Genomic DNA, 57,671 nt, shown 5'->3' with positions numbered 1-57,671 from the left:
CCCCGTCAAGCAGGCGGTAAATAAACGCAGCGGCCTGGTCACGGCGTGCGTTATCTTCCGGGCCAAAGCGGCCGTCTCCATAACCGGAAATAATGCCAAGGTTGACGCTTTTACCGATTGCAATCCGGTGTGCGGAGCTTAAGTTATCGATGTCGGTAAAATTAGGCTGCACATATACCGCTTCTTTTTTCAAATAATCGAGGGCATTGCTGATCATCAGCGCCATGTCTTTACGGGTAATCGTCATCTTCGGAGAGAAGTTGCCGTTCGACCCTCCATTGACAACGCCAGCCGCTGCTGCAGCATAAATGTAAGGAGCCAGCTTTGCAGATGGCGAAACGTCATTAAAAGTAGCTGGTCCAGCCGGCAATTCGAGGGCACGGGCTAAAAATGTGGCAAACTCTTCACGTGTTACGCTGTTTGCAGGCTTGTATGTACCATCTTCATATCCGCTCATCACGCCAGCGGCAATGACCGCGCGGATTTCTTTTTCAAGGGTAATGCCGGTTACATCATCTGCAGCCTGCACTTTACTGTTTAGGAATGGCAGAAGTGGGAATAGTAATACAAGTGCCATCACAATTGAAACTGCTTTTTTCATCCTAGATTGAAACTCCCTTCAATAGTTGGTGGCCTTTTATTGCCTATCTTTCTATATATATAGAAAACAGCCCCGGCGTAAGGGTCCGGGGCTGTTGATTTGCTTTCTTATTGAGCGTTTGTTGCATTATAGATTGCAACCGTAAACGCTTCGCGTGTTGCAAGATGTGTTCCGTAGAACTTATCGCCTTCGAAAAGGCCCGTTTTATCGATTGAAGCCATTGTTACAATGCCTTCGTACGCCCAGTGATCTGCACGAATATCCGAATATCTAACACTTGCAGCTGCCGTTTGTGACATTTGCAAGTCGAATGCGCGCTGGATAATAGCGGCCATTTCGTTTCTTGTCATCTCCGCTTCTGGACGGAACGTTTTATCGTCGAATCCAGTGATAATGCCTGCTTCACGAATCGCGGCAATATCATAAGCGAAACGATATGTTTTCGGTACATCTGTAAAGTGGCTCATGACCTCTGGCTTCAAGCCAAGTACGCGGTTCATAATCGCCGCTGCCTGTCCGCGTGTTACTTTTGCGTCCGGGCGGAATGTGTAATCTTCAAAGCCGTTGATGACTTCTTTATCTGTCAGCGTTTTGATCGCTGTGTATGTTGTATCTGTTGTTGGTACATCTGTAAACCAAGATGGAACAACTGGTTCTTTTACGACGCGTTTCGCGCCGGCATATCTTGGTCCCCAATATGTGTTGCTAAGAGAAACAAGCGCAATTCCTTGACTTGATGTTGCATTCAATACCATATTGCCGCCGGCATACACACCTACGTGTGAAATCCCTGCTTTATAAGTATTTTTGAAGAATACAAGATCGCCTACCTGCAAATCGCTTTTTGAAACTGCTGTGCCAACGTTGTATTGCTGTTCTGCCGTTCTTGGCAGTGAAATATTTGCTGCATTTCGATAAATATATTGAGTAAAGCCGGAACAATCAAATCCACTTGGTGTTGTTCCACCAAAGACGTAAGGGACACCCATAAACTTTTTACCATAAGCCACGATCGATTCTCCAACAGACGCCGCTTCCGTTTTAAACGATGTCAGCGGTGAAAGAGTCAAAAGCATGACCGCGGCAAGTAAAGCCGTTATTGCTTTTTTACACCTGTTCACTTCAAACCTCCAGTTTTTCTCTTTCTATCATTTCTCTCTCGTGTTTTTTCTCACTGAAGCTATTGTAGCAAATTTAAACCCAAAAATAGGTTACGTTTCTATTACATTCAAATATCATTTCATGACATTGCTAGTACGGGGTTTTTGTTGCTTTTTGACCATAAAATAGGAGAATGGACGTTATTTATCCTGTATTTATTTTGTTCTTTTTATGATCGTGTAACATTGACATGTTTATGAAATAAAACTGAAAATTCAGCAAAATAAAAAAACAGCATCCGTCATTAAATGACAGATGCTGTTTCGCTTATCGTAATTCGCTGTTGATTGCACGTGCTAAAAATGTCGCAAACTGCGCACGGTTCATATGGGTATGCGGACGGAATGTACCGTCTTCATAACCGCCGGCAATGCCTGCTGCCGCTACCCCGTTAATATATTGATAGCCGGTAATGCTTGCCGTAATATCTTTTAACGTACTCGTTGAAGCCGGGTTGATCTGATAGGCTTTTGAAATGAAGATGGCCATTTCAGCCCGCGTAACCAGCTGGCCTGGACGGAAAGATCCATCTCCAAAGCCCGTTGTAACACCCGCGTCTGCTAAGCTTTGAATGTAGCCGGATGAGCTGACATTTGCCGTTACATCTTTAAACGATGTCGCACGCTGGGTGCCGTTTAAACCGAGTGATTTCCCGATTAAAATCGCTGCTTCCCCGCGTGTAATATTGGATTCCGGCTTAATAGTGCCGTCCGTAAAGCCTGTCATAATGCCCTCGTGGTTCAAGTATGTTACGTAACGGTCATACCATTTAGAAGAAAGCAAATCTTTAATTTGTGGAGACGCAATCGTTGCTTTTAATGTTGTAAACGATGTTTCATCTTCCACTCCGTTTACAACCGGATGGAAATAGTAGCTGACTGTGCCTGCTGAAGCGTAGTCTGTCCACTCTGCTGCCGTTTTGTTTTTGCCGACTAGCTGATCACCGCGGTATACGTTATACGTACCGAAACGGGCAGCAAGGTCACTCGTATCAACAGTCAGCTTCCCTTTACTGTCTGTTGTGTAAGGAAGTTCAATACCGTGATTGATTGGATTTTTATCCGCCTGTACAAGACCGAAGCCGAAATAACGGTCACGGCCGGCTGCTCCTAAATCCCTCGCGTTTTTCTGCAGCAGGGCGCGAAGCTGTTTGTTTGTCATTTCAGGATACTTTTCTTTGTAAAGAGCAGCCATGCCGGATACGTACGGAGCTGCCATAGAGGTACCGCTTGATGTGGTGTAGTCTGAATCCGGATACGTGCTGTAAATCTTTACGCCTGGTGCAGTTAGTTCAATTTCTTTACCAAGTGAAGACTGGCTGTCTATTTTGTCATACTCATCAATCGATGATACCGCAATGACACTGTCAAACTTCGCTGGATATTCTACCGATGAATCATTTCCTGAAACAGGCGGCCCGGTATTTCCGGCTGCCCCTACAACTAAAATGCCGGCATCATATGCTTTTTGCATCACTTCTTCCATCGCCGGTTCATAAATAGGCGAGGTAATACTGATATTTAAAATATTCAGCTTCTGCTTAATCGCCCATTCTACTCCGGCGATCAATGTGCTGGTTGATCCTTCGCCGTATTCATCGAGCACCTTAATGGCATACAAGCTCGCCGCCGGGGCCACCCCGAGTGTGCCGAATGTGTTGTTATTAGCTGCAATGATACCCGCTACATGTGTGCCGTGCCCGGCATTGTCATTGTAAGAATCCGGACATCCGGCGGGATCAACGATCGTCATCGTACATGTACCGCCGACCACTCTTTTCTGCAAATCCGGATGCCGTGTATCAATACCTGAATCCAGTACGCCAATTTTTACACCGGCTCCTTTCAGTGTAGAAGGCACCAGATTTTTCATCCCCACTTTTTCGTAACCGTACGAAATCGTTTGTGCAGACGACTGAACCGGCATATCATAAGAAACCGATTCAACCTCCGGTGACATTTGGAGTGCTTTTCTTTGCGCCTCGCTTATCGTAATCGATGCGGCCGGGATTTCTTGAAATATGTAGTCAACCGATTCGGAGAATTGTTCCAAAAGCTCTTTGTCTACCTGGCTTTTAAACATGATAACGGCCTGCCTGCCGTCCTGGACCGCCGCTTTAGGCGAGGATGGTGTGTGAAAAAATAAAAATAAAGCTGCAAAAACCAGAGCAGGTATTTTTATAGCCTTCATGCTGGTCACCTCTTTCTTCAAAACTAAAATAAAAAGAGAGGCCCTGTTTGGGATCCCCTCTTTATTGTACACGGCGTGTATCGAATATTCTATTTATATATTGGCCTATTTTATTACTTATAAAGCGACGTTACATTGTAACCTTTTGCTTTGTAATAGTCCAAAATACCGTTATAGATTGCTTTAGACATCACATTCAGCCAGTAATCTGACTTCAGTTTGTCGTTGTCGGTTTTGTTTGTAATAAAACCAAGCTCAAGCAACGCAGCTGGCACTGTGTTATTTTTCAACACATAATAGCTCGCTGTTTTCACGCCGCGGTTGTTTAAATTCCACGCAGCGATCATACGGCTTTGGATTTTTGTCGCAAGCAGCTTGCTGTCTGCTGCGTTCTCGCTGTTTGATGCAGCCGAGTAAAAGGTTTCTGTACCAGATGCGCTTGCAGAAGCGGCATTGGCATGAATGCTGACGAAAATGTCGCCATTATTTTTGCTTGCAAATGCGGCACGGTTCGCCAGTGTAATAAATGTATCTGTCGAACGCGTCATTTTCACATTAAATGGTGTGTCTTTAAGCAGGTTGTTTACTTTCAAGCCTGTTGTAAGCACTACGTCTGCTTCATGCAGGCCAAATCCAATTGCACCAGGATCACTGCCGCCATGGCCCGGATCTAAAATAATGGTTTGTTCAGCCAGACGCGGGTCGGCTGTCGTAGCACTTGTTGTTTCTGTGCTGCGCAAGTAATAAGAGTTTACAAAACCCACAATGGTGCCGGAGCGGACGTACGTCCAGTTTCCGACTGAATGAGCTGCTGATACACGTGCATCTTTCGCCAGTTTTCCGACTGATGCGTATGCTGTTGATGGGCCTGAACGAACATTAAGATCGCCCGTGTTTGTCCACATCGTTGTTTTAAATTCGTCTGTTTGAACAGTACGGAAAGTTGGGGCAATGGCCCGTGCAAGAAATACTGCAAAGTCCACCCGTTTAATTTCATAAGATGCACCAAACGAACCGTCTGCCATTCCATTTGCAATACCACGGGACATCAAGGCTTTTGCCGCACCGGATAAAGTACCGCCGAATGAATAACCGAATGCTTTCGAAAGCATAACCGCCATTTCACCGCGTGTTACTTGTTTATATGGTAAAAACCGTCCCCCGTCATAACCTGACAGAATGCCTTTTTCTACAGCTGACTGAATGTAACCTGACGCGAAATTGCCTGAACCGACATCAACAAATTTTGTTTCACGTTTTGTGCCATTAAGCTGAAGTGCCCGCCCGATAAAAGCAGCTGCTTCGGCTCGTGTGACCGTTTTTTCTGAATCAAAAGTTGTTGCAGACGACCCGTTGGCAATTCCCCCTTCCGCCAGATAATTGACTTCTTTTGACGCCCGGTATGGAACATCAACGAAGCCTGCTGCGCTGGCATTCTGTCCAAAATTAAACAAAGGAACCGTCAAAATAAACGCTAATACGACAAAGAAAAACCGTTTCTTCACCTTTTTGCCTCCTTTCTTAAAATTTACCACCTAAGTCTAGCACAGAAAATATAATCTAAAAACATCTCTTTTTTAATATTTCGTGACGAATCGCTATTTTATTAGTTTCACCCTAAAAATGTATTTTTTTTGTAATAGTTGTTACATTGAAGAAACAATAGAACTTATGTTCCTTATCCTTGCCTAACCAGGACGGTTTCGTGCTATAATGAAGGAATCTTACAGAATCGAAAGGGTGCCATCTATTTTGACGAAGGCGAAATCGCTGTTTACTGATTCATCTTCTCCAAAGCGGGCAGACTTGCTTTCCATTCCGGGTGTGATGCGGGCTTCCGATTTAAAGCCGGCTCCTTCAAGCGGAACCTCTGCCGGCGAATGGAAGGAATTTGTGCTGTCTGCTTTTCGGACCCGTCTTTCAGCCCAAACAATAAAGGCCGAGCCGTACCAGACAGAGTATGCGGCAAAGGAGCTTTACCAGGCGCTTCTCAAAAAAACACCCTCAGATCGAGAATGGGCTGTTCTTTTTCGTTTGTTTGCGGCGTTTTATTCCTTCTCGGCGCTGGCGGACCAGCTGGACGAAGCGTCCCTCGCACCGGAAGTGGCAGAACGGGCTGCTTATGATGTGCTGTTTTATTTTGTTGATGAAGCCTATGACGCTGCAAAAATGACCGGCAGTGCCCTGCCGTTTGCTTTTGAATCTTATATTGAACAGCTGCGCCAGGATGCAGGGCGCCTGCTCGGTTTTCCTTTTGAGCAGTTTCCGGCGGCACGGCTTGATATTTACCGTTTACTGTGGGAATCCCTTTTTACCAGAACCGAATGGCGGACAACAGAGCTTGAGCGAATTGCCCCGGCATCCGGCAGCAGTACTGTACAGCATGCCGCTTATTTGCATCAGCTGTATCTGCTTGGTGACATGGAGCAGTTTATCGCCCAATCGGCTTCTGCCCCGGCGGATATTTTCCCATATTTTCTCCACTGGCTGCAGGCGTCAAAAAGATCCAGCCGCTTTATAGCTGTTCTTCGCGGTGCCGCTTCCCTTGCGCGGGACGGCCTGCTTACGATTGAAAATGAATACAGCCGGCGCTTGTTTGTCCGGCAGCTGATCCGCCTTGTCGAGGAGGATGAAGCGTCTGAGCTTGCCCCTCTTTTAGTCAAGGAGCTGTACACCTCTCTGCTGCCGTTTAGCTATGTGTCGCTCAGCTACTTTTTGATTGGCCGCGGCGACTATGCCGAATGGGTGGACTTACAGCTGCTCATTGATGCCGATATTACAGATCTTGACCGGGCCGGCTTAAAAAGTGTCGTAAAAGAAGCTCCCGAGCTGGCACTTCCTCTTCTTCATCATGGAATTAGAGGTTTTATTGCTGAAAAAAACCGGTCTTCTTATAAAAAAGCCGTCCGGTTTATGAAACGGATGCGCACAATTTATAAAAAACTAAAACAAACGGACGAATTTGACCGCTGGCTGGAATGGATCCTTGGTGAAACAAAACGGCTGCGGGCGTTTCAGGAAGAATGCAGAAAAGGCGGGCTGTTGGATGATTAATCTTAAAACGGTTCATCTTGTTACACAATTTGAACAAGGCTTTTTTTATTTGCGGGCAATGGATGCGAACGGTGCGCCATTGCCTTTTGATTCTTGGACGCGCCTCCTGTTCGGCGGACACGCGGAAAGCTTTTACGGAACAAAACTGACCATCGCTAAACAAGACGGAGAGCCGGCTGTCCGGCTGACGCCGTTTGAATGGGCGTCTCTTTTTAAAGCGGAGCATTTCAACCGGTTTGCCCGCTTTGAGTGGGATGAAGCAGGCCATTTCAGCCTCGCATGTGCCCCCATTCTTTATGAAGCCGTTTTTGACGTGATGCCTTCTTTTCAGGAGGATGGCGTGCAATGGACTGTGCCGGAAGAGGTATACGATGAATTTGCCGAATCGTTTTGGCGGGAACCTATTTATGGTGAAAGCCGCCAGTCGTTTGTAGAGCGGATTTTCCCCGCTCTTGCAACAGAGGCACATCCTAATATCACAGCGGTAACCGATGCGGTCGGCACCCGGCTGACGATGGATGAACTGAACCGTTATTTTGACGCGGAACGGCTTAAGGAGTACCTGGCCGACGGAGAGCCGGCTGCCTTCGAACCGGGACTGCGATTATCCGAGCCGCAATCCGATGACGGAAGCTGGACGCTTGAGGCGATCTTACTGCGCAGGAAGCCATCTGAAAAAGTGTATAAGCTGGATAAAAAATTGCCGAAATCAGCAGAACCGTTTTTGGAAGCGGCGCAGGAAGAGCTTGGACGCTGGCTTCGTCTGTTTCCGGAGCTTGATGATGAGGGCGAATTAAAACGTTTCTTATCCGAGGAAGAAGCGATCACCTTTTTAACTGACCGTGGTGAAAAACTCACCGCCCTCGGTATACCGGTGCTGCTGCCTCCCTGGTGGGAATCTGTGCGCTCGGCGGCTGTTTCCGTTGCCGCAGACGTGCGTGATAGCAATAAGCAGTCCTTTGTCGGCATGAACGCTATTTTGGATTTTGATTTTAAAGTGGCGCTTGGCGGCGCAGAAATGACAGAAGAAGAATTTTTAGCGCTCGCTGAAGCCGGCTCGCGCCTTGTGAAAGCGAACGGCCGCTGGGTTCATCTGGACCCGGATGTGATCCGAAAAATTAAAACACTGATGGAGCGCGCCAAACAGGAAGGCTTAACTGTGGTGGATGTACTGAATCAGGAATTTGCGGACCCGGATGATGCAGCGCGTGTGCACATTCGCCTTAACCGCTCGCTTCAAGCGATGGTAGACCGGCTTAAAAGTGGTGCGGATATCCCTCTCCTTTCGCCGCCGAAGAAGCTGCACGGAGAACTACGCCCGTATCAGCTGGCTGGTATGAGCTGGCTGCTTTTCCTGAGGGAATGCGGTTTTGGCGCCTGCCTTGCAGATGATATGGGACTTGGGAAAACTGTTCAGCTTATTTCCTATTTGCTGCATGTGGAAAAAAGAGAGCGCCCGGAAACACCTGCCCTGATTATTTGCCCGACATCTGTTCTTGGCAACTGGCAGCGTGAGCTTGCCGCCTTCTCACCCGATTTATCGGTGATGCTTTACTATGGAAAAGACCGGCCGCGCGGTGAAGCATTTTTAGAAAGCATCGCAAACGCGGACGTTGTCCTGACCACGTATGGACTTGTTCACTCTGATTTTGACACGCTCGAAAAAATAGAATGGAATACAGTGGCACTGGATGAAGCGCAAAACATTAAAAATGCCGGCACAAAACAGTCACGTGCTGTTCGGAAGCTGAAAAGCCGCCATGCCATTGCCCTGACCGGCACACCGATGGAAAACCGCTTATCTGAGCTATGGACGATTTTTGACTTTACAAACCGGGGCTGGCTCGGCACTCTGGCACAGTTTCAAAAAACATACATGGCACCGATCGAAAAAGAACATGATGCCGGGCGAGTGGCTGCTTTACAAGCAAAAATCCGGCCGTTTCTGCTGCGGCGGACGAAAACAGATCCGGAAGCGGCACTGGGTCTGCCGGACAAAGTCGAGCAAAAAGAATACTGCCCTCTTTCAAAAGAGCAGGCTGTTTTATATGAGCAGGCTGTTCGTGAAACGATGGATCAAATTGGCCAGCTGACCGCTTTTGAACGCCGGGGCCTGATTCTCCGTCTGCTTAATCAATTAAAACAGCTGTGCAGCCATCCGGCTCTTTATTTAAAAGAAGACGACCCGGAAGATGTGCAGGAACGCGCTTCGAAAATGGAGAAGCTGATGGAGCTTGCCGGTAATATTTATGAACAAGGAGAAGCCTGCTTGATTTTCACGCAGTATATCGGAATGGGGGAAATGATTCAGCGGGAGCTGTCCGGGGCATTTGGCATTGAGGTTCCATTCTTAAACGGAGCTACGCCAAAGCAGGAGCGGGATAAGCTTGTGATGCAGTTTCAAAACGGAGAATTTCCTTTCTTCCTTCTTTCTTTAAAAGCTGGAGGCACAGGATTGAATTTAACAGCGGCCAATCATGTGATTCATTACGACCGCTGGTGGAATCCGGCCGTTGAAAACCAGGCAACCGACCGGGCTTACCGAATTGGGCAAAGCCGGTTTGTCCACGTTCATAAATTTATCACGACCGGCACCATTGAAGAAAAAATTGACGCCATGATTGAATCAAAGCAGGCGGCAAGCAGCGAAATTATTCAAAGCGGTGCTTTTATCGCCAGCATGACCGATCGGGAGCTTGCGGAATTGTTTACTTTAGATAAAAACCCCGCCCTGCGCTAGAGGAATGGCAGGCGGGGTACGCGGCGGGCGCCGTTATGGGGATATGAGGGGACTGGGGCAGCCAAGACGGGCTGCCCTTTACTTTTTCTCCTGCTGTTCTAATCTTTGAATTCGTTCTTCAAGCTGATAAATAATGGCTTTTGCTTTGCCCAGCTGAAAAATCACATCTTCGATCACACGTTCAACTCGCTCTGTCATGGTTCACCTCTAAATTAACGGTACAGTTTGAATGACGCCGGGCAATTCGCCCGTCTGCGTGTCAGCCTGCTTTTTACTGAGAAAACGAATCGTCTGGACAAGCACTTCCGTGACATAAATGGTTTTACCGCTTGAGTCTTTATAGCTGCGCGTTTGAATCGAACCGAGTACAGCAACCAAAGAACCTTTTTCACTGTACTTGGCTGCCGTTTCAGCCAGGCGTCCCCAGACTGTGCAGTAAATAAAATCAGTGTCTGTTTCGCCTTTTGCATTTCGATACGGCCGGTTGACCGCAATCGTTGTCTGTAAAAGCGGTGTTCCGTCTGTTGTATGTTTCACCTCTGGATGCTTTGTCAGTCTGCCGACAAGCGTCACTTGATTTATCAGCTCGCTCCCCTCCTTCCGTTGGGCTGGCTTTAGCATAAAGGAAAAACATGGGTTTTCACAAAGGTCATTTCCTTTATGTTCTTCCCATTTTCAAGTTAATTATGGGGAATATTTTTCTTTCCTGTTTGATGGAAGGCGATCCATTTTGGTCAAAAAATGATTTTTCGTTTAATTCTTGTTATACTTTCTTTAATAAATCGCTTTCTTGAGAGGAGCGTGAACGACTTGAAAACCTTTAAAGTAGCAGCCTTTTTTTTCGAAAAAATGGGAGAGATGATTCCAGTCCCGCTTCAGGACGGCCTCATTATTAACCGTGAAGATGAACAGCGCTCATGGCTGATCGAGCTGTTTTTACAAGAAGAAGATGTACAGCTGGTCCGTACTTTCGAACAGGATGAGCAGCTGACAGCACGTGTCGCTATTTCACATCGGGGCAATGACCCGGCGATGTTTACCGTATCGATCCGTTCCTTCGAGCTTTTGGAGAATGGTACAAGTATTTTATTTGATGCACAGCTGCGTCAGATGCGAAACGAATATGCCAAGCAGGTTCTTCATTCGCTTGTAGAAGAAGGCCTTTCTGGTGACGAGCTGCTTAAGGCGTTTACAGAAGCTCTCCACAGCCGCCCCAAAGTAGAGCAATAAAAAAACGCCTCCCTTTCAGGGGAAGCGTTCAATCAATGAATAATATCCGACCGGAGTCCGTCCTGGCCAGTTTGAAGCGTCTGCTGAAGCAGCTGGATAATATAAGAGATATCCTGTTTTGTGTATGACTGCATCGGCAGATTTTCATCATACACCTCGGCATACAGCAGCGAAGCCAGTGCTAAGTCCTGTTCATCGGCCGGACTTAGCCCTTCGGCTTTTTTTTTTCGTATTCATTTAAAAAATCAATATAAAAACGGGCTTCCGCTTTACATGAGAAATCGTAATCGGTTCCAAGCTTTTCCTGCTGTGCATTCAATGTCTCAATTTGCTCGGCTGTTGGTTCTTCCGAGAAAATTTTTACGACGACTTGATTGATTTTACCAGCCAGCTCTTCATGAAACCGCGGATCGTTTTTCACATCGTCCGGCACATCATGATACCAGGAAGCATGCTTATGAATATAGCTCTGCCATTCCTTCATGAAATCAGCGGGGCTATAGGCTTCTTCCTCCCACATGATATTGGCCATATATTGTTCAAACGCCGTTGTAATGGAACGGGTAATGCTAATTTTAATACCGTGTGATAAACCACTTAAGATGGACATTGCCAATAGGTACCTCCTAGAAATAGCCTCATTGACTTCTTTAGAATAATAACTCTTATACTCTATCATACTTTTGAACCGGTGACAAAATTTTTTGTTAATAAAAGAAGCACCGGAGACGCTGGCGCCCGATGCTTTCTTTTGATTATTGGTTGTTGTTATTGTTGTTATTGTTGTTGTTTCCGTTATCTTCCAGATCATTCTGACCTTCATCAATGTTCTCTTGCAGATCCTGCTCGCCTTGATCCACACCTTCTTCTACATCCTGCTCGCCTTCATTCACATCTTCCTCTATATCCTGTTCGCCATCCATCACGTCATTTTGCGTATCGGTGCCATTATCCTGCTGTTCCTGCTGATCCTCCTGCTGCTCTTCCTCATCCTGGCCGCCGCCGCACCCAGCTAAAATCATCGTCGCAAGCAAAGAACCGCCCACTAATTTAAATAACTTTGCATTCATCTAAAAAAGCCCCTTTCATTTCTGTAGAATTGATCCTCTTACGTGATGTATTGTTTCCCGCAATTGGTCAAAATATCCGTTTTTTTATAAAAGAGGCACAAGTATAAAATAAAAAGCGGTGCTGCCATATATAAAATGGCAGCACCGCTTTCCTCTATTCCAAAGCAAACATTAAGTCTGCTTCACAAACAAGCTCTCCGTCTACTGTCGCTGTCGCTTTTGCTTTTCCAATCGAGCCGCGCAGGCGTGTCATCTCCACCTCAAGGCGAAGCTGATCGCCCGGGACAACCTGCCGTTTAAACCGGCAGTTATCGATGCCGGCGAAAAAAGCAAGACGGCCTTTGTTTTCTTCTTTTTTCAACATCGCGACTGCACCTACCTGCGCCAGTGCTTCCACGATTAATACGCCCGGCATAACCGGATAGTCCGGAAAATGACCATTAAAAAATTCTTCATTGGCGGTCACGTTTTTAATGCCGACCGCACGCTTTCCTTCCTCGACCTCAAGAATCCGGTCTACAAGCAGAAACGGATAGCGATGCGGAATTGTTTCTTTAATTTCACGAATATCCATACTAGCACCCACCTTAAAAAAGACTGTTTACGACTACGTCATATAAATTCATCCACGTGTCCCATTTAAATACGTCGATCGGGTTTCCATTCCCGATAATACTGTATCCAATCAGCGCACCGATAATGGCGGTCAGGACAATGAAAAACAATGACAAAACAAATCTGCCAAGGGGGGTGAGGCGGGTTTGTTTCGTCCGCTTCAATCCATTTGTCACAATTAATCCTTCCCCTTTATCTGACCCCGTTAATTAAGCCAAGCATTTGATCAGCGATTGAAATCGCCTTTGATTGGAATTGATAAGAGCGCTGGGTAACCATCAGGTCGCTCATTTCCTTTGAAAAGTCAACATTGGACATTTCAAGGGCCCCTGTTTGAATACCCGCCTGCTGGCGCTCAGCCGCATTCAAATTACGCAGAATTTGATTTTCGGCTGTAGCCGGGTTCTCCGGCAGCACAAGCAAATTTTGGGACGCCCGCTCTAAAAATTGCGGCTTGTCTACTTGAACGAGCCCAACCAGGACCCCTGCCTGGTTTTCCATTTCATTCTCAGGCAGCACAATCGGGTTATCCCGTTCATCAAGAACGGGGTATCCTTCCGATGTGACGAGCATCACATTGCCTCCGCCAGCCGGTGTCACAGAAAGCGAGCCGTCTCGTGTGTAATGTACGCGGTTGTTGCCCTGCTCATCCTCTACCAGCACTTTAAAAAACTGATTCGGCTTGGATAGGGCAATATCCAATGTGCGTCCTGTCTGCTGCAGCGTGCCCTGCGTTCCAACCATTTGCGCCTGCGCCATCTGGGCACCGACCCCAAGACGGAGGCCATATGGCGTCAGTCTTCCTACGTCTTCGCTTTGCGGTTCCATATTATTGGCCTGCTGATGAATCAAATCGGCAAACGTGGCTTCGCTTCGTTTGTATCCTGCTGTATTGATGTTCGCGATGTTATTGCTCGTTACGTCCATCTTTTTTTGAAGCTGTGACATCGTATTGACCGCATTGATCATAGTTCTGTTCATTCTGCGTTCTCCTTTACGTTACGCGCCCGATTTCGTTCGCCGCTTTTTCCATGCTGCGGTCGTAAGCAGTCAGCACCTTCTGGTTTGCTTCAAATGAACGGTAAGCTGTCATCATATCGGTCATCGTTCGAGCTGTATCCGTATTGGATCCTTCTAGGGCCGCCTGCTGAATAGAAAACACGGCGTCCTCGCTCTCGAACGCATTTGGAAGAGCTGCTCCATCAATCCGGTACAGGCCGTCTCCCTCTTTCATTAAATCATTTGGGTTTTCGGCATAGGCAACACCGATTTGTGCCACCTGCTGTCCATTTTCCGTGATTCGGCCTGAGCTGTCTACTTCAAATTGATCAGAAGACAGCTGAATCCGGCGTCCTTCTGTATCTTGTACGTAGAAGCCAGAGGCTGTTGTTAAGTATCCTTCCAAATCCAGTGTAAAGTTTCCATTTCTTGTATAACGCGGTTCACCGGCTCCGTTTTGAACGGCAAAGAAAACAGACTCTCCCTGCAAAGCAAGATCTGTTTTCAGCCCTGTTTCCCGAACATCACCCTGACGGAAATTAGGCATTGTTTCTTGTAAGTAGACGCCAGTATTGAGCGCGCCGATTTGCGGCTCAAGCGGCACATTTAATTTATTTTCGACCGGTATAGATGTTTTATCCATCCGCTTTAAAAGCATTTCCGGAAAAGCTCTTACACTCGTCTGGTCTGCTTTGTAGCCCGGTGTATTCGCATTTGACATGTTGTTCGTTAAAATTTCAGTGCGCCGCTGCTGGGCAATCATGCCTGAGGCAGCAGTGTAAAACCCTTTAAACAACTTTTTCACCTCAATTTTTTTAGCAATAGATGCCGTCTTCATTATACAATGGCACCCACTGCATTAACAGAAAATAATAAGAAAAATAGACAGTTTGAGGGAAAATAAATAAAGCTGCTTATAAAAAGCAGCTTTATTTGTTCATATTTTTCTTTTTTTGGAAGAAATCCGATCCATGCTCTCAAGCATAACACCTGTGCCGATGGCTACACAGTCCATTGGGTTCTCAGCCACAAATACTGGTACCTTTAATTCGTCCGCCATTAATTGGTCGATGCCGTGCAAAAGAGCTCCGCCGCCTGTCAGCATCACACCGCGGTCGATAATATCAGCAGACAATTCAGGAGGGGTCTGCTCAAGTACATTTTTAGAGGCCTGGACAATTTGCGCAACAGATTCACGCAATGCCCCTTCAATTTCTACAGAAGTAATTGTTAAAATTTTTGGCAGTCCTGTCATAATGTCACGCCCGCGAATTTCCATTTCTTCATTACGCGAACCTGGATATACCGTTCCGACGTTGATTTTAATCGCTTCTGCTGTCCGCTCACCAATCAAGAGCTTGTACTGCTTTTTCACATAGTTCATAATGTCAGCGTCGAATGTGTTGCCGGCCACTTTAATCGACTCAGCTGTAACAATCGCACCCAGCGACAAAACCGCTACGTCCGTCGTACCGCCGCCGATGTCAATTACCATGTTTCCGCTCGGCTCAAAAATATCCATGCCAGCGCCAACAGCCGCCACCTTCGGCTCTTCTTCCAGATAAACGGTTTTTCCTCCGCTTTTTTCCGCTGCTTCACGAATGGCTTTTTGCTCTACTGCCGTAATTTGTGTCGGGCAGCAAATTAAAATACGCGGCTTTGATAGAAAGCCTTTTACATTTAGTTTATTAATAAAGTGCCTCAGCATCGATTCGGTTACATCAAAATCGGCAATGACTCCATCGCGAAGCGGACGAATGGCTACGATATTGCCCGGTGTCCGGCCGACCATTTGATAAGCTTCTTCTCCTACTGCAAGCACTTTATTTGTGCTTCGGTCCAGTGCGACAACAGATGGTTCGTTTAGGACAATTCCTTGTCCTTTTACGTGAATCAAAACGTTAGCTGTGCCAAGATCAATTCCAATATCCCTTGATAACATGCTTTATTCCCCCTGAATATGCTTTATCTATGCTTATATGAAAGTAGCTTTTTTGCTCCAAATATCTATTTTACCATATATTTAGGAAAGTATGGACAATGAATATCCGTTTTTGCCCATGAAAAAAGGACGCTCTTTTAAAATAGAGACGTCCTTTTTTAGTAGTAGGTTTCAACAATCAGAACATTTGAATGTCAGTTCCCAATTTGTGCTGCGTGAGCCCAGACAGGCCAGTTCCACTTTTGCTTCATCTTGACTCCAGCAGCCAGTCTCGAAGTCATAAGTATCATCAGCTGTGCGTCCAAGAATACCGCTGCTGATGCTGCTGATGCCAGTCGAGCTTACATGGACTGCTTTCGCTTTTGCTTCATCTTAGCTTCAGCAGCCAGCGCCCAAAGTCATATTGACATTGAGTGTTAAACAGACCGCTTCCACTTTTGCTTAGTCGCTTCTCCTCCCCGCAGGTGCCGGACAGATTTATGATAGTGCAAAATATGCTCGACACGAGCGGACAGCTCCGGGTTTACATTCGGCAGCCGTTCCGTTAGATCTTTATGGACGGTGCTTTTTGAAATGCCGAATTCCTTTGCAATGTCCCGGACCGTTTTGTTTGTTTCCACGATATATTTCCCGGCCTTCAGCGCTCTTTCTTTGATGTATTCGCGCACGCACACGCCTCCTTCAGCGGAAACGGGATGAGTGGTGTCGAATGGTTCGGCCATAGGTTTCATCGAATGAAAGTAGACCCATTTCTTTTTACTAACAGTATGCGCATTCCCTGGGAAATATTCATTTCCATTCACTGACGGCCTTTCCATAGAGCGCGGATGGATTTATCAGGTCGCCATCTTTGGTCATTTCAAAGTGAACGTGAATACCCGCTGATTCGTTGAGAATGCTGCGTCCGGCCTCGCCAATTTTTTGTCCCTGGCTGACCTTGTCATCTTTTTTCACTTGAATATCCTTGATCGATTGGAATGTGCTGACTGCCCCATTGCCATGGTCAATTTCAATGTAATTCCCAATGAATGCATCTTCCCGTATATCCGTAACCGTTCCGGAAAGCGGTGCGGATACGGCAAAAGTTTTTCCATTTTCAAGCGCATAGTCTACACCCGTACTTTCGTAGTAGGTGTCGTTAAATACAACGAGCGCTTCTTCCTGCTGGGCTGCTTTTGCTTTTGAATCGTAAAAAGCGGTTTTCGCAATCGCTCCTTCTACAACTGGCATGATCATCTGTTCCGTCTCGACAGTGCCATTCACGCTTTCCGCCGGCTGATCAAACACGGCCGCATCCTCTTTCTTTTCAGGCTTCATTACTTCGTAAAACATAAGACTTGAAATCAATAAAATAGCACAAGCAAGATAAATCACAGGCAGTGCCCGCCGCTTCATAAAGAAGTCTTTTAATTTTGGGGGGAGTGTTTTTTTGCCGCCCTCTTTCATAGTTATCACCTCGACAACCATTTTGGACAGGCAGATGGTTTTTTATACACTTATGCCATAAAATTCCCTAAATCGTACGAAAAATGCCACAATCATAAAGGTTCTCACTGCGTTGGAATGGTAAAATCAAAGAGGAAGATGGAGGTGTGGAAGTGAAAAAAGGAATTCGGTTTTTAATGACGGGACTGCCTGTTTTATATATGGTTGCTATTTGGATCATGTCAGGGCTTCCGCACGATACAATTATGGATTTACCGAATAATAAAGTAGACTTATTTATAAAAGAATCACTTCACCTTGTTGAATTTGCCATTTTGTACGGCCTGATTGTGCTTGCTCTTTTAGCAAATGGAAAGCTGACGCCACTTACCAGCCTGGCTGCAGCAATGTTTGCTTCTTTTTACGGACTGACTGACGAAATTCATCAAGCATTCGTACCGTACCGGTCGGCTACGCTTATTGATGCAGTCAAAGACGTAACCGGTGTTACGATTGCGTTTTTAGCCGTTAATTATTTTTATTTCGAGCGCAAATCACGTATCGGCCGCTGGCTGGCAGGCTTCGGTGAATGGACACGTCCGCAGTAAATGCGGACGTGTTTTTTCGTTTATTTTAAGAAAGACTGAACATCTGCTATTTGAGCACCCGGATAATAATGGGCTGTAATATCCTTGTAGTTTTCCCCTTCTTTTGCCATCCCGTTAGCTCCGTATTGGCTCATCCCCACTCCGTGTCCATATCCTTTCGTTTCTACGATCACATCGCTGCCTTTAACCGTCATGTTAAAGTCCGCAGAAGGCAGACCAAGGGCTTCTCTTATTTCCCGGCCTGTAAATGATTGGCCGTCAATTAAAATGCTGCCGATACGCCCGCCAGTTGTTTTATCCATTACCGTACCGACTTCCCCCGATGAAGGCAGAGACACATCCAGCTTTTCCTCTACTTCTTGTTTGGTCAGAACGAGTTCTTGTTCAAAATTAGGGGCAGATTCATCCCATGGACTCGCGACACTGATTAAATAGGGGGCTGCTGACTGCCAGTATTCTTCAGCATTTTCCGTCTGTCCATTGCCAGAGGAAAAAAATGCAGCTGTAATTGGTTGTCCATCATAAACGAGTACTTCCCCTTCTGTTTCATCTGCAGCCTCTTCAATCTTCGCTTTGTTTTTCTTAAAATCGGCTCCCCACATTTTTTTCTGGTCATCTTCATCTTTAAATACCTGGTCATCTACGGTATCCGTTACGTCCTGCCCTTTCAGCGTTTCCGTTAAAATAAAGGTACGCGCTGCGACAGCCTGGGCTTTTAACGCTTCTTTCTCAAAAGAAGCCGGCATTTCAGCTGCTACTACTCCTGCCACATACTCCTCAAGCGGAACAGATTCAGTTTTTTGCGTGTCAGACCGAATAACCTCTACAGTCGGCTCTTTCTCCTCCTTCTTTGGCGCCGTCTTTTGTCCGTCCGTCAGCCACAGGCCGGCAGCTGGAATCGCAATAGCTGTAACGACGATCAGTAAAAAAGCGAAAAACGGCTTTTTCAACAAATTTCCCTCCTTGCTGTATAAAAAGGGATATGCACGACTATAATGATTATGACCGAACATAAAAAACCGCCTGCATCTGCAGACGGTTTTCATAAAAGTAGGAATAAAGATAAATTCAGCTTTTCACCGCAACTGGTGTTTCTGCTGCTTCTGATACACGCTCGATATCCGCACCAAGCGCCGCAAGTTTGCCATGGAAATTCACGTATCCACGATCAAGATGCTTTAGTTCTGTAACGCGTGTATAGCCGTCAGCCACAAGACCTGCGATAATCAACGCTGCCGCAGCACGTAAGTCTGTTGCTGCTACCTCCGCTCCCTGTAAATCTGATGGACCGTCAATGATAACGGAACGGCCTTCAATTTTTGCATTTGCGTTCATACGGCGGAATTCTTCCACATGCATAAAACGATTTTCAAAGACTGTTTCGGTAATGACGCCTGTTCCTTCTGCTTTCAGCATAAGAGCCATCATTTGAGATTGCATATCTGTTGGGAAGCCAGGATGCGGCATCGTTTTAATATCGACCGATTTCATTTTTTCAGGACCGATTACACGAATGCCATTGCTTTCTTCAATGACTTGGATACCCATCTCACGCATTTTAGCGATCAATGAAGACATATGCTCTGCTACAGCACCTTCAATCAGCACGTTTCCGCCTGTGATGGCTGCCGCTGTCATAAAAGTACCTGCTTCAATACGGTCTGGAATGATGGCGTGGTCTGCACCAGTCAAGACCTCAACGCCTTCAATCCGAATGGTTTCTGTACCGGCACCGATTACTTTGCCGCCCATTTTGTTGATTAAGTTTGCAAGATCCACGATTTCCGGCTCTTTCGCCGCGTTCTCAAGGATCGTTGTCCCTTCTGCCAGCGCAGCAGCTGTCATAATGTTTTCAGTTGCGCCAACGCTTGGGAAATCCAAATAGATTTTTGCGCCTTTTAAGCGTCCATCTGTTTCAGCATCGATAAAACCGTTTTCTACCTTAACACGGGCGCCCATTGCTTCAAACCCTTTTAAGTGCTGATCGATGGGACGCGACCCAATGGCACAGCCGCCCGGCAGTGCCACACGTGCTTTCCCATTTCGTGCTAAAAGTGCGCCCATCACTAATACAGAGGCACGCATTTTACGAACGTATTCGAATGGCGCTTCAATAAGAAGTTCTTTTGTCGCATCAACGGTTACGGTATTGTTTTCAAACGTGACTTCGCAATTTAAGTGGCGTAGTACTTCATTAATTGTATATACATCGGATAAAGTAGGTACGTCACGAATGACACACTTTCCTTCTCCTGCAAGCATAGTTGCTGCGATAACCGGCAGCACCGAATTTTTTGCTCCTTCAACTTTGACGGTACCGTTCAACTGACGGCCGCCGCGGACGATAATTTTGTCCAAACTGTTCCCCTCCGCGTCCTTTTCTATTATACATATTCAAATCAGTGGACTGACGTGCCAGTCCTGTCCAATGTCTTTTCGTAACTTCGACAAAACTTCTTAAAGTTTACCATTCAAATTGTTTGTTTAACAAGGGAAATTCCTCACAATTTGTAGAGACTTTGTGAAAAATTTCAAAAGAGGCGCCTTTTTTTGTTTTCCCGCCTAATGAGAGAACAAACCTAAATTGCTTGTTTTTTCACAAATTGTCTTCATCCAATTTAAATGATTTTCCCCAAAAAGGCAAGTATCCTACGTATACCCGGGCTTAAAACAGTAAAGGAAGCTGGCGGGCCCACTGCAGGTAGTTTAAAAAGAAGCTGCTGACGGCAGATCCGATCGCAATGGAAAGCAGCAAATACAGCATTCGTGCCCTTGCCACCTGGTTTTTGCGAAAGAGCTGGTCAAGCCGGAGCGACTGCAGCGCCCAGAATGACAAGCCGATGCAAAAAAGGCTGAGAAACATACTGAACAGTGCTTCCTGTCCAAATGATTCAATCATATGATTTCTCCTTAATTTAATATATTGTGATTGTATATAAGAGGTGATAGCAGCCTGCAACGCGAGTGGTTCGTCATCATTTGAAAGCTGCTGATCTAATGAGGCATGTGCTGCGTAATGCAGGCGCAGCTCAAAAAACCATAACACTTTTCTTCCCTATAATAAGAAAAAAGCTGTCACAATCGCCAAGCGACGGACAGCTTTTTTCTTATAAATTTCCTTGAGAAGCATTGATGCGGTTTATCGCACGTCTCAATGCCAATTCGGCACGTTTAAAATCGACGTTATCCTGGTTGTCTTGAAGCCGCTGCTCAGCACGACGCTGGGCTTCTTGTGCACGGGAAAGGTCGATGTTTTCCGCTTTTTCAGCAGCCTGCGCTAATATCGTTACCTGATCCGGACGAACTTCGAGAAAGCCGCCGCTGATAGCGACCAATTCCGATTGCTTGCCGCCTGTTACTAACCGGACTACACCGATTTGTAAGGGAGCGACCATCGGGACGTGGCCGGCCATGATACCGAGGTCACCGCTTTGTGCTCTTGCACTAAGGAGTTCAACCGTTGTATCGAGGACCGGACCGTCAGGAGTGACGATATTGACGTTAAATGTCTTCATAACTTAACCTCCTGATCCCTATATTAAACGTTTGCACCCATTTCTTGTGCTTTTGCCACTACTTCTTCAATGCCGCCGACTAAACGGAACGCATCTTCAGGAAGATTATCATGTTTACCATCCAAGATTTCACGGAATCCACGTACTGTATCTTTTACTTGTACATAAGAACCTTTTTGTCCTGTAAACTGCTCTGCCACGTGGAAGTTTTGAGAAAGGAAGAATTGAATACGGCGCGCACGCGCAACAGTCAATTTATCATCCTCTGACAACTCATCCATACCGAGGATTGCAATGATATCCTGCAATTCTCTGTAGCGCTGCAATGTTTGCTGTACAGCACGAGCTACTGAGTAGTGCTCTTCACCAACGATTTCCGGTGAAAGGGCGCGTGATGTTGAAGCAAGCGGATCTACCGCAGGGTAAATACCCATCTCAGAAAGTTTACGCTCAAGGTTTGTTGTTGCATCCAAGTGAGCGAACGTTGTTGCCGGAGCCGGATCCGTGTAGTCATCGGCTGGGACATAAATCGCCTGGATAGATGTAACGGAACCAACGTTTGTTGATGTAATACGCTCTTGAAGCTGACCCATTTCTGTTGCCAATGTTGGCTGGTAACCTACCGCAGATGGAAGGCGTCCAAGAAGGGCTGATACTTCAGAACCTGCTTGAGTGAAACGGAAAATGTTATCGATAAAGAACAGTACGTCCTGTCCTTGTTCGTCACGGAAATGTTCCGCCATTGTCAGACCCGTCAAAGCTACACGCATACGTGCGCCCGGCGGCTCGTTCATTTGGCCGAAAACCATCGCTGTTTTTGAAATAACGCCTGAATCGCTCATTTCGTGGAAAAGGTCATTTCCTTCACGTGTACGCTCACCAACACCGGCGAATACGGAAATACCGCCGTGCTCTTGAGCGATGTTGTTGATCAATTCCTGAATAAGTACCGTTTTACCTACACCGGCGCCACCGAACAAACCGATTTTACCACCTTTGATGTAAGGCGCAAGAAGGTCAACAACTTTAATTCCTGTTTCTAGAATCTCAACTTCTGTTGAAAGCTGGTCAAAAGTAGGCGCCTGGCGGTGAATCGCATCGCGGCGTGCTCCTTCTTCGAGTGGTTTCTCATCGATTGGTTCACCAAGGACGTTGAATACACGTCCAAGCGTCACATCTCCAACCGGTACCGAAATCGCGCTTCCTGTATCAATTACTTCCTGGTTACGCTGAAGGCCATCTGTTGATGCCATCGCGATCGCACGAACAGAATCGTCGCCAAGATGCGTAGCGACTTCTAACGTAAGCTCCGTACCGGCTTCAGAACCGATTTGAACTTTTAAGGCGTTATAAATGGCAGGAAGTTGACCGTTTTCGAATTTAACGTCAACAACCGGACCCATAACTTGAAGAACGCGTCCTTTGTTCATCTTTTTCCCTCCTGTTTGGTTAGCTTCATTCTATATAGGGACGTAAACCGCCCATTTTTAATCTACTCGAGTGCTGCTGCCCCGCCGACAATTTCCGTAATTTCCTGGGTAATAGCGGCTTGACGCGCACGGTTGTATTGAAGTGTCAACGTGCGGATAAGCTCTTTCGCGTTATCGGTTGCATTCTGCATGGCCGTCATACGCGCTGCGTGCTCACTCGCTTTTCCGTCAAGAAGTGCTCCATAAATCAAGCTTTCTGCATACTGAGGAAGCAAGACTTCAAGAATCTCTTCTGCGGAAGGTTCAAATTCATATGAAGAAAGACGCCCGCCAGATGCTTGAATATCTGTCAGCGGCAATACTTTCTTAGCCGTTACATCCTGCTGGATTGCATTGACGAAATGGCTGTAGTACATATAAAGCTCGTCATAAGCTCCCTCTGAGAAAAGATCGACTGTTTTTCGGACGATCTCTTTTACATCCGCAAAAGACGGCTGATCCGGAAGACCCGTAACGCTTTCAATGGTGTCGATGCCCCGGATACGGAAGAAATCCCGTCCGACACGCCCGATCGCAATGACTACGTACTCGTCTTTTGATGTATGACGTTCTTGAATACGTTTATAAACAGAACGCAAAATACTGCTGTTATAAGCTCCCGCCAAACCACGGTCCGATGTAATAACAAGGTACCCGGTTTTTTTAACGGGGCGGGAGACAAGCATCGGATGTTTTACATCTTTACTGCCGAGCGCAATTGACGCAACCACTTCCTGAATTTTATCCATATACGGAACAAATGACTTCGCATTCATTTCTGCACGGTTCAATTTAGAAGCAGATACCATTTGCATGGCTTTCGTAATCTGACTCGTCTTTTTTGTCGATGTAATACGTGTTTGTATATCGCGTAACGATGCCACTTTCTCTCACCACCCTTTTGTGTTTGATAACGCAGGAAGGGGCGGACGTCCGATGAGACGGTACCGCCCTTCTTCTGCTCTTATTCGGATTTCACAAACGATTTTTTAAACTCGTTGATTGCTGCTTTCAACTCGTCATCAGACGGAAGTTCTTTCGTTGTGCGAATATGATCATACACATTCGTGTGGTTTTTATCGAGCCAGTGCAGTAATTCGTCTTCGAAACGAGTGATATCAGAAACCGGAATATCATCAAGATGGCCACGTGTTAATGCATAAAGAATAACAACCTGGCGCTCAACTTTAAGCGGTTTGTTCAAATCCTGTTTCAATACTTCAACTGTACGTGCGCCACGGTTTAGTTTTGATTGCGTAATTGCATCAAGATCTGAACCAAACTGAGCAAATGCTTCAAGCTCACGGTACGCAGCAAGGTCTAGACGCAGTGTACCTGCTACCTTTTTCATCGCCTTGATCTGCGCTGAACCACCAACACGTGATACAGAAAGACCCGCGTTAATCGCCGGACGAACACCTGAGAAGAACAAGTCAGACTGCAGGAAGATCTGTCCGTCTGTGATAGAGATAACGTTCGTTGGAATGTAAGCAGAAATATCTCCCGCCTGTGTTTCAACGAATGGAAGTGCTGTAATAGAACCTGCACCAAGTTCATCGTTCAACTTCGCTGCACGCTCAAGCAGGCGTGAATGCAAGTAGAATACGTCACCAGGATATGCCTCGCGGCCTGGAGGACGGCGAAGAAGAAGGGAAAGTTCACGGTATGCAGCCGCTTGTTTTGAAAGATCATCATATACGATCAAAACGTGCTTGCCGTTGAACATAAAGTCTTCTGCCATAGAAACGCCCGTGTATGGCGCAAGGAACAACATCGGAGCTGGTGAAGAAGCAGATGCCGTTACAACGATTGTGTAATCAAGTGCACCGTGTTTGCGAAGAGTTTCCACCGCATTACGAACTGTTGATTCTTTTTGACCAATCGCAACATAGATACAAACCATATCCTGGTCACGCTGGTTTAAGATTGTATCAATCGCAACCGTTGTTTTACCTGTTTGACGGTCACCGATGATTAATTCACGCTGTCCGCGGCCGATTGGTACAAGCGCATCAATCGCTTTGATACCTGTTTGAAGCGGCTCATGAACAGATTTACGAGCCATAACGCCTGTTGCCGGGCTTTCGATTGGACGTGTTTTTGTTGTGTTGATTGGACCAAGACCGTCGACTGGCTGGCCAAGAGAGTTTACAACGCGGCCGATTAGCTCTTCGCCAACCGGAACTTCCATGATGCGGCCTGTGCGGCGCACTTCATCGCCTTCTTTGATGCCTGTATAAGGACCAAGAATAATAATACCTACGTTGTTTTCTTCCAGGTTTTGAGCCATACCCATAACGCCGTTTGAGAACTCAAGAAGCTCCCCTGCCATAACGTTGTCGAGGCCATGAGCACGTGCGATACCGTCCCCAACCTGGATGACAGTACCGACGTCGCTAACTGTAATATCGGTCTGGAAGTTTTCAATTTGCTTTTTTATCAGCGCACTGATTTCTTCAGCTTTGATGCTCATGCATGTCACCCCTCAATTTCTTTTTGTAAAATGTATTTTGCTTCTGATTTCGTTTATAAATTCGTCGTTAATTGCTTTTGAAGACGATCTAGCTTGCCTTGCAGTGTTCCATCAAAAATACGGTTCCCAATTCGAACTTTTAATCCGCCCAAAACATTCGAATCGACAATATTTTCAATAGTTAACGTTTGTTTGCCGACTTTACGGGCAAACGTTTGAGACACACTTGCTGCCTCTGCTTCTGTTAACGGCCGTGCCGAGTACACAATGGCCTCTGCCATGCCGCGTTCTTCATTAGAAAGCTGAATAAACTCTTCACATACTGTCCCGATCTCATCGGCGCGACGGCGCTCAACAAGAAGCTTCAGTGTGTTCAAAACCGCTGTTGATGCGTGAGCGGCTAGTGTGTTTACAAGTGCCTGCTTGTCTGCCAGCGATAAATTCGGTGACTCGAGTGCTTTGGCAACCTCACCGTTTTCTTCGATGACTTCTTTTACAATGCGCACTTCCTGATCAAATTTTGCTACCTGATTATTTTCTTTTGCCAGTTCAAAAAGCGCGATCGCGTAGCGTTTTGCCGCTCCGGATTTACTCATCGCTCTTCGCCTGCCTCTTTAATAAGATAGTCGTTGATCATTTTTTCCTGATCTGCTTCTGAAAGATCTTTTTCAATCACTTTCGATGCGATCATTACTGAAAGTGAAGCTACTTGCTCACGAAGCGTGCTCATTGCTTTGTCACGCTCTTGTGCGATTTCAAGCTTCGCCATTTCTTTTAAGCGTTCAGATTCAGCGCGAGCTGCAGCCAAAATGTCGGCTTTTTGTTCTTCTGCTAATTTCTTGGCGTTTTCAATCGTGTTTTGTGCTTCAAGGCGGGCTGATTTAGCTTCCGCACGTGTTTGTTCTAATAATTGATTCGCTTCTGTACGGCTTTTTTCTGCTGCATCGATTTCAGATGAGATTAAGTCCGCACGCTCCTGCATAATGCCCATTAATGGAGCCCATGCAAATTTTTTCAGCAATGCGAGCAAGATAATGAACATGATTAACTGGAAAAAGATATCACCAGTGTTTAATCCGCCACCTGCTCCAAGTACAAATGAATTTGTCGTCACGATTTTCACTCCCTTCAACAGCTTCATCCCCGAATGGGAAAAATATGTTCCTTTTTTACATAAAGGAATGGCGAAGGCTCGCATTTAGAATGTGATCTTCGCCATTCAAAAGGCCAGCCGGAATTCATGCCGGGGCTTTTCATATCCTTTATCTGCCTAACTTCAGGTGAATGACTGTCCTCTCTGCCGGAAGCCGGATCACGATCCGGGCAGAAAAATCATTCACCAATGTTTAATTGTCGTTATAAAACCGGCTTCTTGGGTATAACTAGATAAAGGCATGTGCGTCCATTTGTCAAAACCGCTTCGAAAGCGTGTTTATTACTGAGCGCTTGCCATGAATGCAATAACAACGGCGATGATAGGAATCGCCTCAACAAGGGCAATACCGATGAACATGATTGTTTGAAGAGTGCTGCGAGCTTCTGGCTGACGAGCTACCCCTTCAATTGTTTTTGATACGATAAGACCGTTACCTACACCGGCTCCAACGGCCGCTAAACCAACTGCAATTGCTGCTGCTAAAAAACCCATTGTAATTTTTCCTCCTTATTATTAAAAGCTTGATTTACTTGGAAATGAATCATTTCCAAGCAGCTAGATATATTAATGGTCATGACTCACTTTGTGCGAGATGTAAACCATCGTTAACATAGTAAAGATAAATGCCTGGATTGAGCCAACGAAAAGCGAGAAGCCCTGCCATGCAAGTGTTGGCAGAATGGCTGCTAAATGGCCTCCAACTCCAACCGCCAGGGAAGCTGACAGTAATGAAAGAAGGATTTCACCAGCGTAAATGTTTCCGTAAAGCCGCAGACCCAATGTCAGCGTGTTTGCAAATTCTTCAATCAACTTCAGCGGAAGCATAAACCACATTGGACGGAAAAAGTCCTTGCCGTATTCAGAGATCCCTTTCATACGGACTGCATAATAATGTGTAAGTGCGACCACCATAACCGCAAGTGTCATCGTCACAGCCGGATCGGCTGTTGGCGACTTCCACCATAAGTGATTGTCATAAACGATTGAAAATGGAAGGCCAAGCATATTGGAAACAAAGATATACATAATCAATGTAATTCCAAGAACGTGAAACCGGCCGCCTGTTTTCCAATCCATATTGCTTTTGATGATTCCTTTAACAAAATCCATAACCCACTCGATAAAGTTTTGCATTCCTGTCGGCCTTAGGGCCAACGTGCGAGTTGAGATCACCGCGAGCAAAAACACTATCACACTGGCAATTGTAATCATTAATACGTTCGCCAGATTAAAGGTCAGCGTAATCCCAAATAAATCGAGATTCGCTATTGGAGCCTCGTGATGCAAATTATTTCACCTCTTTCCGGATCATACGTTTTATAAAGTGCTGGATTACAAAATCTATCATAATCACTGCATAAGCAGTCATTAATCCCAAAATAGTACTGATCATATGAAACTGTTCGGGGTTTCGGAGGGCAATAATCGCGGCTAGTGCAGCGGTGGCGATTCGTGTTGATGTGCCAAGCCGCGGCGGTTTTAAGTCGTTATCGACTGCTTTGTTAAAGCGCAGCATCCGCCTGGAGATGAGCCAGTGATTGCACATACTGAGTATCGTGCCGAGAATCAGTCCGGCAAAAATACTTTGTGCTGACGTAAAGCCCCATCCGAGAACAAAAATAGACAAAAGGTAAAACAGATACATTCTTTGTCTTCTAATAGATTGCTGGAGTTCGGACATAAATGGCTAGTCTCCTGAATTGAAATAATGAAGGGTACGGAACATTGCATAAACGCCTGCAAAAAGGCCTGCCAGCAGTCCGACAATTAAAAAGAGGGGCATAGTACTCAACCGTTTATCAAGAGCAAGGCCCCCGAAAATGCCAATTAGCATAGAGCCAGCAAGCTGGGCAAGTATTGTGGTGTAAATGGCTATGGATCGGAATGGCTTTTTGTTGTTCATCCCGCACCTCGCTGATTCAGTAAATTGGCGAAAAAAGAACCAGAAAAAAACGGTTACACTATGTATAAAACCCATTGTCCTTACCCTTTGTTAGCATACAATAGGGCTTTTTCAATGTCAATGTGTTGGGAACGAAAACCTCAAGTTATCATGTACATATTTCACAAAATGCTCATACTTTTTTCATTTTTTTCCGAACATTTATGTAGAATAGAAAAAAGTCGTCCGCTATTTGGGACGACTTTTTCCTTCTTATTTCACTTCAAACCGTTCCGGCTTGTTTGGATCCGCTCCAAAATAATAGCGAATTGCATCGCAAATGCGCCGTGATGCTTCCCCGTCTCCATATGGATTAGAAGCTTTGGACATTTTGTCGTATGCTTGCTGATCCGTTAACAGCTCAGAAGCAAGAGAGTAAATCGTTTCTTCTTCTGTGCCGGCAAGTTTCAGCGTTCCGGCTTCAATCCCTTCCGGACGCTCTGTTGTATCGCGCAGTACAAGAACCGGTACACCAAGTGAAGGAGCTTCTTCCTGCACGCCGCCTGAATCTGTCAGGATGATATGGGCACGTTCAGCAAAGTTGTGGAAATCAATCACATCAAGCGGTTCGATCAAATGAATGCGCGGATCATTTCCTAAAATAGAATCCGCTGTTTCACGCACAACCGGATTTAAATGAACCGGATAAACAACTTGAATGCCTTCGTGATCCTCTACAAGACGCTTGATGGCACGGAACATGTTTTTCATCGGTTCGCCAAGATTTTCGCGGCGGTGCGCTGTCATTAATACAAGCCGGTCATCGCCCAGCTTCTCAAGCACCTCATGCGTATACTCTTCTTTAACCGTTGTTTTCAGCGCGTCGATCGCTGTATTGCCTGTTACGAAAATAGACTCCGGCTTCTTATTTTCATTTAATAAGTTTTGTTCAGACTGTGCCGTCGGTGAAAAATGAAGGTCCGCCATTACACCTGTCAGCTGGCGATTCATTTCTTCAGGGAACGGTGAATACTTATTCCATGTACGAAGACCCGCTTCCACATGACCCACTGCAATTTGATTGTAAAAAGCAGCAAGCCCCGCTACAAACGTGGTCGTTGTATCACCGTGAACGAGTACGATATCCGGCTGGACTTCTTTCATGACTCCATCAAGCCCTTCAAGTCCGCGCGTCGTTACATCGATCAGCGTCTGGCGGTCTTTCATAATATTTAAATCATAATCGGGTGTAATATTGAAAATGTTCAGCACTTGATCGAGCATTTGGCGGTGCTGGGCTGTTACCGTAACAATGGCTTCAAATTCGTCTGGACGCTTTTTCAGTTCCAAAACGAGCGGAGCCATTTTAATTGCTTCCGGCCGCGTGCCGAAAATCGTCATTACTTTAATCGGGCGATCCATTCTCTCCACCTGCTTTTCTTTATTTTGTTCCGAATAAACGGTCACCGGCATCGCCGAGACCCGGTACAATGTAGCCTTTTTCGTTTAATTTTTCATCCAGTGATGCAATGTAAATGTCTACGTCCGGGTGTGCTTCTTTTAATAGCTCTACCCCTTCTGGAGCGGCAATCAGGCACATAAATTTAATGTTTTTTGCGCCGCGCTTTTTCAAGGAATGAATGGCTTCAATCGCAGAGCCGCCTGTTGCAAGCATCGGATCCACCACGATAAAATCGCGATCCTCTACATCGGATGGCAGCTTTACATAATATTCAACCGGCTGAAGCGTTTCCGGATCACGGTATAAACCGACATGGCCTACTTTTGCAGCAGGGATCAGCTTAAGTACACCGTCTACCATTCCAATGCCTGCACGCAAAATCGGCACAATTCCAAGCTTTTTACCGGCAAGCACCATCGCTTTTGCATCACAAACCGGTGTCTGCACCGTTACTTCTTCAAGCGGCAGGTCCCGTGTAATTTCAAACGCCATCAGTGTGGCTACTTCGTCTGTTAGTTCACGAAAATCTTTCGTGCCTGTGTTTTTATCGCGAATCATTGTCAGCTTATGTTGAATAAGCGGATGATCGAATACATAAACTTTTCCCATCAAGTTCACTCCTCGTTTATACGGTCCTACAAAATCATCCTTATTTTACTCCAAAAGCAAAGGACGGGCAACCGAGGGGGATAAAGCGCTTCTTTGGAACATAAAAAAACTGCCGGCAAATGCCGGCAGTTTTTATTTGATTATGCTTCTTGGTAAAGTGAGTATTTTGATGTTAAAGCAACAACGCGTTCTGCTGACTCTTTCAACGCTGCTTCATCTTCATGATTTTTCAATGTTTTTGCAATGATTGAAGCCACTTCATCCATTGCAGCAAGATCGAATCCACGCGATGTAACCGCTGCTGTACCGATACGAATACCACTTGTTACAAATGGGCTTTCCGGATCGTATGGAATCGTGTTTTTGTTTACCGTAATGCCCACTTCATCAAGCACTGCTTCTGCTACTTTTCCTGTTAAGCCAAGGGAACGAAGATCGATCAAAAGAAGGTGGTTATCTGTTCCGCCTGACACGATATCGATGCCTTCTGCTTTCAAGCCTTCTGCAAGACGGCTTGCGTTGTCAATGATGTTTTGCGCATACGTTTTGAAATCATCCTGAAGTGCTTCTTTAAATGCAACAGCTTTTGCAGCGATTACGTGCATAAGCGGGCCGCCTTGAATACCAGGGAAGATTGATTTATCAAACTTTTTGCCAAACTCTTCTGTTGACAAAATCATACCGCCGCGTGGACCGCGAAGCGTTTTGTGTGTTGTTGTCGTTACAAAGTGAGCGTAAGGAACTGGGTTTTGGTGAAGGCCTGCTGCCACAAGGCCGGCAATGTGTGCCATATCCACCATTAAGTAAGCGCCCACTTCATCTGCGATTTCACGGAATTTAGCAAAGTCAATTGCACGCGGGTACGCACTTGCACCAGCAACGATCAATTTTGGCTTGTGCTCAAGTGCTTTTTGGCGAACATCTTCATAATCGATTACTTGCTCTTCTTTTGTTACGCCGTACTCAACGAAGTTGTACTGAACGCCGCTGAAGTTAACCGGGCTTCCGTGTGTTAAGTGACCGCCATGAGATAAATTCATGCCAAGAACCGTGTCGCCTGCTTCTAATACTGCAAAGTAAACACCCATGTTTGCCTGTGCACCTGAATGCGGCTGAACGTTTACATATTCTGCACCAAAAAGTTCTTTTGCACGATCGCGTGCCAAGTCTTCTACTACATCCACGTGCTCGCAGCCGCCATAGTAGCGTTTGCCTGGGTAGCCTTCTGCGTATTTATTCGTTAAAACCGAACCTTGTGCTTCCATTACTGCTTCTGATACAAAGTTTTCTGAAGCAATCAGTTCAATCTTTGTCTGCTGGCGTTTCAGCTCATCCTGAATTGCTGCAAATACAGCCGGGTCCTGCGCTTGAATTTTGCTCATCGTTGTTCCCCTTCCCAATCTATAAAATAGTTCATGCGAGTTGTCCTTAAAATCCTCTTTCATAATAACATGTTTCCCGAATCTTTCAACCGCATTTTTTGTTTTTTTACGCTTTTTCGTTAAAAAATGAGCTTTTTCTTTTTGAAAACGAGCTCATTTCTTAACATTCTGTTCCGTCGAAATCATTTACATTCGTTTTTTCATATACCGCTCTCGGCCCGCCGATCAATTTAGGACGTGTTCTGGCCATGGTGACATGCGCAGCGCCGACTGAATTTCCCGACGTCCGGACCGGCACGGCTACATGTTTTAAGTGCATGCCGATCAATGTATCGCCAATATCAATTCCACCGTCCGCTTTAACGAATTCAACGAGTACACAGTTTTTTTGCCGGTAGGCATAAGCAGCCATGGCTCCGCCGGCAGTCCGCACCGGCACAGCTGCTACTTCTTCATAGCCGAATCGCTGTGCCGCTTCCCGTTCAATTACGACCGCTCTATTTAAATGCTCACAGCATTGAAAAGCTAAATGAACACCTGTTTTTTCCGCGAAGGCATGCAGCACCTCATAAAGAGCAGCTGCTGTCTCATCTGTACCGGCTGTACCGATCCGGCCGCCGGCTACTTCCGATGTAGAACAGCCTACAATAAACAGCTGTCCTTTTTGAAATTGAGCTTGTTCCTGCAGCTCTGAAAGAAGGGACTCGAGTTCCTGTTTCCAAACCGTAAGCCGATCCATTACTGTCCGCTTCTTTCTTCATATTCGGCAATTTTGCCGATCCGCGTGGCATGTCGTCCGGCTTCAAAATCAGTTGTCAGCCACATTTGGGCAATTTCCCGTGCAAGCCCCGGTCCAATCACGCGCTCGCCCATTGCAATTAAATTTGTGTCGTTATGCTGGCGTGTCAGTTTAGCGCTATATACATCATGCACAAGCGCGCAGCGGGCTCCTTTTACTTTATTGGCTGCAATGGACATCCCAATGCCTGTTCCGCAAATTAAAATGCCGCGGTCAAATTCACCTGCGGCGACTTTTTCCGCTACTGGAAGAGCGTAGTCTGGATAATCAACGGATGTGGCGCACTCACAGCCAAAATCCTCATACTCAATGCCGAGTTCTTCCATTAGTGTTTTGATTTCTTCGCGAATATTGATTCCGCCATGATCTGATGCGATGGCTACCTTCATATCCAAGACTCCTTTCAAGCTTTTTTGTTTTATTTTCTCATACTTCGCAGGGAAACTACAGTTTAAAACGTGTAATGACAGACTTGAGCGCAGCTGCCTGCTCCTCCAGCTTTTGGCTGATGCTGCCGATTTCATGAATCACATCTGACTGCATTTGTGCCGCATGGGTCACTTCATTTGCTCCAGCGGAGGTTTCTTCGGCAATGGCAGCCACCTCTTGAGACTGGTGCGTCGTTTGTTCAATTTTGTCCATCTGCCGATCGACAAGCGTAGAAATTCCCTCGACTTCGGCAGCCATACTCATAATCGCTGCGCCAATTTGGCCAACCGCTTCCTGAGCCGACGCTCCTTTTTGAACCCCTTCTTCTGCCGCCTTTGCCTGATCCGTAATTTTCTGGACAACATGATCGACCTCAAGCTGAATCTGCTTTACAAGGTCAGAAATGCTTTTGACCGCTGTGGCACTTTCATCTGCAAGCTTGCGGACTTCTTCCGCTACTACAGCAAACCCTTTTCCATGTTCCCCGGCGCGTGCCGCTTCAATGGACGCATTGAGCGCCAATAGATTGGTTTGAGCAGCAATATCTCCTACCAGGCTGATCACGCTGCCGACCTTGCGGGCATTTTCTTCGAGCGACCGGACCGCTTCCAGCGACTCCGTGTTGTCAGCCGCAAGCCCGTCCATTCCGGAGATAAGCAATTGAAATGTTTCTCTACTTGTGTCTAGCTCGCCAACCATACTCCCCGCTTTTTGAGCGGACTCTCTCGCTTTTCTTTGTACATCTCCAGCAATTTCGGCTACTTCTTCCATTGCTTCTGCTGTTGCCTGTACAGCAAGAGCGGAACTTTCGGCACCGCTGGCAATTTCCTCTGCTGTTTGTGCCATGCTCCCAGCCTGATGCACAGCCTGGCCGCTGATCTGTGCGATATAGCCGACGCTTTCATCTGTAATAGCAAAGTTGCTTTCGATGCTTTGTACCATCATTCGTAAATTTGTAAGCATCTCGTTAAATGCTAAAGCGAGTGCACGAATTTCATCATCACTATTCGGAAGAGCGACTTCTTGTTCAATTCTTCCTGAAGCCGCCTCCCGAGCGGCTGCTTCAAGCCTGATAATCGGCTTTACAAAATAAGCCGCGGCAAAATAAGCTAAAACAGCTGACCAAAAAATACCGAACGCAAGTGTAGCAATCGTAAAAGCCATTTCGTTTATATGCGAAAAGTAAGCCGGATAAATAAAATACATAAATAATGCACTGAAGGTATACGTAATAAGGGCAAGCAGCGTCACAAGCAGAACCAGTTTTTTTCGAATGCTGAATGAATACGCCTTTTTTTCTCTCATTTTTCGGATTCTCTTTCCAGCCACCTGCTTATGTAGTGATCAAGCTCTTCAAATGTTTTTCGGTACTCCGCGTCTGGACCGCCAAATGGATCGACTACGTCTCCGTCCGCTTCCTTCAGCGGTCTTACTTTATCCCGAAACTGCGGGAAATGAACGTCAATCAGCTGTTTATGTGACGATGTCATCGTCATGACAAGATCTGCCCATTTGAGCAGTTCTTCTGTGACTTGGGCGGCGGCGTGATTGTGTGGAATCCCTTTTTCATTTAAAACAACACTCGTTCCCCTTGAAGCAGGTGCGCCTGGACTCGCGTACAATCCAGCTGATTTCACTTCCCAGTCTGGCTTCTTTTGGCGTAAAATGGCTTCCGCCATTGGACTGCGGCATGTATTGCCTGTGCATACGAATAAAATTTTCATAGTGACCACCTTTGCATACGTTTTCTTTCATTATAATGGATTAAATTACAGTAAAATAGTCCTTTTCTATTTGAAAAGGACTTCGTCATGTGAATATCCATTTTAACCCAATTAATAACAAAAACACACCTCCTGCTGCTTCTCCAACCTTTCCCGCTGCTGTACTAATCCGGCTGCTGAGCAGCAGGCCGGCCATGGTCATGACGCCGGAGAATACCCCAAAGCTCATCACCGCTATGGACTTGTCCATCCCGAGCACACCAAGCGACAATCCCGTTGAAAAGCTGTCCATACTTACTCCGAAGGCAAACAGCATTATACCGATACCGGCCGGCTTTTCTTGTTCTTCCTGCCTGAAAAAGGAAAGCACCATCTGCAGACCGGTAATAACAAGAACCAGCCCGCCCGCTGAAAACAGAATATCCCCAAATCTTCCGTGCAGGAAGTTACCTGCTGTCATGCTGGCAGCAGGAAGGATAACATGCATAATACCGACTGCAGCACTCAGCTTGAGTTTGTCCCATAGTCCCATACGTCTCATTCCAACAGCCAGGGCTGCACCAAATGCGTCTGCCGACAGTGCTAATGATAAAATAAAAATATCCATGCTTATCTATATGCCGAGCGGTGTTTTCTATAACCGGCGCCATGCAGGAATCATAACGATAAACACGCTCTCAGATTTACTTTTTCTTTCGTATAAAAACAATCTTTTAGCTGCTGTATAGGACGCTGCCGCCCAGGGTTATGCTTAAGGATAGAAAAACCTGATGTTGATTCCATTTTATTTGATGTATATTTCTCACACAGCAGACCGCTGAACAAGACCTGCGCACCAAATGAAAAAAGCAGGCTGTCTGGTCAGCCTGCTTTTTTCATTTGATCCATTTATGTCCCGCTGCTTTTTCAAGCCTGTTCATAATGGCTGCACCGACGCCTTCTGTCGGAAACGCTTCGGCAATGATTATATCAACCGGCTTTTCATTAAATGCCCGGAGTGCCCCGTACAATTCCCTGGCAACCGAAGATAAGTCACTTCTGCTTCCACACGCAATAACAGCCTCCGCTCTGTACGAGGCTGCGTTTTCTGATGCGGCCAGCACGCCGACTTTTTTGCCTTCTTTCTTCCATTCATCTACTTTTTTCTGAATAGCTTGAGCCGTTCCTTCCATTATGTAAAGAGGTGCTTCAGGCGCATAATGTGTATATTTCATTCCCGGCGCCTTCGGGGCGTCTTCCTGTTTCTTTAAAACAGTATTTGTATCCGCTTTTCCAGCTACTGCTTTAATATCCGCTTCGGTTACGCCGCCCGGCCGCAGGACAATCGGATAATCACCTGTACAGTCAACGACAGTAGATTCCAACCCGACTCCTGTTTCACCTGCATCTACCACTCCGGCAATCCGTCCCTTTAAGTCATCGAGCACATGCTGAGCCGTGGTCGGGCTCGGTTTTCCTGAACGATTTGCGCTCGGCGCCGCCACTGGCACTCCTGCTTCTTTAATTAAAGCAAGCGCCGCTGGATGATTGGGCATTCGAAGAGCTACCGTATTAAGACCGGCTGTGACCCGCTCAGACAGAACACCATCTTTTTTGGGAACAATAACTGTTAGCGGACCTGGCCAAAACGCCTCCATCAGCTTGCGTGCATAGGATGGAATAGAATGAGCTAATTCGTCCACATCTTTTTTGTCTGCAATGTGGACAATAAGCGGATTATCAGATGGCCGCCCTTTTGCTTTAAAAATTTTGTCCACAGCGTTATCGAGTTTTACCTGTCCCCCCAGGCCATACACGGTTTCTGTAGGAAATGCGACTACCTCTCCTCTTTGGATAAGCTCGGCTGCTTCTTTTATTTGTGGATAATGTTGATGAATTTCCTGAAAGTTATCCACAAACCAGTATTTCGTCTCCATATTCGTCACCTTTGCTTTTTTTATTTACAAAATCTAAGAATACTCTACTTAATTCTATATATAAATCGACTTTCAACGTTGTTATAAACAAAGTTATTCACAATATGTGTATAACTTATCCCCGGTTGTGTATAACTGTGTGGATGACTGTGGATTTTCTTTTACTTTCTCACATAATAAATCCAGATCTTCTTGCATCGCAAGGGCTTTTTCCTTTTCTTTTGAATCATCATCTTCTTTCAAATGATCCCATAACTCAATAACCGCCCATTTATATCCCGGATCTTCTTCTTTTTCTTCTGGAAAACAAAACGATGGATACAGTAAACACCACCAGTTATCCCCACGTCCATCCCCAATGGTGACAACAAGCGATTCATAATCGCCCGGCGGATATACATAACGGCCATACTGCTTGGCAGGAAATGCTTCCTTGCCCAGCGAAACATCAACAGGTGCACCGCCTGCCGTCTTTACGGCGATTTCTTTTACTTCTTTTATATTTTCTCCGATCAAGGTACGCGCTTCCCCGGGTGAATGTGCACCCGCCGCCCACTTGCTGATTTGCTCAGCAACCGCAAGGTGAACACGCTCTTTTCTTTCCTGCTCTGATCGGCTGTTGTCATGCGCAACGACCCTGATACGGATTGCCTCTTCTGGAATACCGCCCGCAGCGGGATCAGACGGGGCAAAATACATCATAAAGCAAACGGCAGCTGAAAGTCCATATACATATAGAATAAGAATTTTTGTTTTCATTTTATCATCCCTCCCGGCAATCAGTATCGCCGGAAAGGAATCATCTTAAACGTGCAAAAATACCATTCTATCTTTTTTATTAATATCATACATAATGCTTACTGTCCCATCTGGGAAAGCCGCCTGAAAAAGAGCGGCAACGTCTTCGGTTTGGCCGGCGCCTGTTTCCACGCCGACAATTCCTCCTGGCTTCATAACAAGCGGCAGCTGTTGGGCCAGCCTTCGGTACAAATCAAGCCCGTCTTCTCCACCAAACAATGCCATATGCGGTTCGTGATCCACCACAACCGTGGACAATGTTTCCCGCTCTCGGGCCGGGATGTACGGCGGGTTCGACAGCAGTACATCCACCAGCAGTCCTTGCTTGATGAGCGGTTCTGCCAGGTCGCCATGCCAAAACGTCACGTCCGCACCGAGAATATCGGCATTTTGGGCTGCCGTCTGCAATGCTTCTGGGGATAAATCCACTGCGTAGACAGAAGCATCCGGCCGTTCAGCTTTCATGGTTACGGCAATTGCACCGCTCCCTGTTCCAATATCCACAATCACCGGACTCTTTATTTTTTTTATTTTTTCGATTGTATGATACACAAGCTCTTCTGTTTCGGGCCGCGGGATTAAAACATGGCTGTTTACGATAAACGACCGTCCGTAAAACTCTTCCATGCCAATCAAATGCTGGACCGGCACTCCTTCTGCATGGCGTTGGACCATTTTTGAAAAAGCATCCCACCGCTCTGGTGCCAGTGGATCATGCAGCCTCGCCAATAGAGCGGAGCGGCTTACGCCCATTACATGCTTCATCAACAGTTCGCCCGCATTCGCATCGCGGCTGTGCTCGACTAAATAAGAAGAAGCCCATTTTAGGGCTTCATATATTTTTTGTTCCACTTATTAATCCTCCAGGTTTTCAAGACGGCTTGACTGATCTTCTACGATAAGAGCGTCAATTACTTCGCCGACTTTGCCTTCAAGAATTTGATCAAGCTTTTGAATCGTCAACCCGATACGGTGATCGGTTACGCGGTTTTGCGGAAAATTGTACGTGCGGATCCGCTCCGAGCGGTCACCGGTACCTACGGCTGATTTGCGGACAGCGTCGTATTCTGCCTGCGCTTCTTTTTGAAACTTATCGTAAATACGCGCACGAAGAACTTTCATCGCTTTTTCTTTGTTTTTAATTTGTGATTTTTCATCCTGGCAGGATACAACGATGCCAGTTGGCAAATGCGTCAGCCGGACAGCAGACATCGTCGTATTGACGGACTGGCCGCCCGGTCCGCTTGATGCGAATGTATCCACCCGGATGTCTTTATCGTGCACTTCCACTTCGACTTCTTCTGTTTCCGGCATAACCGCAACAGTCGCTGTAGACGTATGAATACGCCCGCCGGATTCTGTTTCTGGTACACGCTGTACCCTATGGGCGCCGTTTTCGTACTTTAATTTAGAGTAAGCACCGCGGCCATTAATCATAAAAATAATTTCTTTGTAGCCGCCAACCCCGGTTGTACTCGCTTCGATCACATCAATTTTCCAATTGTTCGCTTCTGCATACCGTGAATACATCCGGTACAGATCGCCAGCAAATAGAGCCGCTTCATCGCCTCCAGCAGCGCCGCGAATTTCCATAATGACGTTTTTATCGTCATTCGGATCTTTCGGTATAAGCAAAATTTTCATCCGGCCTTCCAGATCAGAAAGCGTACCTTCCAGCTCGCTCATTTCTTCTTTAACCATTTCCCGCATTTCAGCATCAAGCTTGTCTTCAAGCATCGCTTTCGCATCGGCATATTGTTCTTTTGCTTCTTTGTACTGCCGGTATACTTCCACTGTTTCTTGAATATCTGATTGTTCTTTAGAATAATCGCGAAGCTTAGCCGGATCATTTACAATATCCGGGTCACTAAGCAGTTCATTTAATTTTTCGTATCGGTCTTCTACTGCCTGCAATCGATCAAACATTGTCTACACCTCGTTTGTTAAAGCGGCGGGTTTTGATGGCATTTCCGACAAACCGGATAATAGGTATCGTTGCCGCCGATTTGAATTTGTTCCCCTGTATACACAGGTTTTCCTTCTTCATCCACGCGCAGATTCATCGTTGCTTTTCGCTCACAAAACCAGCAGATCGTTTTCATTTCTTCTACTTTATCCGCGTAAATAAGCATATACTGGCTTCCTTCAAACAGCTCGTTTTGAAAATCATTTTTCAAGCCAAATCCCATAACCGGAATGTTCAGTTCGTCCACAATCTGGGCGAGCTGCAGCACGTGCTTCTTTGATAGAAACTGCACTTCATCTACCAGAATACATGATGGCGATGATGGATCTCTTCGTACCTCTTCAAATACGTTTGTATCCGCGAAGATCGGACGCGCCGGACGCCGCAGGCCTACACGGCTTGAAATGTAGCCAACTTCATCCCGAGTATCGAGACCTGACGTAAACAAAAGCACGCCCTTATTTTGTTCTTCATAGTTATTGGCAACCTTTAAAATTTCAATCGACTTGCCGCTATTCATCGCACCATATTTAAAAAAAAGCTGGGCCATCCTGCCTGTCCCTCCATTTTATATCAAAGATCAAAGGCTAAAAACACGGCATCGTGCCGCCGCGCTCAAATCTGCCACGTCCTGTGGCAGTCGCCCGACTAGATCATCACGATCGTCGTAACGCCTTTATGACCCGCATCCTGCGTGCCTAAGCTTAAGGCGGCCGTTCAGGCCCGGCAGGCATAAGACGAACCGGCGAAGTGGCGCTCTTTGCCACATAGCCGTGGCGGCTTATGACAGAGGGGCTGGCCGCCTGAAGCTAAACAGCATAAAAAATCTTACCTTTTCTTATTTTTACATACAAAAAAACAGGCAAGCAGTTTGCACTCCTTGCCTGTCCCTTTTATCATTATCTTGCTTGATCTTTAAGGCCGTATTTTTTGTTGAAGCGATCCACACGTCCGCCTGCGTCAGCAAATTTCTGACGACCAGTGTAGAATGGATGGCATTCAGAGCAAACCTCTACGCGGATCTCGTCTTTAACTGAACCAGTTTCAAACTCGTTGCCGCATGCACATTTAACAAGTGCAGTTTTGTAGTTAGGATGAATTCCTGCTTGCATCTTTTTTCTCTCCTTCCGCCCTGAGTCATTCCGAAACAGAGTTAAATATAATTAGGTGTTAATCCTAATTATTTATTTCATTCACATAAATCACATTATAGCAGACACCCTCAAAAATTGCAATTAGGTTACAGCATTTTTTTTGAGGCGCCATTTTTCTTTGTTTCAGCAAGTAGCTGGGCAATAAATTCCTCGTTGCTTTTTGTCTGGCGCAGACGGCGCAATACTTTATCCGCCAAGTCTGGCGCATCTGACATTGTTTTACGAATTGCCCAGACCATATCAAGCTGTTCTTTGCCAATCAACAGCTCTTCTTTGCGCGTACCCGAACGGCGAATATCGATGGCCGGGAACACACGGCGCTCGGCAAGTGAACGGTCAAGGTGCAGTTCCATATTGCCCGTCCCTTTAAACTCTTCGTAAATCACATCATCCATACGTGAGCCCGTATCAACGAGAGCCGTGGCCAAAATCGTTAAGCTGCCGCCTTCCTCAATATTGCGCGCGGCACCAAAAAAGCGTTTTGGGCGGTGAAAAGCTGCCGGATCAATACCACCGGATAAGGTACGGCCGCTCGGCGGAATCACAAGGTTGTATGCACGAGCCAGTCGTGTAATAGAATCCATAAGGATGATGACATCCCGCTTATGCTCAACGAGACGCATGGCACGTTCAAGTACAAGTTCTGCCACTTTAATGTGGTTTTCCGGCACTTCATCAAATGTCGAACTAACGACTTCAGCTTGCACCGAGCGCTCGATATCCGTTACTTCTTCCGGACGCTCATCAATAAGCAGGACAATCAGCTCTGCTTCCGGATGGTTGGCCGAGATCGAATTGGCAATTTCTTTTAACAGCATTGTTTTCCCGGCTTTCGGCGGTGCAACAATCAAGCCGCGCTGGCCAAACCCAACCGGCGAAACCAAATCCATAATCCGGGTAGATAAGTGTCTGGACTCAAGTTCAAGCTCGATTTGGCGGTCCGGGTAAAGCGGCGTAAGCGCTGGGAAATGAACCCGTTCCTTTGCTGTTTCCGGATCTTCTCCATTGACCGCTTCTACATGCAGAAGTCCATAATACCGTTCATTTTCTTTTGGCGGACGAACTTTTCCGGATACTTTGTCCCCGTTTCGAAGATCAAACCGGCGAATTTGAGAAGCAGAAATATAAATATCTTCTGAGCTGGCTGAGTAGTTAATCGGACGAAGGAAACCAAAGCCTTCCGATTGAATGATTTCAAGCACTCCTTCCATAAAGAAGAAGCCTTGCTGCTCAGCACGCGCTTTTAAGATGGCAAAAATCAGTTCTTTTTTGGTGAGCTTGCTATAGTAGGAGATTTTGTACGTTTTGGCAAGTTCGTATAACTCTTTTAGTTTTAAGTTTTCAAGATGATTGATTGTAAGTTCTTCCATTATGGCACCACACTTTATTAAATTGATTTGATAGAAGGGAGGGGTGACGATGAAGCATGATAAACAAGTGGGCAAATCAAACAAAACAGCGGAGAACCGGACCGGCTGCACCGCTGTTGGTATGCTTATGGTTTAATAACAAGATTAGGTTTTTTGTGCAAGCTGTGACGTCCATCTACAAAACGGACAGTACCTGATTTGGCACGCATAACGACAGATTGTGTTTCTGCGTACTTGCCTTTAAATTGAACACCGCGCAGCAATTCACCGTCTGTTACACCGGTTGCCGCAAAAATAGCGTCGTCGCCGCGGACAAGGTCTTCCATCCGAAGAACTTTATTCACGTCAAGACCCATTCTCATGCATCGTTCAAGCTCAGCATCAGACTGCGGCAGCAAACGTCCTTGAATTTCCCCGCCAAGCGCTTTCAATGCAACAGCAGAAATAACGCCTTCTGGTGCGCCGCCCGAACCAAATAAAATATCAACGCCTGTTTTATCAAACGCTGTATTAATTGCCGCAGCAACATCACCGTCATTAATTAGTTTAATACGAGCGCCGGCTTCGCGCAACTCGGCAATAATATGCCGATGGCGTTCGCGGTTCAAAACCGTGGCCACCACATCTTCAATATCTTTGTTTTTCGCTTTGGCAACAGCTCTTAGGTTGTCCGTCACAGAGGCGTTAATGTCGATCATACCGACAGCTTCAGGTCCGACGGCAATTTTATCCATGTACATATCAGGCGCATTCAACAGGTTTCCGGCATCTGCTACTGCTAAAACAGCCAGCGCATTCCAGCCGCCGGCTGCGACAATATTTGTTCCTTCAAGAGGATCAACAGCTACATCCACACGTGGCCCATAGCCGTTTCCAAGCTTCTCGCCAATATAAAGCATTGGGGCTTCATCCATCTCGCCTTCACCGATCACGACTGTCCCTTTCATCGGGATCGTATCGAACACATCCCGCATTGCTGATGTTGCTGCACCATCCGCTTCGTCCTTCAGGCCACGGCCCATCCAGCGTGCTGATGCTTGTGCAGCCGCTTCTGTAACGCGGACTAATTCCATCGATAAACTTCTCTCCATGACTCTCCTGCCTCCCCCTGCGACGAACAAACAACGGCATTATGCCACATATTTTTTATATATTGTAACACATTTACCAGTTGTTTCGCTTAATACTATGAACTTTTTATTTCACTGTACTCTTCTTCTGTCATTTCTTCCCGCCAAATATTAGCGCCGAGAGCTGTCAGCTTTTCAGCCAGCTTGCTGTAGCCGCGGTCAATATGCTCGAGACCCGTTACTTCCGTAATGCCATCTGCCATTAAACCGGCTATCACAAGTGCTGCACCAGCGCGCAGATCGCTGGCTTTCACTTTTGCTCCTTGAAGCTGAACAGGACCGTTAATGATAGCAGAGCGTCCTTCCGTTTTCACATTGGCTCCCATACGGCGCAGCTCGTCAATATGCTTGAAACGCGCTGGATAAATCGTATCGGTTACAATAGCCGAACCTGATGCTTTTGTTAAAAGCGACGTGAACGGCTGCTGAAGATCGGTTGCAAACCCCGGATAAACAAGTGTTTTAATATCAACAGTTTTAAGGTTCTGGGCTTTTCCAACAAAAATGCGGTCTTCTCCGATTTCAATCGGCACATTCATTTCACGCAGCTTAGCCGTTAGCGATTCCATATGCAGTGGAATAACATTATCGACAATGACGCCTTCTCCTGCCGCTGCTGCCATAATCATAAACGTACCCGCTTCAATACGGTCCGGAATAATGGAATGACGGCAGCCATGCAGACGCTCTACGCCATCAATACGAATCACGTCCGTGCCGGCTCCTTTAATCTTTGCACCCATATTTGACAGAAGCGTTGCCACATCAATAATTTCCGGCTCTTTTGCCGCGTTTTCGATAATCGTCTGGCCTTTGGCACGAACCGCTGCCAGCATGATATTAATGGTTGCCCCCACACTGACTACATCCAAATAAATTCTGGCACCGCGCAGTTCATTTGCGCGCAAATAAATCGCGCCTTGTTCATTTGTTACTTCGGCACCGAGTGCTTCAAACCCTTTAATATGCTGGTCAATCGGACGAGGGCCGAGATGGCAGCCGCCGGGCAAGCCAATGACCGCTTTATTAAAACGGCCAAGCATGGCACCCATTAAGTAATAAGAAGCACGGAGCTTTTTGACTTTTCCATTTGGCAGCGGCATAGCAGTCATGTTTGTCGGATCAATTCTCATTTCCCCATCTTCAAACGTAACCTCTCCACCAACTTCCTCCAAAAGACCTTTTAACATATGAATATCGGATATATCCGGCAATCCATCGATTGTAATCGGAGATTCCGCCAAAATAGCAGCCGGTACAAGGGCAACGGCGCTGTTTTTTGCGCCGTCCACCTTAATTGTGCCTTTTAAAGAATGGCCGCCTTCAATCTTTAACTTTTCCATCATGTTGTACTCCCTTCTTTCTGCGTAAACGGAAAGCGGGAAAGCTTTCTTGGTAATCGTAGTTTAACCGATAAAAATGGTCTCATGTACAATTCTTACTTCGCTTTACGATTTTCCCAATCAGCCAGGAATCCTTCGATACCTTTATCCGTTAACGGGTGTTTAAACAGCTGAGCCAATACTTTGTAAGGAGTTGTCGCAATATGCGCCCCTTTTAGCGCTGCTGCTGTAATATGCTGTGGATGACGGATCGATGCTGCGATAATTTCTGTTTCGATGCCATGGATGGCAAAAATATCTGCAATCGTCTCGATCAACTCAAGTCCATCCTGTCCGATATCATCTAAACGGCCAAGGAATGGTGAAACGTATGTAGCACCGGCACGCGCTGCCATCAACGCTTGGTTAGCACTGAAAATGAGTGTAACATTTGTTTTAATGCCTTCTTTAGCGAACACTGCGACCGCTTTCAAGCCTTCCGGCGTCATTGGTACTTTTACTGTAATGTTTGGAGCGATTTGAGCCAGTTCGCGGCCTTCTTTAATCATGCCTTCTGCATCAAGCGCAATAACTTCTGCACTTACTGAATCTGAAACAAGCTCCGTAATTTCACGAAGACGGTCATGGAATGGAATGGTTTCTTTTGCAACCAATGATGGATTTGTTGTAACGCCGGAGAGAATGCCCCAAGAATGTGCTTCGCGGATTTCATCGATGTTGGCTGTGTCAATAAAGAATTTCATTAAATATTCCCTCTTTTCAGTTCATTTTATAATATAAACAACAACCGCCTATTCGTTAAAAAAGGCGGTTCTTGTCGTTATTTGTTTTGTTATAGGCATGCAGAATTAAGGATCAAAGGCTAAATTCGCGACGTCCTGTCGCAACGCCTTTGTGACCTACATCTTGTAGGCCCAAGGATCAAAGGCTAAATTCGCGACGTCCTGTCGCAACGCCTTTGTGACCTACATCTTGTAGGCCTTACGCTTGGCCTGAAGAACCAAATTCACGCATTTTACCGGCAACTGTCGCTTTAATTGCATCGCGAGCTGGTCCAAGGTATTTACGTGGATCGTACTCTTCTGGTTTTGCAGCAAGTACTTCACGAACTGCTTTTGCAGAAGCGATTTGGTTTTCTGTATTTACGTTGATTTTAGCAGTTCCAAGAGAGATTGATCTTTCGATGTCTTTTGTTGGAATGCCTGTACCGCCGTGAAGAACAAGTGGAAGACCTGTTGCATTTCCGATCGCTTCCATCTCAGCAAAGCCAAGGTTTGGCTCGCCTTTGTAAGGACCGTGAACAGAACCAAGTGCTGGTGCAAGGCAGTCGATGTTTGTGCGTTTTACAAGCTCTTCGCACTCTTGCGGATCTGCATAGATAACACCTTCAGCAACGATATCGTCTTCTTGTCCGCCAACTGTGCCAAGTTCCGCTTCAACTGAAACACCTTTTGAATGTGCATATTCAACAACTTTAGAAGTTGTAGCAACGTTTTCTTCAAATGGATGGTGTGAAGCATCGATCATAACAGATGTAAATCCTGCATCGATCGCTTCTTTACATTTTTCGAAACTTGAACCGTGGTCAAGGTGAATGGCAACAGGTACTGTCGTACCGTAGTCTTCCATTAATCCTTCTACCATTTTCACAACTGTTTTGAATCCGCCCATGTAACGAGCCGCGCCTTCAGAAACACCAAGGATAACTGGTGATTTTTCTTCTTCAGCTGCTTGAAGAATCGCTTGAGTGAACTCAAGGTTGTTTAGGTTGAATTGGCCTACTGCGTATTTCTTTTCTTTCGCAGTATTTAACATTTCTTTCATTGATACTAATGGCATTTTGTTTCCTCCTCTAAGGGAAATGTTTGCTTCATGAAAAAAACCACATTAGTATCATATCAAATTCGTCTTTTTATTACCAACACAATTTACTTATTCCATTAAAGCGTTAAATGCTCTTTGATGGTTTGGCGGATATCATCAATATCAAATGGTTTCGGAACATGCATAATGGCGCCGATATTCTTTGCTTCCTGAATCATATCCAGTTCTCCGTAAGCCGTCATAATAATGGCCCGGATGTTTGGATTTTCTGCCTTCATCCGCTTTAAAATTTCAATACCATCCATACCTGGAATTTTCATATCAAGCAGCACTAAATCCGGAACATTTTCTCTCGCCAGCTGAATTGCTTCCGGTCCATTTGCTGCCTGAAGAGTTTGATACCCTTCTTTTTTCAATACTTCATTCAACAAAATTCTGATTCCATATTGATCGTCCACTATAAGAATTGTTGCTGCCATCTTTATCTTCCTCCTAAATATAGCGCCTTCCGTTTTTATCCTTTTGTTTGTTACATTCGACAGAACCCTGCAAATTCCCTTTTTCATTTTACTTGAACAGGATGTTCTGGGTTCTCCGTTGCACACAGGACGTGTGCGTTTCAGTGTGTAGACAAAGTCTTTCTCCTTAAAAAAAGAGCCGATAAGTGAAGCCCACCGGACTTCGCGCATCCTAAGGCAGTGCGAGAGCCTCCTCGGCTGCGCCTGCGGGGTCTCCCGATTCACTGTACTTCCCGCAGGATTCTTCGTCTGGCAGGCTTCACTAAGTGGTGTGGAAGATCAACAAGCAAAGACTGAATAAACATTTTCTCTTTTTTAAAAAGAAAGATACGGCCTTATTCGCTCTATACAATCTTGTCACAAGCCACTTGGCGGCGGGAGAGAAGCGCAGACTCCTATGGGACGAGCGGGCAGCTGGGACCGTTGGAGCCGCCAGGCGAAGACGGGCGCAGCGCCTGCCCCATGGAAAGCGGAGCTGCCCGGACGCCGCCGATCCATCCCCGTCGTGTACACCGTCATCTATATAATTTGTCTACAGTCTGTATCACACGCAGGACGTGTGCGTTTTTAGGAGAACTTACTTATAATAAAGAAAACGAAAGAAGTGATTATGGTTGTCAAAAATGTTTACGACGCAGTTGAACGGACTGCTGAAACGGATTAGTGAAAAAGAGGAATTCTCCATCGAAGACGCGGGACGCCTTTTGTCTCAAGGGCTGCTTGGCGAAGGAACTATTTATATGAAGGGATTCGGCGAAATGGCTGCTCTTGAAGCAGAAGCCACTCACGGCGCCGAGCGTCTGCCTGACATCCGCAAATGGACAGAGGATGCCCGCTTAACCGAAGCAGATCGTGTGCTGATTGCCACCCGCTTTTCCGATGATGCAGAAGCTCTTGGCCTTGCTAAGGAACTGCAAAACGGCAATATCCCGTTCACTGCTATTGCCTCTAAACGGGAAGCAGCGGGCATTGAGGAAGCAGCAGACGTGTTTATTGATCTGCGCCTGACAAAAGGGCTGCTCCCTGACGAAGAAGGCGGCCGGACAGGATTCCCTTCGTCGATTGCCGGTTTGTACGTTTACTTCCTATTAAAAATGACGATCGAGGAAATGATGGCTGAATATGAGTGACAGTGCCCGGCCAGCTTAAAAAAGAAAAACTTTATTCCTATCGGGCTTCAGTCATTACATATAAAAAAAACAGGACCGGCGCAAAAGGCGGTCCTGTTTTTTATTAGCTGTGTTCGATTGAAGCTCGTACGAATTCTCTAAATAACGGTTGTGGACGAGTTGGACGCGACGTAAATTCCGGATGGAATTGCGCAGCGACGAACCACGGATGATCCGCGATTTCTACGATTTCTACAAGACGTCCATCTGGGCTTGTACCGGAGAAAATAAAGCCTTCTTTCTCCATTTGCTCGCGGAATTCATTGTTAAATTCATAACGGTGGCGATGACGCTCGTATACAATTTCCTCATTGTAAGCCGCACGCGCCAGCGTTTCAGGTTTTAATTTACATGCATAAAGACCTAGGCGAAGTGTGCCTCCAAGATCTTCGATGTCTTTTTGTTCAGGCAGAAGATCAATGATCGGATACGGTGTATTCGGCACAATTTCTGCTGAATGAGCATCTTTCAAATTCAATACGTTGCGTGCATATTCAATTGATGCAAGCTGCATGCCAAGGCAGATACCGAAAAACGGCACTTTATTTTCACGTGCATAGCGAATCGCAGCCAATTTTCCATCGATACCGCGATCACCAAATCCGCCCGGAACAAGGATGCCTGCTGCACCTTCTAAGCGCTCTGCTGCATTTTCCTCTGTTAATTCAGCGGAGTTCACCCAGTCGATCTCGATATCTGTATCAAATTGATAACCAGCATGCTTAAGAGACTCGGCAACAGAAATGTAAGCATCCTGCAATTCAACATATTTTCCGACAAGGGCGATACGGGCTTTGTTCGGCAGGTTGCGTACTTTATCAACGAGTGCATTCCACTCGGTCATGTCCGCTTCGTGGCATTGCATTTTCAACAGGCGGCAAACAAGTTCGTCCATGTTTTGCTTTTGAAGCATAAGCGGCACTGCATAAAGCGTGTCAGCATCTGTCGCTTCAATAACCGCTTCTTTTGCGATATCACAAAACAGTGCAAGCTTATCTTTCATATCCTGTGAAATTGGCATTTCTGTCCGAACGACGATAATATTTGGCTGGATTCCTAAGCTGCGCAGCTCTTTTACGCTGTGCTGTGTCGGCTTTGTTTTCATTTCACCGGCTGCTTTTAAATACGGAATAAGCGTACAGTGAATGTACAATACGTTATCCTGGCCAACATCACTTTTAATTTGGCGAATCGCTTCTAAGAATGGGAGGGATTCAATATCACCGACCGTACCGCCGATTTCCGTAATGACGACATCCGCGCCTGATTCTTTGCCAGCACGGAACACGCGGTCTTTAATTTCATTCGTAATGTGTGGGATTACCTGAACCGTACCGCCAAGATATTCACCGCGGCGTTCTTTGCGAAGAACGGTTGAGTATACTTTCCCTGTTGTGATATTACTTAATTTTGTTAAGTTAATATCGATAAAGCGCTCGTAGTGGCCGAGGTCAAGATCCGTCTCTGCCCCGTCATCTGTAACAAACACTTCACCGTGCTGATACGGGCTCATCGTTCCCGGATCCACGTTAATGTATGGGTCAAATTTTTGAATGAATACCTTTAACCCACGATTTTTCAATAATCGGCCGAGAGATGCAGCCGTGATTCCTTTTCCAAGAGATGACACAACGCCGCCTGTTACGAAAATATATTTCGTCAAAATGAACGTCCTCCTTCAATGGTTATAATGCTCAAAAAAATACAAAAAACGCCCCACTTACTTCTCAGTAAGAGGAGCGTTATCGACTAAATTCTTCGTCTCGTAAAGAGCCCAAATAACATACTACAATTCACGAATGAAATAGTCAAGAGAAGATTCTGCTTTATTTATCGTCAAGGTTGTACTCGTCCTCGGCGCCTTCTTCTTCTTCAAAGTCTTCTTCTTCTTCATCCAGGTCTTCTTCGATATCAACGTCTAAATCATCTTCCAGATCATCATCTTCTAGATCGTCATCCAGATCAATATCTTCTTCTTCTTCGTCAAAGTCTTCTTCTTCGAAATCGATCAGATCGTCTTCTTCTTCAAGAATGTCTTCTTCGAAATCATCTTCCACTGCTTTTTTCGCTTTTTTCTTGCGTGTTTTGACTGGTGCATTTGTTGTTTCTTCTTCCAGTTTTTCAACTGGATACCATGCACGAAGCCCCCAGCGGTTTTCACCGAGTGGCAAAAAGCTGCCATCGATGTTTAAATCTGTGTAAAATTGAACCATACGGCCTTTTACTTCCTGCTCTGAAATTTCCAGATGCTTTTGAATTTCAGACAGTAAATCGTTAAATGCAACCGGCTCCCGCTTATCGGCAAGGATCAAATGCGCCAGTTCAAGAAATGACATTTCCTTTAATTCTTCTTTCGAATGTTGTTGCAAGCTCACCATCCGCACTTCCCTTCTCTATTTGCACGCCCAAAAAAAGAGCAAAAACGTTTTTGGCATATTCTCCATTATAAACAAAAAGAAGGCCTCTACGCTATATTTATGTGATGATTTCTGCTTTTTTTCCTGCAGGAGCGATGGACGGGCTCATTTGCTTGCGTTCACGGCGTTTTTTCGCTTTCCCTGTTATCTCCTCGTACGCTTTATAGAAGAAGAAAAATGAAAGAAGCAGGAACGGCACAGCACCTAATTGTTTTATGTAAAGCCAATAAGAACCGACCGAAACTGCTGCAACGGTTACGCAGATAAGAAACTGTCTCACACTTTCCCACCCTTTCCTTCGACATTTTCCTACTCTATTATCTCTTCTTACTATAATAGGGATATGTAGGGAATGTAAATTTAATTATAATTATTCCCTTTTTTCTGGAGAAATAAAGAAGCTTTATCCGTATTTTCACCAAAAAAGAAACTTTTAGTACAAATATGCATCATTGTGACCAAATTTGCTTGGAATTGTTTCACCTGCAAAACACCGGGTATACAAAAAACAGAACAGCAAAACATTAAATCTTTCAGGAGGTAACACTATCATGGAAAACAAAAACTTTATTGGCGTATACCACAATGAAACAGATTTATTAGCAAAAATTAATGAGCTTAGAGCAAATGGATATGCAGAAGAAGACATGTATATTACTGTAAAAGACAAAGATGCGGTATCAATGGTAAGAGGACGCACAAACGCTGAAATCGAAACAGCAGGCGGCTCTTGGGGAGATCGCTTTATGTCCTTCCTATCGGGCGTAGATCCAATTCGCGAAGGCTTCCGTAACATGGGTCTTTCTGATGCAGAAGCGGACCGCTACTACAGCGAAATTGAAAATGGCGGCATGCTGCTTTATGTAGATCGTGATTACGGAACCCGCTATGACAACGATTATGATCCAAGCAGCACAGTAGGCCTTGCAAATGGAAACAGAGCAGACTTGGATGGAGAAACTTTGGATCCAATCGATTACGATGGTCTTGATTCAACAAGAACTGGCCGTTCAACGACGGGCTTGACGGATACAAACCTAGGCGGCAACGCTACGTTTGATACAGACCGTACTCTAACAGACAACCTGAGCGAGGAAGAAAAGCTTCGCCTTCATGAAGAGCGCTTAAATGTAAGCAAAGAGCGTGTTCAAACAGGTGAAGTTCAAGTAGAAAAAGAAGTAGTGGAAGAAGAGCAGGTCATTGATGTACCGGTTGAGCGTGAAGAAGTGTATGTAGAGCGCCGTCCAGTAAATGACAGCGATGTGTCTGCATTTGGTGATCGTGCATTTGAAGAAGACACGGAAACAATCCGGGTTCCTGTTACGGAAGAGCGTGTTGAAGTAACGAAAAAACCGGTTGTAACCGAAGAAATCGTTGTCGGTAAACGAAAAGTAGAAGATACCGAAACAGTCCGTGACACTGTGCGCCGTGAAGAAGCGCGCATTGACGAAGACGATGATGAAAGACTGCGTTCAGAACGCAAGCGCGGTTTACTATAAATAAAAAAGGCAGCAAAAGCCGTCCTCATTTGAGGGCGGCTTTTTTTTCATATCCTTTTACACCCTCAAACAATAAATCTATCTGCAGGTTAATGTATTCCTCCAGCGTAAAATTCTCCTGAAGCATCCAGCGGCGGAAGCCCCACATTTGTCCCAGTACAAAAATGTTTTGTGCCAGCATACGAACATGGTCTTTATCCATATCAAGCACGCCATTATCAACACATCGCTGAATAAGCTTTTCCACCATCGCTGTCATTTCTTCTTCTTTTTCTAATACATATGGAAGGACATCCTTTGAAAGGGATTTTACCTCTTGATACAATACTTGAACTTCATCCTGCATCTCATCAATCACGTAAAAAAAGTGGCTGATGCCAAGCTTAAGATTTTCAAGTGTCCCCTGTTCAAGATCCATTTGCTCGATTCGGCTCTTTACTTGATCATAAATACTGTCGCAAACAAGATACAGCACATCTTCTTTTGTCCGAATATATTCATACAATGTTCCAATACTGAAGCCGGCTGCTTTTGCAATTTCACGGGTTGTCGTCCGATGAAATCCTTTTTGCTTAAATAATTGCACAGAACCGCGGATCATCTCAGCCCGCCGTTTTTCAATCAGTTGTGTGTCTTTAACCGAAGTAGGTACCGGCCGTTTCGTTCGTTCCATCTTCACACCGCCTTACGTTGATAAAAACCTGGAAATAACAAGACGCTGAATTTCCTGTGTCCCTTCATAAATCTGGGTAATTTTCGCATCGCGCATAAATCGCTCAACCGGATAATCTTTTGTATATCCGTAGCCTCCGAAAATTTGAACAGCTTCCGTCGTTACGTACATAGCCGTATCACCAGCCATGAGCTTAGACATAGCCGATGCTTTTCCATATGGAAGGCCTTCTGACTCCAGCCAGGCTGCTTGGTAAGTCAGCAGTCTTGCCGCCTCAACGGATGTCGCCATATCAGCGAGTTTAAATGAAATGCCCTGGTTCGCCATAATGGGTTTTCCAAACTGCCTGCGCTCTCTTGCATAGGACAGTGCCGCGTCCAGTGCTCCCTGTGCAATCCCGACCGCCTGGGCTGCAATACCGTTGCGGCCGCCATCAAGTGTTTTCATTGCTATTTTAAAACCGCTTCCAATTTCACCTAATACATTTTCTATCGGAACGCGGCAATTGTCAAAGATAATCTCTGTGGTAGGGGACGAACGGATGCCCATTTTCTTTTCTTTTTTCCCAGTTGAAAATCCGTTAAAGTGTTTTTCTACGATAAAAGCAGTCATCCCTTCCTCTGCTTTCGCAAAAACAATATATAAGTCAGCAATGCCCCCATTTGTAATAAAGATCTTAGAGCCATTTAAAACAAAGAAGGCGCCGTCACGATGAGCCGTTGTTTTTATGCTGGCAGCATCTGAACCGCTTCCGGGTTCCGTCAGTGCATAAGCCCCTATTTTTTCTCCCTGGGCCAGCGGCTTTAAATATTTCTTTTTTTGCTCCTCTGTTCCAAACGCATAAATCGGCCAGCTGGCCAGTGAGGTATGAGCCGACAGGGTAACACCTGTTGAAGCGCATACACGCGAGAGTTCTTCAATGGTCACACAGTAAGCAAGATAGTCACTGCCGATTCCTCCATATGCTTCCGGCCATGGGATTCCTGTTAAGCCGAGTTCCGCCATTTTGTGAAAAATCCCTGAATCAAAGCGCTCTTCTTCATCGCGCTCGGCAGCAGACGGTGCAATTTCTTTTTCCGCAAAATCCCGCACCATTTTCCGGATCATGCTGTGCTCTTCTGACAATGTGAAGTTCATCTCCCCATCCCCTTTGCCAAATGCTTGCTGATCACAATTCGCTGAATTTCCGACGTCCCTTCGTAAATCTCTGTTACTTTGGCATCGCGGAAAAACCGTTCTGCCGGCCCGTTTCCGGCAAGCTGTTTGATACATTGGCTTGTGATGGTAACCGCTGCTTTTGAAGCAAAAAGCTTGGCCATAGACGCTTCCCTTCCGCACGCCTGGCCGGCTGCACGCAAACACGCAGCCCGGTAGACAAGCAGCCTGGCTGCCTCAACCGATACAGCCATGTCAGCCAGCTCTATACCTGCACGGTTTTTCTTTGCATACTCAAAAGCCGCTTCCGCGATGCCGAGCGCCTGTGCTGCAATACCAATACGCCCCCCATCTAAATTAGACATTGCAATGTGAAAGCCTCTTCCTTCTTCTCCAAGTCTGTTTTGGAGCGGCAGACGCATGTCTTCAAAGGTAAGAGCCGTCGTTTTTGATCCGTGAAGACCCATTTTTTTCTCATCCTTGCCAATGAGAAAGCCAGGTGTACCTTTTTCGGCTACAAAAGCCGTAATACCGGCTTCCGACCTGGCAAAAATAATATATAAATCCGCTGCCCCGCCGTTTGTGACAAACAGCTTGGAGCCATTTAAAACATAGACATCTCCATCGCGGCGTGCTGTCGTTTTTAAAGAAGAGGCATCAGAGCCCGACGATGGCTCGGTTAAACAAAAAGCACCAAGCCATTTGCCGGAGGCGAGCTTTGGTATATACGCGTTCTTTTGTTCCTCCGTTCCAAAAGCCAGAATAGGGGCTGTGCCGACGGATGTATGAACCGACAAAATCACACCGGCCGCTGCGCTTATTTTTGACAGCTCGTGAACAGCCGTAATGTAGGAAACAAAATCAAGCCCGGCACCGCCGTATTCTTTCGGTACCGTCAATCCCATCAGTCCATGCTCTGCCATTTTTTGAACGAGTGCGTACGGAAACTCGCCGGCTTCCATCTGTGGAACAAAGGCTGCCGCTACGTTTTCTGCAAAGTGCCGGGCCGCATCACGCGTTCTCTGCTGCACGTCGGTCAGCTCAAGATTCATCCCTCCCGCCTCCTTTACTCGTATATATAAAACCCGCGCCCTGCTTTTTTACCGACCCAGCCAGCTTTTACATATTTCCGAAGCAGCGGGCATGGCCGGTATTTATCATCGCCAAAGCCTTCATGCAAAATCTCCATCACAGACAAACACGTGTCCAGTCCGATAAAATCCGCCAGCTCAATCGGCCCCATTGGATGATTCATGCCAAGCTTCATGACATCATCAATGGCTTCTTTTGTGGCAGCTCCTTCATAAAGAGCATAAATCGCTTCATTGATCATTGGCATTAAAATCCGGTTAGATACAAACCCTGGAAAGTCATTGACTTCCACAGGTACTTTGCCAATCGTTCTAGCTACTTCTTCTACCTTCTTGTGGACTTCATCCGATGTAGCGAGCCCACGAACAATTTCAACGAGTCTCATTACCGGCACCGGGTTCATAAAATGCATGCCAATCACGTTTTCTGGCCGATCCGTCGCCGCTGCGATTTCGGTAATCGGCAGAGAAGAAGTATTAGAAGCCAAAATAGCATGGTCTTGGATGAGTTCATCCAGCTGCGAGAAAATCTCCCGCTTTACGTTCATATTCTCAACGACTGCTTCAATCACCATATCGGCCTCTGCTGCGTCGCCAAGAGAAGATGAGCCCTCCAGTCTGGCCAGAATATCCCCTTTCTCTTCCTCACTCATTCGCCTCTTTACCACTTGGCGGGCTAAATTTTTTTCGATTCTTTTCCGGCCCTCCTCCAAGTTCGCCTGGCTTATATCATATAAAATAACTTCATAGCCTGCCTGCGCACATACCTGTGCAATGCCTGCGCCCATTTGTCCGGCACCGATCACCATGATTTTTCTTATCTTCACCTGCTCCGTCCTCCTTTCATTAAGATACGTCCGCTTCTTTTTGTCGCCCTAAAACAGCCCTCTCCAGCAACTCAGCCACATCATAAGTGGCAACCGTCTCTTCTATTTCTTTTGCTTTCGTCCCATCACTGAGCATCGTTAAGCAAAACGGGCAGCCCGAGCTGATCACAGATGGAGCCTGCTCTAACGCCTGCTCCGTACGTGCCACATTAATGCGGTGACCTGTATGCTCTTCCATCCACATCAAGCCTCCTCCTGCCCCGCAGCACATGCTGTTCTCCCGGCTGCGTTTCATTTCGACGAGCCGCACTCCAGGAATCGCAGCCAGAATATTTCGAGGCGGGTCATATACATCATTATACCGGCCAAGATAACAGGAATCATGGAAAGTGACTGTTTCGTTTACCGGATGCACCGGCTTCAACTTTCCTTCCCGTACAAGCATATCTAACAGCTCGGTATGATGGTACACTTCCGCCTGAAATCCAAAATCCGGATATTCTCTTTTAAAGACGTTATACGCGTGCGGATCGATCGTTACAATTTTTCGTATACCATGCTTCTCAAATTCAGCTATATTCGCAGCTGCGAGTTCCTGGAATAAAAATTCATTGCCGAGGCGCCGAGGCGTATCGCCCGAGTTTTTTTCCTTGCTGCCTAAAATGGCAAAGGAAATGCCTGCTTCATTGAGCAGTCTTGCAAACGATAGGGCGATCTTCTGGCTTCGGCTGTCGAATGCACCCATAGAGCCGACCCAAAATAAATATTCCGGCTCCTCTCCGGCTTTTTGTGCTTCTTTCATTGTCGGAATGTAAACATCACTGCGCAGCTCCCGCCACTTTTCTTTGTCCTTCCGATTCAGTCCCCACGGGTTGCCCTGCCGCTCGATATTTTGCATGGCCCGTTGTGCATCTGGATTCATCTTTCCTTCTGTCAGTACCAGGTAGCGGCGCATATCAATGATTTTATCAACGTGTTCATTCATAACCGGGCACTGATCTTCACAATTCCGGCAGGTTGTACAGGCCCATAGCTCTTCTTCCGTGATGACGTCTCCAATCAGCTGCGGGCTGTATACAAAAGCTCCTTCAGCAATTTGATTGCCCTTTGTATTGGAAAAAGCAAATGCCGGGACCCATGGCTGCTTTGAGGTAACCGCTGCTCCAGTAAAGGTCAGATGGTCGCGCAGCTTCACAATCAAGTCCATCGGTGACAGCATTTTACCCGTTCCGGTTGCCGGGCACATAGAAGTACAGCGGCCGCATTCTACACAGGCATACAAATCAAGCAGCTGCGCGCGGGTAAAGTCTTCTATTTTTCCTGCGCCGAAACTCTCCTGCGCCTCATCTTCAAAATCAATTTTCCGAAGCGTCCCCGCCTGTTCGAGCCGGTGAATATACGTATTAACAGGACCGGCAATCAAATGGGCGTGCTTCGACTGCGGCACATACACAAGAAAAGCGAGCAGCACTAGAAGATGCACCCACCACATAACATAAAACAGACCAACGATGGCCGGTTGCGTAAGCCCGGCAAAAGGAATAGCAATGAGCGAGGCAATTGGCTCCGACCAGCCGAAACCGACGGCCTTTTCCTGCCAGAGAAGCCACATGCCGTTCCCTATTAAAACAGACAGCATAAGGGAACCGATAAAGACGAGCACAAGACCGCTTTTCCAGCCGCGCTTTAAGCGAACGAGCTTTTCAATGTAGCGGCGGTAAAATGCCCAGACGACGGCAGCGAGAATGACGAGCGTAACCATTTCCTGAAAAAACGTAAATGTGCCGTAAAGCGGACCAAGCGGCAAATGTGCACCCGGCACCACCCCTTTTATAATAAAATCGAGCGCCCCGAGCTGTACAAGCAAAAAGCCATAAAAAAACATCACGTGAATAGCCCCGCTTTTTTTATCTTTCAGCAGTTTTTTCTGGCCAAACACATGAACCACCATGTTTTTTAAACGTTCGTTTCTTTTGGAATGCCATTCTTCTTTCTTACCGAGCCGAATGAATGTGTAACGTGTTTTCAATAAATAAATGAACAAAAAAATGGAGTAAGCGATTACAAATAGCGCCGCAGCTGCATTCAGCCATAGCCATCCGTTCATCTTCATTCACGTCCCCTTCCATTCCTTTTCTTTATCCTAATGTATGAATGAACATTCAGTCAATAAATAAAAAAGAAGAGCCTGTTCTTATTTTAAGAACAGACTCTTTCATTTATTACATCTTTTCCGGTGCTGATACACCGATCAGTTTTAGTGCATTTTTCAATGTAATTTGTACA

63 protein-coding genes (2 of these 63 cut by a window edge) are annotated in these 57,671 nt (G+C 46.0%); 7 read left to right on the top strand and 56 right to left on the bottom strand.

The genetic code is table 11. The features are described from left to right. The 4 genes from RG959_RS05245 to RG959_RS05230 all read right to left on the bottom strand — a co-directional run. Positions 1–601, bottom strand: partial view of an S-layer homology domain-containing protein gene (locus RG959_RS05245; protein ID WP_342796222.1) — the 5' end (the start) only. 1,352 nt of this gene lie to the left of the window's left edge; 601 of the gene's 1,953 nt are visible here — the first part of the coding sequence; its start codon is at positions 599–601; its stop codon lies beyond the left edge, outside the window. A 107-nt stretch (positions 602–708) separates the two neighbouring features. Then, a complete protein-coding gene (locus RG959_RS05240; protein ID WP_342796221.1) occupies positions 709–1,722 on the bottom strand; it encodes a C40 family peptidase in 1,014 nt (337 codons plus the stop codon). 307 nt (positions 1,723–2,029) lie between these two features. Continuing rightward, positions 2,030–3,952, bottom strand: a complete 1,923-nt coding sequence (locus RG959_RS05235) for a S8 family serine peptidase (protein ID WP_342796220.1) — start codon at positions 3,950–3,952, stop codon at positions 2,030–2,032. A gap of 113 nt (positions 3,953–4,065) precedes the next feature. Then, positions 4,066–5,457: an N-acetylmuramoyl-L-alanine amidase gene (locus RG959_RS05230; RefSeq protein ID WP_342796219.1), complete on the bottom strand. Its 1,392-nt coding sequence runs from the start codon at positions 5,455–5,457 to the stop codon at positions 4,066–4,068. A 247-nt stretch (positions 5,458–5,704) separates the two neighbouring features. On the opposite strand from RG959_RS05230, the gene RG959_RS05225 reads away from it, so the two are divergent. After that, positions 5,705–7,006, top strand: coding sequence for a hypothetical protein (locus tag RG959_RS05225; protein ID WP_342796218.1), 1,302 nt, complete (start codon positions 5,705–5,707; stop codon positions 7,004–7,006). Beyond that, entirely contained in the window at positions 6,999–9,746 is a 2,748-nt protein-coding gene (locus tag RG959_RS05220; RefSeq protein WP_342796217.1) for a DEAD/DEAH box helicase, read from the top strand. The genes RG959_RS05225 and RG959_RS05220 overlap by 8 nt, the downstream gene beginning before the upstream one ends. A 207-nt stretch (positions 9,747–9,953) precedes the next feature. On the opposite strand, the gene RG959_RS05215 is transcribed toward RG959_RS05220, so the two are convergent. Next, the gene (locus RG959_RS05215) at positions 9,954–10,331 is read right to left on the bottom strand and encodes a single-stranded DNA-binding protein (RefSeq protein ID WP_342796427.1); all 378 of its coding nucleotides are present in this window, start codon (positions 10,329–10,331) and stop codon (positions 9,954–9,956) included. Positions 10,332–10,556: 225 nt separating this feature from the next. Here RG959_RS05215 and RG959_RS05210 point away from each other — a divergent pair, with 225 nt between their 5' ends. After that, positions 10,557–10,976 (top strand): YwpF family protein, encoded by a 420-nt coding sequence (locus RG959_RS05210; protein WP_342796216.1) that lies wholly within the window; start codon positions 10,557–10,559, stop codon positions 10,974–10,976. Positions 10,977–11,181: 205 nt separating this feature from the next. Here RG959_RS05210 and RG959_RS05205 read toward each other — a convergent pair whose 3' ends face one another. From RG959_RS05205 to RG959_RS05165, 9 genes are all read right to left on the bottom strand, one after another. After that, the gene (locus tag RG959_RS05205) at positions 11,182–11,586 is read right to left on the bottom strand and encodes a hypothetical protein (protein WP_342796426.1); all 405 of its coding nucleotides are present in this window, start codon (positions 11,584–11,586) and stop codon (positions 11,182–11,184) included. 145 nt (positions 11,587–11,731) lie between these two features. After that, positions 11,732–12,046 carry a hypothetical protein gene (locus tag RG959_RS05200; RefSeq protein ID WP_342796215.1) on the bottom strand — a complete coding sequence of 105 codons (315 nt, stop codon included), beginning with the start codon at positions 12,044–12,046 and terminating at the stop codon, positions 11,732–11,734. Between the two features lie 154 nt (positions 12,047–12,200). Beyond that, positions 12,201–12,620: a 3-hydroxyacyl-ACP dehydratase FabZ gene (fabZ, locus tag RG959_RS05195; RefSeq protein ID WP_050183344.1), complete on the bottom strand. Its 420-nt coding sequence runs from the start codon at positions 12,618–12,620 to the stop codon at positions 12,201–12,203. Between the two features lie 13 nt (positions 12,621–12,633). After that, positions 12,634–12,837, bottom strand: a complete 204-nt coding sequence (locus tag RG959_RS05190) for a DNA-directed RNA polymerase subunit beta (RefSeq protein ID WP_342796214.1) — start codon at positions 12,835–12,837, stop codon at positions 12,634–12,636. A gap of 16 nt (positions 12,838–12,853) precedes the next feature. Further along, positions 12,854–13,642, bottom strand: a complete 789-nt coding sequence (locus RG959_RS05185) for a flagellar hook-basal body protein (protein WP_342796213.1) — start codon at positions 13,640–13,642, stop codon at positions 12,854–12,856. 13 nt (positions 13,643–13,655) lie between these two features. Next, on the bottom strand, positions 13,656–14,456 hold the full coding sequence (locus RG959_RS05180; RefSeq protein WP_342796425.1) for a flagellar hook-basal body protein: 801 nt from the start codon (positions 14,454–14,456) through the stop codon (positions 13,656–13,658). Between the two features lie 141 nt (positions 14,457–14,597). Then, positions 14,598–15,602: a rod shape-determining protein gene (gene mreB / locus RG959_RS05175; protein ID WP_251271619.1), complete on the bottom strand. Its 1,005-nt coding sequence runs from the start codon at positions 15,600–15,602 to the stop codon at positions 14,598–14,600. A 416-nt stretch (positions 15,603–16,018) separates the two neighbouring features. Beyond that, a complete protein-coding gene (spoIIID, locus tag RG959_RS05170) occupies positions 16,019–16,270 on the bottom strand; it encodes a sporulation transcriptional regulator SpoIIID (RefSeq protein WP_251271617.1) in 252 nt (83 codons plus the stop codon). Between the two features lie 121 nt (positions 16,271–16,391). Next, positions 16,392–17,048, bottom strand: coding sequence for a peptidoglycan DD-metalloendopeptidase family protein (locus RG959_RS05165; RefSeq protein ID WP_342796212.1), 657 nt, complete (start codon positions 17,046–17,048; stop codon positions 16,392–16,394). Between the two features lie 152 nt (positions 17,049–17,200). Here RG959_RS05165 and RG959_RS05160 point away from each other — a divergent pair, with 152 nt between their 5' ends. Next, on the top strand, positions 17,201–17,635 hold the full coding sequence (locus RG959_RS05160) for a VanZ family protein (RefSeq protein ID WP_342796211.1): 435 nt from the start codon (positions 17,201–17,203) through the stop codon (positions 17,633–17,635). A 20-nt stretch (positions 17,636–17,655) separates the two neighbouring features. On the opposite strand, the gene spoIID is transcribed toward RG959_RS05160, so the two are convergent. The 33 genes from spoIID to RG959_RS04995 all read right to left on the bottom strand — a co-directional run bounded on the left by spoIID (position 17,656) and on the right by RG959_RS04995 (position 46,515). Further along, entirely contained in the window at positions 17,656–18,585 is a 930-nt protein-coding gene (spoIID, locus tag RG959_RS05155) for a stage II sporulation protein D (RefSeq protein WP_342796210.1), read from the bottom strand. A gap of 118 nt (positions 18,586–18,703) precedes the next feature. Continuing rightward, positions 18,704–19,993 carry a UDP-N-acetylglucosamine 1-carboxyvinyltransferase gene (gene murA, locus RG959_RS05150; RefSeq protein WP_342796209.1) on the bottom strand — a complete coding sequence of 430 codons (1,290 nt, stop codon included), beginning with the start codon at positions 19,991–19,993 and terminating at the stop codon, positions 18,704–18,706. A 307-nt stretch (positions 19,994–20,300) separates the two neighbouring features. Then, positions 20,301–20,681 carry a DUF1146 family protein gene (locus RG959_RS05145; RefSeq protein WP_342796208.1) on the bottom strand — a complete coding sequence of 127 codons (381 nt, stop codon included), beginning with the start codon at positions 20,679–20,681 and terminating at the stop codon, positions 20,301–20,303. Between the two features lie 61 nt (positions 20,682–20,742). Beyond that, positions 20,743–21,150 carry a F0F1 ATP synthase subunit epsilon gene (locus tag RG959_RS05140; RefSeq protein WP_242232768.1) on the bottom strand — a complete coding sequence of 136 codons (408 nt, stop codon included), beginning with the start codon at positions 21,148–21,150 and terminating at the stop codon, positions 20,743–20,745. A 23-nt stretch (positions 21,151–21,173) separates the two neighbouring features. Further along, on the bottom strand, positions 21,174–22,580 hold the full coding sequence (gene atpD, locus RG959_RS05135) for a F0F1 ATP synthase subunit beta (RefSeq protein ID WP_342796207.1): 1,407 nt from the start codon (positions 22,578–22,580) through the stop codon (positions 21,174–21,176). A 62-nt stretch (positions 22,581–22,642) separates the two neighbouring features. After that, on the bottom strand, positions 22,643–23,503 hold the full coding sequence (locus tag RG959_RS05130) for a F0F1 ATP synthase subunit gamma (RefSeq protein WP_315694045.1): 861 nt from the start codon (positions 23,501–23,503) through the stop codon (positions 22,643–22,645). A gap of 80 nt (positions 23,504–23,583) precedes the next feature. Then, positions 23,584–25,092 (bottom strand): F0F1 ATP synthase subunit alpha, encoded by a 1,509-nt coding sequence (gene atpA, locus RG959_RS05125; protein WP_242232765.1) that lies wholly within the window; start codon positions 25,090–25,092, stop codon positions 23,584–23,586. A gap of 53 nt (positions 25,093–25,145) precedes the next feature. Further along, positions 25,146–25,688, bottom strand: a complete 543-nt coding sequence (locus tag RG959_RS05120; RefSeq protein WP_342796206.1) for a F0F1 ATP synthase subunit delta — start codon at positions 25,686–25,688, stop codon at positions 25,146–25,148. After that, positions 25,685–26,206: a F0F1 ATP synthase subunit B gene (atpF, locus tag RG959_RS05115; RefSeq protein WP_242232763.1), complete on the bottom strand. Its 522-nt coding sequence runs from the start codon at positions 26,204–26,206 to the stop codon at positions 25,685–25,687. Before atpF ends, RG959_RS05120 begins: the two co-directional genes overlap by 4 nt. Before the next feature lie 321 nt (positions 26,207–26,527). Then, positions 26,528–26,740 carry a F0F1 ATP synthase subunit C gene (gene atpE / locus RG959_RS05110; RefSeq protein ID WP_255821825.1) on the bottom strand — a complete coding sequence of 71 codons (213 nt, stop codon included), beginning with the start codon at positions 26,738–26,740 and terminating at the stop codon, positions 26,528–26,530. Between the two features lie 72 nt (positions 26,741–26,812). Next, positions 26,813–27,535 (bottom strand): F0F1 ATP synthase subunit A, encoded by a 723-nt coding sequence (gene atpB, locus RG959_RS05105; RefSeq protein WP_342796205.1) that lies wholly within the window; start codon positions 27,533–27,535, stop codon positions 26,813–26,815. A gap of 1 nt (position 27,536) precedes the next feature. After that, positions 27,537–27,929, bottom strand: coding sequence for an ATP synthase subunit I (locus RG959_RS05100; RefSeq protein ID WP_315694039.1), 393 nt, complete (start codon positions 27,927–27,929; stop codon positions 27,537–27,539). A 6-nt stretch (positions 27,930–27,935) separates the two neighbouring features. After that, positions 27,936–28,151 (bottom strand): AtpZ/AtpI family protein, encoded by a 216-nt coding sequence (locus tag RG959_RS05095; protein WP_342796204.1) that lies wholly within the window; start codon positions 28,149–28,151, stop codon positions 27,936–27,938. A 252-nt stretch (positions 28,152–28,403) separates the two neighbouring features. After that, positions 28,404–29,552 (bottom strand): non-hydrolyzing UDP-N-acetylglucosamine 2-epimerase, encoded by a 1,149-nt coding sequence (gene wecB / locus RG959_RS05090; RefSeq protein ID WP_315694037.1) that lies wholly within the window; start codon positions 29,550–29,552, stop codon positions 28,404–28,406. A 19-nt stretch (positions 29,553–29,571) separates the two neighbouring features. Continuing rightward, positions 29,572–30,201 (bottom strand): uracil phosphoribosyltransferase, encoded by a 630-nt coding sequence (gene upp, locus RG959_RS05085; protein WP_309089271.1) that lies wholly within the window; start codon positions 30,199–30,201, stop codon positions 29,572–29,574. Between the two features lie 140 nt (positions 30,202–30,341). Next, positions 30,342–31,583, bottom strand: coding sequence for a serine hydroxymethyltransferase (gene glyA / locus RG959_RS05080; RefSeq protein ID WP_342796203.1), 1,242 nt, complete (start codon positions 31,581–31,583; stop codon positions 30,342–30,344). A gap of 160 nt (positions 31,584–31,743) precedes the next feature. Beyond that, the gene (locus tag RG959_RS05075; protein ID WP_342796202.1) at positions 31,744–32,322 is read right to left on the bottom strand and encodes a TIGR01440 family protein; all 579 of its coding nucleotides are present in this window, start codon (positions 32,320–32,322) and stop codon (positions 31,744–31,746) included. Then, positions 32,322–32,771 carry a ribose 5-phosphate isomerase B gene (rpiB, locus tag RG959_RS05070; RefSeq protein WP_242232755.1) on the bottom strand — a complete coding sequence of 150 codons (450 nt, stop codon included), beginning with the start codon at positions 32,769–32,771 and terminating at the stop codon, positions 32,322–32,324. Before rpiB ends, RG959_RS05075 begins: the two co-directional genes overlap by 1 nt. A gap of 55 nt (positions 32,772–32,826) precedes the next feature. Beyond that, positions 32,827–34,116 (bottom strand): methyl-accepting chemotaxis protein, encoded by a 1,290-nt coding sequence (locus RG959_RS05065; RefSeq protein ID WP_342796201.1) that lies wholly within the window; start codon positions 34,114–34,116, stop codon positions 32,827–32,829. Continuing rightward, positions 34,113–34,535, bottom strand: coding sequence for a low molecular weight protein arginine phosphatase (locus RG959_RS05060; RefSeq protein WP_342796200.1), 423 nt, complete (start codon positions 34,533–34,535; stop codon positions 34,113–34,115). Before RG959_RS05060 ends, RG959_RS05065 begins: the two co-directional genes overlap by 4 nt. A gap of 85 nt (positions 34,536–34,620) precedes the next feature. Beyond that, positions 34,621–35,142, bottom strand: coding sequence for a manganese efflux pump MntP (locus tag RG959_RS05055; protein ID WP_251271589.1), 522 nt, complete (start codon positions 35,140–35,142; stop codon positions 34,621–34,623). Positions 35,143–35,410: 268 nt separating this feature from the next. Beyond that, the gene (locus RG959_RS05050) at positions 35,411–36,451 is read right to left on the bottom strand and encodes an L-threonylcarbamoyladenylate synthase (protein ID WP_342796199.1); all 1,041 of its coding nucleotides are present in this window, start codon (positions 36,449–36,451) and stop codon (positions 35,411–35,413) included. 93 nt (positions 36,452–36,544) lie between these two features. Continuing rightward, positions 36,545–37,210: a stage II sporulation protein R gene (locus RG959_RS05045; protein WP_342796198.1), complete on the bottom strand. Its 666-nt coding sequence runs from the start codon at positions 37,208–37,210 to the stop codon at positions 36,545–36,547. Positions 37,211–37,255: 45 nt separating this feature from the next. Further along, on the bottom strand, positions 37,256–38,101 hold the full coding sequence (prmC, locus tag RG959_RS05040; protein ID WP_342796197.1) for a peptide chain release factor N(5)-glutamine methyltransferase: 846 nt from the start codon (positions 38,099–38,101) through the stop codon (positions 37,256–37,258). A 3-nt stretch (positions 38,102–38,104) separates the two neighbouring features. Beyond that, positions 38,105–39,175: a peptide chain release factor 1 gene (gene prfA / locus RG959_RS05035; protein WP_251271580.1), complete on the bottom strand. Its 1,071-nt coding sequence runs from the start codon at positions 39,173–39,175 to the stop codon at positions 38,105–38,107. A gap of 17 nt (positions 39,176–39,192) precedes the next feature. Beyond that, positions 39,193–39,765 carry a thymidine kinase gene (locus RG959_RS05030; RefSeq protein WP_242232747.1) on the bottom strand — a complete coding sequence of 191 codons (573 nt, stop codon included), beginning with the start codon at positions 39,763–39,765 and terminating at the stop codon, positions 39,193–39,195. Positions 39,766–40,114: 349 nt separating this feature from the next. Further along, positions 40,115–40,327: a 50S ribosomal protein L31 gene (rpmE, locus tag RG959_RS05025; RefSeq protein ID WP_242232746.1), complete on the bottom strand. Its 213-nt coding sequence runs from the start codon at positions 40,325–40,327 to the stop codon at positions 40,115–40,117. A 128-nt stretch (positions 40,328–40,455) separates the two neighbouring features. After that, positions 40,456–41,739 (bottom strand): transcription termination factor Rho, encoded by a 1,284-nt coding sequence (gene rho, locus RG959_RS05020; RefSeq protein ID WP_251271578.1) that lies wholly within the window; start codon positions 41,737–41,739, stop codon positions 40,456–40,458. Positions 41,740–41,864: 125 nt separating this feature from the next. Beyond that, positions 41,865–42,830: a class II fructose-bisphosphatase gene (gene glpX / locus RG959_RS05015; RefSeq protein ID WP_342796196.1), complete on the bottom strand. Its 966-nt coding sequence runs from the start codon at positions 42,828–42,830 to the stop codon at positions 41,865–41,867. A gap of 95 nt (positions 42,831–42,925) precedes the next feature. After that, positions 42,926–44,212, bottom strand: coding sequence for a UDP-N-acetylglucosamine 1-carboxyvinyltransferase (locus tag RG959_RS05010; RefSeq protein ID WP_251271574.1), 1,287 nt, complete (start codon positions 44,210–44,212; stop codon positions 42,926–42,928). 95 nt (positions 44,213–44,307) lie between these two features. Next, positions 44,308–44,955: a fructose-6-phosphate aldolase gene (gene fsa, locus RG959_RS05005; RefSeq protein WP_251271572.1), complete on the bottom strand. Its 648-nt coding sequence runs from the start codon at positions 44,953–44,955 to the stop codon at positions 44,308–44,310. 238 nt (positions 44,956–45,193) lie between these two features. Then, the gene (locus RG959_RS05000) at positions 45,194–46,051 is read right to left on the bottom strand and encodes a class II fructose-bisphosphate aldolase (protein ID WP_251271570.1); all 858 of its coding nucleotides are present in this window, start codon (positions 46,049–46,051) and stop codon (positions 45,194–45,196) included. Positions 46,052–46,152: 101 nt separating this feature from the next. Next, complete coding sequence (locus tag RG959_RS04995) at positions 46,153–46,515, bottom strand: response regulator (RefSeq protein WP_242232740.1); 363 nt, start codon at positions 46,513–46,515, stop codon at positions 46,153–46,155. 305 nt (positions 46,516–46,820) lie between these two features. Between RG959_RS04995 and RG959_RS04990 the strand changes: the two genes are divergently transcribed. Continuing rightward, the gene (locus tag RG959_RS04990; RefSeq protein ID WP_342796195.1) at positions 46,821–47,081 is read left to right on the top strand and encodes a hypothetical protein; all 261 of its coding nucleotides are present in this window, start codon (positions 46,821–46,823) and stop codon (positions 47,079–47,081) included. Between the two features lie 96 nt (positions 47,082–47,177). Further along, a complete protein-coding gene (locus tag RG959_RS04985) occupies positions 47,178–47,684 on the top strand; it encodes a DUF2529 family protein (protein ID WP_342796424.1) in 507 nt (168 codons plus the stop codon). A 103-nt stretch (positions 47,685–47,787) separates the two neighbouring features. On the opposite strand, the gene RG959_RS04980 is transcribed toward RG959_RS04985, so the two are convergent. The 3 genes from RG959_RS04980 to RG959_RS04970 form a co-directional block, all read right to left on the bottom strand. Then, positions 47,788–49,386 (bottom strand): CTP synthase, encoded by a 1,599-nt coding sequence (locus RG959_RS04980; RefSeq protein WP_342796194.1) that lies wholly within the window; start codon positions 49,384–49,386, stop codon positions 47,788–47,790. Between the two features lie 163 nt (positions 49,387–49,549). Then, positions 49,550–50,101: a DNA-directed RNA polymerase subunit delta gene (gene rpoE, locus RG959_RS04975; protein WP_342796193.1), complete on the bottom strand. Its 552-nt coding sequence runs from the start codon at positions 50,099–50,101 to the stop codon at positions 49,550–49,552. Positions 50,102–50,198: 97 nt separating this feature from the next. Further along, the gene (locus RG959_RS04970) at positions 50,199–50,420 is read right to left on the bottom strand and encodes a hypothetical protein (RefSeq protein ID WP_342796192.1); all 222 of its coding nucleotides are present in this window, start codon (positions 50,418–50,420) and stop codon (positions 50,199–50,201) included. Positions 50,421–50,691: 271 nt separating this feature from the next. Here RG959_RS04970 and RG959_RS04965 point away from each other — a divergent pair, with 271 nt between their 5' ends. Continuing rightward, positions 50,692–51,639 (top strand): YsnF/AvaK domain-containing protein, encoded by a 948-nt coding sequence (locus RG959_RS04965; protein ID WP_342796191.1) that lies wholly within the window; start codon positions 50,692–50,694, stop codon positions 51,637–51,639. Between the two features lie 25 nt (positions 51,640–51,664). On the opposite strand, the gene RG959_RS04960 is transcribed toward RG959_RS04965, so the two are convergent. The 6 genes from RG959_RS04960 to argS all read right to left on the bottom strand — a co-directional run. Further along, positions 51,665–52,312 (bottom strand): TetR/AcrR family transcriptional regulator, encoded by a 648-nt coding sequence (locus tag RG959_RS04960; RefSeq protein WP_342796190.1) that lies wholly within the window; start codon positions 52,310–52,312, stop codon positions 51,665–51,667. A 12-nt stretch (positions 52,313–52,324) separates the two neighbouring features. Continuing rightward, positions 52,325–53,449 carry an acyl-CoA dehydrogenase gene (locus RG959_RS04955; RefSeq protein WP_342796189.1) on the bottom strand — a complete coding sequence of 375 codons (1,125 nt, stop codon included), beginning with the start codon at positions 53,447–53,449 and terminating at the stop codon, positions 52,325–52,327. After that, complete coding sequence (locus RG959_RS04950; protein WP_342796188.1) at positions 53,446–54,519, bottom strand: acyl-CoA dehydrogenase family protein; 1,074 nt, start codon at positions 54,517–54,519, stop codon at positions 53,446–53,448. Before RG959_RS04950 ends, RG959_RS04955 begins: the two co-directional genes overlap by 4 nt. A 14-nt stretch (positions 54,520–54,533) precedes the next feature. After that, the gene (locus tag RG959_RS04945; RefSeq protein WP_342796187.1) at positions 54,534–55,385 is read right to left on the bottom strand and encodes a 3-hydroxybutyryl-CoA dehydrogenase; all 852 of its coding nucleotides are present in this window, start codon (positions 55,383–55,385) and stop codon (positions 54,534–54,536) included. Between the two features lie 19 nt (positions 55,386–55,404). Further along, positions 55,405–57,492, bottom strand: a complete 2,088-nt coding sequence (locus tag RG959_RS04940; protein WP_342796423.1) for a 4Fe-4S dicluster domain-containing protein — start codon at positions 57,490–57,492, stop codon at positions 55,405–55,407. A 115-nt stretch (positions 57,493–57,607) separates the two neighbouring features. Further along, on the bottom strand, positions 57,608–57,671 hold the 3' end of the coding sequence (argS, locus tag RG959_RS04935; RefSeq protein WP_342796186.1) for an arginine--tRNA ligase. It continues 1,607 nt past the right edge of the window; 64 of the gene's 1,671 nt are visible here — the last part of the coding sequence; its start codon lies off the right edge, out of view — the gene reads right to left on this strand; it ends in the stop codon at positions 57,608–57,610.

The sequence above is a fragment of the Domibacillus sp. 8LH genome, assembly GCF_038806185.1.
Classification (GTDB): Bacteria; Bacillota; Bacilli; order Bacillales; family Domibacillaceae; genus Domibacillus; species Domibacillus indicus_A.
This window is presented reverse-complemented; position numbering and strand designations above follow the sequence as displayed.

Excerpts from the sequence above, each read along its gene's own strand:
- RG959_RS05095 (WP_342796204.1), bottom strand. The coding sequence starts at position 28,151 with ATGAACAACAAAAAGCCATTCCGATCCATAGCCATTTACACCACAATA.
- prfA (WP_251271580.1), bottom strand. The coding sequence starts at position 39,175 with ATGTTTGATCGATTGCAGGCAGTAGAAGACCGATACGAAAAATTAAAT.
- RG959_RS05235 (WP_342796220.1), bottom strand. The coding sequence starts at position 3,952 with ATGAAGGCTATAAAAATACCTGCTCTGGTTTTTGCAGCTTTATTTTTA.
- RG959_RS05200 (WP_342796215.1), bottom strand. The coding sequence starts at position 12,046 with ATGAATGCAAAGTTATTTAAATTAGTGGGCGGTTCTTTGCTTGCGACG.
- atpA (WP_242232765.1), bottom strand. The coding sequence starts at position 25,092 with ATGAGCATCAAAGCTGAAGAAATCAGTGCGCTGATAAAAAAGCAAATT.
- RG959_RS05100 (WP_315694039.1), bottom strand. The coding sequence starts at position 27,929 with ATGTCCGAACTCCAGCAATCTATTAGAAGACAAAGAATGTATCTGTTT.
- RG959_RS04940 (WP_342796423.1), bottom strand. The coding sequence starts at position 57,492 with ATGAACGGATGGCTATGGCTGAATGCAGCTGCGGCGCTATTTGTAATC.
- RG959_RS05055 (WP_251271589.1), bottom strand. The coding sequence starts at position 35,142 with ATGGATATTTTTATTTTATCATTAGCACTGTCGGCAGACGCATTTGGT.
- fsa (WP_251271572.1), bottom strand. The coding sequence starts at position 44,955 with ATGAAATTCTTTATTGACACAGCCAACATCGATGAAATCCGCGAAGCA.
- RG959_RS05010 (WP_251271574.1), bottom strand. The coding sequence starts at position 44,212 with ATGGAAAAGTTAAAGATTGAAGGCGGCCATTCTTTAAAAGGCACAATT.
- RG959_RS05050 (WP_342796199.1), bottom strand. The coding sequence starts at position 36,451 with ATGGAGACGAAATACTGGTTTGTGGATAACTTTCAGGAAATTCATCAA.
- RG959_RS05030 (WP_242232747.1), bottom strand. The coding sequence starts at position 39,765 with ATGGCCCAGCTTTTTTTTAAATATGGTGCGATGAATAGCGGCAAGTCG.
- RG959_RS05140 (WP_242232768.1), bottom strand. The coding sequence starts at position 21,150 with ATGAAGACATTTAACGTCAATATCGTCACTCCTGACGGTCCGGTCCTC.
- glyA (WP_342796203.1), bottom strand. The coding sequence starts at position 31,583 with ATGAGCAAAATTCAAGCGCAGGACCCGGCTGTATTTGCAGCAATTCAG.
- RG959_RS05220 (WP_342796217.1), top strand. The coding sequence starts at position 6,999 with ATGATTAATCTTAAAACGGTTCATCTTGTTACACAATTTGAACAAGGC.
- rpoE (WP_342796193.1), bottom strand. The coding sequence starts at position 50,101 with ATGGTGAGCTTGCAACAACATTCGAAAGAAGAATTAAAGGAAATGTCA.
- RG959_RS05185 (WP_342796213.1), bottom strand. The coding sequence starts at position 13,642 with ATGAACAGAACTATGATCAATGCGGTCAATACGATGTCACAGCTTCAA.
- RG959_RS05060 (WP_342796200.1), bottom strand. The coding sequence starts at position 34,535 with ATGAAAATTTTATTCGTATGCACAGGCAATACATGCCGCAGTCCAATG.
- atpD (WP_342796207.1), bottom strand. The coding sequence starts at position 22,580 with ATGAACAAAGGACGCGTTCTTCAAGTTATGGGTCCGGTTGTTGACGTT.
- rpiB (WP_242232755.1), bottom strand. The coding sequence starts at position 32,771 with ATGAAGGTAGCCATCGCATCAGATCATGGCGGAATCAATATTCGCGAA.
- RG959_RS04955 (WP_342796189.1), bottom strand. The coding sequence starts at position 53,449 with ATGAACTTCACATTGTCAGAAGAGCACAGCATGATCCGGAAAATGGTG.
- wecB (WP_315694037.1), bottom strand. The coding sequence starts at position 29,552 with ATGGATCGCCCGATTAAAGTAATGACGATTTTCGGCACGCGGCCGGAA.
- RG959_RS05045 (WP_342796198.1), bottom strand. The coding sequence starts at position 37,210 with ATGAAAACAAAAATTCTTATTCTATATGTATATGGACTTTCAGCTGCC.
- RG959_RS05165 (WP_342796212.1), bottom strand. The coding sequence starts at position 17,048 with ATGAAAGAGGGCGGCAAAAAAACACTCCCCCCAAAATTAAAAGACTTC.
- RG959_RS05205 (WP_342796426.1), bottom strand. The coding sequence starts at position 11,586 with ATGTCCATCTTAAGTGGTTTATCACACGGTATTAAAATTAGCATTACC.
- RG959_RS05075 (WP_342796202.1), bottom strand. The coding sequence starts at position 32,322 with ATGGATCGGCTTACGGTTTGGAAACAGGAACTCGAGTCCCTTCTTTCA.
- glpX (WP_342796196.1), bottom strand. The coding sequence starts at position 42,830 with ATGGAGAGAAGTTTATCGATGGAATTAGTCCGCGTTACAGAAGCGGCT.
- mreB (WP_251271619.1), bottom strand. The coding sequence starts at position 15,602 with ATGTTATCAAGGGATATTGGAATTGATCTTGGCACAGCTAACGTTTTG.
- fabZ (WP_050183344.1), bottom strand. The coding sequence starts at position 12,620 with ATGGATATTCGTGAAATTAAAGAAACAATTCCGCATCGCTATCCGTTT.
- RG959_RS04960 (WP_342796190.1), bottom strand. The coding sequence starts at position 52,312 with ATGGAACGAACGAAACGGCCGGTACCTACTTCGGTTAAAGACACACAA.
- atpE (WP_255821825.1), bottom strand. The coding sequence starts at position 26,740 with ATGGGTTTTTTAGCAGCAGCAATTGCAGTTGGTTTAGCGGCCGTTGGA.
- RG959_RS05000 (WP_251271570.1), bottom strand. The coding sequence starts at position 46,051 with ATGCCATTAGTATCAATGAAAGAAATGTTAAATACTGCGAAAGAAAAG.
- RG959_RS04965 (WP_342796191.1), top strand. The coding sequence starts at position 50,692 with ATGGAAAACAAAAACTTTATTGGCGTATACCACAATGAAACAGATTTA.
- RG959_RS04995 (WP_242232740.1), bottom strand. The coding sequence starts at position 46,515 with ATGGCAGCAACAATTCTTATAGTGGACGATCAATATGGAATCAGAATT.
- RG959_RS04950 (WP_342796188.1), bottom strand. The coding sequence starts at position 54,519 with ATGAATCTTGAGCTGACCGACGTGCAGCAGAGAACGCGTGATGCGGCC.
- RG959_RS04985 (WP_342796424.1), top strand. The coding sequence starts at position 47,178 with ATGTTTACGACGCAGTTGAACGGACTGCTGAAACGGATTAGTGAAAAA.
- upp (WP_309089271.1), bottom strand. The coding sequence starts at position 30,201 with ATGGGAAAAGTTTATGTATTCGATCATCCGCTTATTCAACATAAGCTG.
- rho (WP_251271578.1), bottom strand. The coding sequence starts at position 41,739 with ATGGAAGAACTTACAATCAATCATCTTGAAAACTTAAAACTAAAAGAG.
- rpmE (WP_242232746.1), bottom strand. The coding sequence starts at position 40,327 with ATGCAAGCAGGAATTCATCCTAACTACAAAACTGCACTTGTTAAATGT.
- RG959_RS05120 (WP_342796206.1), bottom strand. The coding sequence starts at position 25,688 with ATGAGTAAATCCGGAGCGGCAAAACGCTACGCGATCGCGCTTTTTGAA.
- RG959_RS05065 (WP_342796201.1), bottom strand. The coding sequence starts at position 34,116 with ATGAGAGAAAAAAAGGCGTATTCATTCAGCATTCGAAAAAAACTGGTT.